Origin of the sequence: Cedecea neteri NBRC 105707 = ATCC 33855 (assembly GCF_001571265.1) — a bacterium.
Classification (GTDB): Bacteria; Pseudomonadota; Gammaproteobacteria; order Enterobacterales; family Enterobacteriaceae; genus Cedecea; species Cedecea neteri.
This window is the reverse complement of sequence record NZ_BCTL01000043.1, coordinates 1-56,927: the sequence shown is the minus strand read 5'-3', so window position 1 is coordinate 56,927 and position 56,927 is coordinate 1. Positions and strand designations below refer to the sequence as shown.

General features: G+C 50.0%; 55 protein-coding genes, 3 tRNA genes and 8 pseudogenes (1 of these 66 running past the window's edge). 35 read left to right on the top strand and 31 right to left on the bottom strand.

What is annotated here, in order from left to right:
- Positions 1-45 carry part of the coding region annotated (locus tag CNE01S_RS18230) for an RHS repeat domain-containing protein (RefSeq protein ID WP_061277662.1) on the bottom strand (this coding region is incomplete at its 3' end). Its footprint begins 4,146 nt before the window's first position, so 45 of the 4,191 annotated nt are shown.
- On the opposite strand from CNE01S_RS18230, the gene CNE01S_RS25505 reads away from it, so the two are divergent.
- The 3 genes and pseudogenes from CNE01S_RS25505 (at position 44) to CNE01S_RS18220 (ending at position 1,104) form a co-directional block, all read left to right on the top strand.
- Positions 44-304: a hypothetical protein gene (locus CNE01S_RS25505; protein ID WP_169799419.1), complete on the top strand. Its 261-nt coding sequence runs from the start codon at positions 44-46 to the stop codon at positions 302-304. The genes CNE01S_RS18230 and CNE01S_RS25505 overlap by 2 nt on opposite strands.
- Positions 253-489: pseudogene (locus tag CNE01S_RS18225) on the top strand (DDE-type integrase/transposase/recombinase); the annotation flags it as partial. The gene CNE01S_RS25505 and the pseudogene CNE01S_RS18225, both read left to right, overlap by 52 nt.
- A gap of 303 nt (positions 490-792) precedes the next feature.
- Positions 793-1,104 (top strand): hypothetical protein, encoded by a 312-nt coding sequence (locus tag CNE01S_RS18220; RefSeq protein WP_061277661.1) that lies wholly within the window; start codon positions 793-795, stop codon positions 1,102-1,104.
- Between the two features lie 276 nt (positions 1,105-1,380).
- Here the strand turns inward: CNE01S_RS18220 and CNE01S_RS25840 are convergent, their stop codons facing one another.
- The 4 genes and pseudogenes from CNE01S_RS25840 to CNE01S_RS18195 all read right to left on the bottom strand — a co-directional run bounded on the left by CNE01S_RS25840 (position 1,381) and on the right by CNE01S_RS18195 (position 7,038).
- Positions 1,381-1,923 (bottom strand): hypothetical protein, encoded by a 543-nt coding sequence (locus CNE01S_RS25840; RefSeq protein ID WP_061277660.1) that lies wholly within the window; start codon positions 1,921-1,923, stop codon positions 1,381-1,383.
- Positions 1,924-2,937: 1,014 nt separating this feature from the next.
- The gene (locus CNE01S_RS18205) at positions 2,938-4,785 is read right to left on the bottom strand and encodes an InlB B-repeat-containing protein (protein WP_138089320.1); all 1,848 of its coding nucleotides are present in this window, start codon (positions 4,783-4,785) and stop codon (positions 2,938-2,940) included.
- A 628-nt stretch (positions 4,786-5,413) separates the two neighbouring features.
- Positions 5,414-6,040, bottom strand: coding sequence for a DUF2913 family protein (locus CNE01S_RS18200; protein WP_072279178.1), 627 nt, complete (start codon positions 6,038-6,040; stop codon positions 5,414-5,416).
- A 19-nt stretch (positions 6,041-6,059) separates the two neighbouring features.
- Positions 6,060-7,038: pseudogene (locus CNE01S_RS18195) on the bottom strand (Rpn family recombination-promoting nuclease/putative transposase).
- Positions 7,039-7,319: 281 nt separating this feature from the next.
- Here CNE01S_RS18195 and CNE01S_RS18185 point away from each other — a divergent pair.
- Both CNE01S_RS18185 and yegR read left to right on the top strand, forming a co-directional pair.
- Positions 7,320-7,664: a hypothetical protein gene (locus CNE01S_RS18185; RefSeq protein WP_061277656.1), complete on the top strand. Its 345-nt coding sequence runs from the start codon at positions 7,320-7,322 to the stop codon at positions 7,662-7,664.
- Positions 7,665-7,772: 108 nt separating this feature from the next.
- Entirely contained in the window at positions 7,773-8,093 is a 321-nt protein-coding gene (gene yegR, locus CNE01S_RS18180; protein WP_061277655.1) for a lipoprotein YegR, read from the top strand.
- Positions 8,094-10,149: 2,056 nt separating this feature from the next.
- Here yegR and CNE01S_RS18170 read toward each other — a convergent pair.
- Together CNE01S_RS18170 and CNE01S_RS18165 are read right to left on the bottom strand one after the other, a co-directional pair.
- Positions 10,150-10,224, bottom strand: a tRNA-Ile gene (locus tag CNE01S_RS18170).
- A gap of 481 nt (positions 10,225-10,705) precedes the next feature.
- Positions 10,706-11,647 carry a VirK/YbjX family protein gene (locus tag CNE01S_RS18165; RefSeq protein WP_061277653.1) on the bottom strand — a complete coding sequence of 314 codons (942 nt, stop codon included), beginning with the start codon at positions 11,645-11,647 and terminating at the stop codon, positions 10,706-10,708.
- 733 nt (positions 11,648-12,380) lie between these two features.
- Here CNE01S_RS18165 and CNE01S_RS25830 point away from each other — a divergent pair.
- A pseudogene (locus CNE01S_RS25830) lies at positions 12,381-12,797 on the top strand (IS481 family transposase); the annotation flags it as partial.
- Between the two features lie 239 nt (positions 12,798-13,036).
- Here CNE01S_RS25830 and tnpC read toward each other — a convergent pair.
- Genes tnpC through tnpA form a run of 3 tightly spaced genes read right to left on the bottom strand, consistent with a single transcriptional unit; the run spans position 13,037 to position 15,353 of the window.
- The gene (gene tnpC / locus CNE01S_RS18155; RefSeq protein WP_061277666.1) at positions 13,037-14,611 is read right to left on the bottom strand and encodes an IS66 family transposase; all 1,575 of its coding nucleotides are present in this window, start codon (positions 14,609-14,611) and stop codon (positions 13,037-13,039) included.
- Between the two features lie 42 nt (positions 14,612-14,653).
- Positions 14,654-15,034 carry an IS66 family insertion sequence element accessory protein TnpB gene (gene tnpB, locus CNE01S_RS18150; RefSeq protein WP_061277651.1) on the bottom strand — a complete coding sequence of 127 codons (381 nt, stop codon included), beginning with the start codon at positions 15,032-15,034 and terminating at the stop codon, positions 14,654-14,656.
- A complete protein-coding gene (gene tnpA / locus CNE01S_RS24645; protein WP_072279177.1) occupies positions 15,021-15,353 on the bottom strand; it encodes an IS66 family insertion sequence element accessory protein TnpA in 333 nt (110 codons plus the stop codon). The genes tnpB and tnpA overlap by 14 nt, the downstream gene beginning before the upstream one ends.
- A gap of 74 nt (positions 15,354-15,427) precedes the next feature.
- On the opposite strand from tnpA, the gene CNE01S_RS18140 reads away from it, so the two are divergent.
- A complete protein-coding gene (locus CNE01S_RS18140) occupies positions 15,428-15,616 on the top strand; it encodes a DDE-type integrase/transposase/recombinase (protein ID WP_061277649.1) in 189 nt (62 codons plus the stop codon).
- 81 nt (positions 15,617-15,697) lie between these two features.
- Here CNE01S_RS18140 and CNE01S_RS25375 read toward each other — a convergent pair whose 3' ends face one another.
- Together CNE01S_RS25375 and CNE01S_RS25055 are read right to left on the bottom strand one after the other, a co-directional pair.
- On the bottom strand, positions 15,698-16,201 hold the full coding sequence (locus tag CNE01S_RS25375; protein WP_061277648.1) for a protein kinase domain-containing protein: 504 nt from the start codon (positions 16,199-16,201) through the stop codon (positions 15,698-15,700).
- Positions 16,202-16,213: 12 nt separating this feature from the next.
- A pseudogene (locus CNE01S_RS25055) lies at positions 16,214-16,372 on the bottom strand (IS6 family transposase); the annotation flags it as partial.
- Between the two features lie 230 nt (positions 16,373-16,602).
- On the opposite strand from CNE01S_RS25055, the gene CNE01S_RS18125 reads away from it, so the two are divergent.
- Positions 16,603-16,899, top strand: coding sequence for a hypothetical protein (locus CNE01S_RS18125; RefSeq protein WP_061277647.1), 297 nt, complete (start codon positions 16,603-16,605; stop codon positions 16,897-16,899).
- Between the two features lie 77 nt (positions 16,900-16,976).
- Positions 16,977-17,126, top strand: a pseudogene (locus CNE01S_RS25825) (IS5/IS1182 family transposase); the annotation flags it as partial.
- Between the two features lie 118 nt (positions 17,127-17,244).
- Here the strand turns inward: CNE01S_RS25825 and CNE01S_RS25370 are convergent.
- Together CNE01S_RS25370 and CNE01S_RS25500 are read right to left on the bottom strand one after the other, a co-directional pair.
- Positions 17,245-17,406, bottom strand: a complete 162-nt coding sequence (locus CNE01S_RS25370; protein ID WP_138089321.1) for a DUF2913 family protein — start codon at positions 17,404-17,406, stop codon at positions 17,245-17,247.
- A 3-nt stretch (positions 17,407-17,409) separates the two neighbouring features.
- Complete coding sequence (locus tag CNE01S_RS25500; protein ID WP_245874532.1) at positions 17,410-17,547, bottom strand: hypothetical protein; 138 nt, start codon at positions 17,545-17,547, stop codon at positions 17,410-17,412.
- Positions 17,548-18,055: 508 nt separating this feature from the next.
- Between CNE01S_RS25500 and CNE01S_RS18120 the strand changes: the two genes are divergently transcribed.
- Positions 18,056-18,132, top strand: a tRNA-Arg gene (locus CNE01S_RS18120).
- A 1,653-nt stretch (positions 18,133-19,785) separates the two neighbouring features.
- On the opposite strand, the gene CNE01S_RS18110 is transcribed toward CNE01S_RS18120, so the two are convergent.
- The 8 genes from CNE01S_RS18110 to CNE01S_RS18080 all read right to left on the bottom strand — a co-directional run bounded on the left by CNE01S_RS18110 (position 19,786) and on the right by CNE01S_RS18080 (position 24,712).
- The gene (locus CNE01S_RS18110) at positions 19,786-20,628 is read right to left on the bottom strand and encodes a DsbA family protein (protein WP_061277645.1); all 843 of its coding nucleotides are present in this window, start codon (positions 20,626-20,628) and stop codon (positions 19,786-19,788) included.
- Between the two features lie 69 nt (positions 20,629-20,697).
- Entirely contained in the window at positions 20,698-21,225 is a 528-nt protein-coding gene (locus CNE01S_RS18105) for a hypothetical protein (RefSeq protein WP_061277644.1), read from the bottom strand.
- Positions 21,215-22,066, bottom strand: coding sequence for a conjugative transfer relaxase/helicase TraI domain-containing protein (locus CNE01S_RS18100; RefSeq protein ID WP_369406092.1), 852 nt, complete (start codon positions 22,064-22,066; stop codon positions 21,215-21,217). The genes CNE01S_RS18105 and CNE01S_RS18100 overlap by 11 nt, the downstream gene beginning before the upstream one ends.
- 41 nt (positions 22,067-22,107) lie before the next feature.
- Positions 22,108-22,434, bottom strand: coding sequence for a type IV conjugative transfer system pilin TraA (locus tag CNE01S_RS18095; protein ID WP_169799421.1), 327 nt, complete (start codon positions 22,432-22,434; stop codon positions 22,108-22,110).
- 87 nt (positions 22,435-22,521) lie between these two features.
- Entirely contained in the window at positions 22,522-22,776 is a 255-nt protein-coding gene (locus CNE01S_RS18090) for a hypothetical protein (protein ID WP_255212429.1), read from the bottom strand.
- Between the two features lie 220 nt (positions 22,777-22,996).
- Positions 22,997-23,155 (bottom strand): hypothetical protein, encoded by a 159-nt coding sequence (locus tag CNE01S_RS25365; protein WP_156479838.1) that lies wholly within the window; start codon positions 23,153-23,155, stop codon positions 22,997-22,999.
- Between the two features lie 252 nt (positions 23,156-23,407).
- A complete protein-coding gene (locus tag CNE01S_RS18085; protein WP_061277640.1) occupies positions 23,408-24,148 on the bottom strand; it encodes a helix-turn-helix transcriptional regulator in 741 nt (246 codons plus the stop codon).
- A 258-nt stretch (positions 24,149-24,406) separates the two neighbouring features.
- The gene (locus tag CNE01S_RS18080; RefSeq protein WP_061277639.1) at positions 24,407-24,712 is read right to left on the bottom strand and encodes a hypothetical protein; all 306 of its coding nucleotides are present in this window, start codon (positions 24,710-24,712) and stop codon (positions 24,407-24,409) included.
- A 408-nt stretch (positions 24,713-25,120) separates the two neighbouring features.
- On the opposite strand from CNE01S_RS18080, the gene CNE01S_RS18075 reads away from it, so the two are divergent.
- The 3 genes from CNE01S_RS18075 to CNE01S_RS18065 all read left to right on the top strand — a co-directional run bounded on the left by CNE01S_RS18075 (position 25,121) and on the right by CNE01S_RS18065 (position 26,998).
- Positions 25,121-25,486, top strand: coding sequence for a helix-turn-helix domain-containing protein (locus CNE01S_RS18075; protein ID WP_169799420.1), 366 nt, complete (start codon positions 25,121-25,123; stop codon positions 25,484-25,486).
- A gap of 357 nt (positions 25,487-25,843) precedes the next feature.
- Positions 25,844-26,500 (top strand): helix-turn-helix domain-containing protein, encoded by a 657-nt coding sequence (locus tag CNE01S_RS18070; RefSeq protein WP_061277637.1) that lies wholly within the window; start codon positions 25,844-25,846, stop codon positions 26,498-26,500.
- Positions 26,501-26,998, top strand: a complete 498-nt coding sequence (locus CNE01S_RS18065) for a hypothetical protein (RefSeq protein WP_061277636.1) — start codon at positions 26,501-26,503, stop codon at positions 26,996-26,998.
- On the opposite strand, the gene CNE01S_RS18060 is transcribed toward CNE01S_RS18065, so the two are convergent.
- The 4 genes from CNE01S_RS18060 to CNE01S_RS18045 all read right to left on the bottom strand — a co-directional run bounded on the left by CNE01S_RS18060 (position 26,991) and on the right by CNE01S_RS18045 (position 30,908).
- Positions 26,991-27,728: a metallophosphoesterase gene (locus tag CNE01S_RS18060; RefSeq protein WP_061277635.1), complete on the bottom strand. Its 738-nt coding sequence runs from the start codon at positions 27,726-27,728 to the stop codon at positions 26,991-26,993. The two genes, CNE01S_RS18065 and CNE01S_RS18060, sit on opposite strands and share 8 nt — an antisense overlap.
- A gap of 1 nt (position 27,729) precedes the next feature.
- On the bottom strand, positions 27,730-28,323 hold the full coding sequence (locus CNE01S_RS18055) for a VUT family protein (protein WP_245874535.1): 594 nt from the start codon (positions 28,321-28,323) through the stop codon (positions 27,730-27,732).
- A gap of 369 nt (positions 28,324-28,692) precedes the next feature.
- Complete coding sequence (locus CNE01S_RS18050) at positions 28,693-29,094, bottom strand: relaxosome protein TraM (protein WP_061277633.1); 402 nt, start codon at positions 29,092-29,094, stop codon at positions 28,693-28,695.
- An 896-nt stretch (positions 29,095-29,990) separates the two neighbouring features.
- Positions 29,991-30,908, bottom strand: a complete 918-nt coding sequence (locus tag CNE01S_RS18045; protein WP_061277632.1) for a LysR family transcriptional regulator — start codon at positions 30,906-30,908, stop codon at positions 29,991-29,993.
- A gap of 1,349 nt (positions 30,909-32,257) precedes the next feature.
- On the opposite strand from CNE01S_RS18045, the gene CNE01S_RS18035 reads away from it, so the two are divergent.
- From CNE01S_RS18035 to CNE01S_RS18015, 4 genes and pseudogenes are all read left to right on the top strand, one after another.
- The gene (locus tag CNE01S_RS18035; protein ID WP_061277630.1) at positions 32,258-33,028 is read left to right on the top strand and encodes a winged helix-turn-helix domain-containing protein; all 771 of its coding nucleotides are present in this window, start codon (positions 32,258-32,260) and stop codon (positions 33,026-33,028) included.
- 688 nt (positions 33,029-33,716) lie between these two features.
- Positions 33,717-34,334: a helix-turn-helix transcriptional regulator gene (locus tag CNE01S_RS18025; protein WP_061277628.1), complete on the top strand. Its 618-nt coding sequence runs from the start codon at positions 33,717-33,719 to the stop codon at positions 34,332-34,334.
- 1,167 nt (positions 34,335-35,501) lie between these two features.
- Positions 35,502-35,618, top strand: a pseudogene (locus CNE01S_RS25360) (IS3 family transposase); the annotation flags it as partial.
- Positions 35,619-36,062: 444 nt separating this feature from the next.
- Positions 36,063-36,467: an H-NS family histone-like protein gene (locus CNE01S_RS18015; RefSeq protein ID WP_061277627.1), complete on the top strand. Its 405-nt coding sequence runs from the start codon at positions 36,063-36,065 to the stop codon at positions 36,465-36,467.
- A 325-nt stretch (positions 36,468-36,792) separates the two neighbouring features.
- On the opposite strand, the pseudogene CNE01S_RS25820 reads toward CNE01S_RS18015, so the two are convergent.
- From CNE01S_RS25820 to wzz(fepE), 5 genes and pseudogenes are all read right to left on the bottom strand, one after another.
- Positions 36,793-37,332, bottom strand: a pseudogene (locus CNE01S_RS25820) (transposase family protein); the annotation flags it as partial.
- 135 nt (positions 37,333-37,467) lie between these two features.
- Positions 37,468-37,543 (bottom strand) — tRNA-Ile (locus CNE01S_RS18010).
- 630 nt (positions 37,544-38,173) lie between these two features.
- Positions 38,174-39,169, bottom strand: coding sequence for an ArdC family protein (locus CNE01S_RS18005; RefSeq protein ID WP_061277626.1), 996 nt, complete (start codon positions 39,167-39,169; stop codon positions 38,174-38,176).
- 585 nt (positions 39,170-39,754) lie between these two features.
- Positions 39,755-39,967: pseudogene (locus CNE01S_RS25945) on the bottom strand (transposase); the annotation flags it as partial.
- Between the two features lie 161 nt (positions 39,968-40,128).
- On the bottom strand, positions 40,129-41,244 hold the full coding sequence (wzz(fepE), locus tag CNE01S_RS18000) for an LPS O-antigen length regulator Wzz(fepE) (RefSeq protein WP_061277625.1): 1,116 nt from the start codon (positions 41,242-41,244) through the stop codon (positions 40,129-40,131).
- Between the two features lie 703 nt (positions 41,245-41,947).
- Here wzz(fepE) and CNE01S_RS17995 point away from each other — a divergent pair.
- The 18 genes from CNE01S_RS17995 to acpT all read left to right on the top strand — a co-directional run bounded on the left by CNE01S_RS17995 (position 41,948) and on the right by acpT (position 56,769).
- Positions 41,948-42,340, top strand: coding sequence for a hypothetical protein (locus tag CNE01S_RS17995; RefSeq protein ID WP_061277664.1), 393 nt, complete (start codon positions 41,948-41,950; stop codon positions 42,338-42,340).
- 253 nt (positions 42,341-42,593) lie between these two features.
- Entirely contained in the window at positions 42,594-43,316 is a 723-nt protein-coding gene (locus CNE01S_RS17990; RefSeq protein WP_061277624.1) for a beta-ketoacyl synthase chain length factor, read from the top strand.
- Entirely contained in the window at positions 43,313-44,086 is a 774-nt protein-coding gene (locus CNE01S_RS17985) for a lysophospholipid acyltransferase family protein (RefSeq protein WP_061277623.1), read from the top strand. Before CNE01S_RS17990 ends, CNE01S_RS17985 begins: the two co-directional genes overlap by 4 nt.
- A 32-nt stretch (positions 44,087-44,118) precedes the next feature.
- The gene (locus tag CNE01S_RS17980; protein ID WP_061277663.1) at positions 44,119-44,376 is read left to right on the top strand and encodes a phosphopantetheine-binding protein; all 258 of its coding nucleotides are present in this window, start codon (positions 44,119-44,121) and stop codon (positions 44,374-44,376) included.
- A gap of 12 nt (positions 44,377-44,388) precedes the next feature.
- Positions 44,389-44,640, top strand: a complete 252-nt coding sequence (locus tag CNE01S_RS17975; RefSeq protein ID WP_061277622.1) for an acyl carrier protein — start codon at positions 44,389-44,391, stop codon at positions 44,638-44,640.
- 2 nt (positions 44,641-44,642) lie between these two features.
- Positions 44,643-45,224: a COG4648 family protein gene (locus CNE01S_RS17970; RefSeq protein WP_061277621.1), complete on the top strand. Its 582-nt coding sequence runs from the start codon at positions 44,643-44,645 to the stop codon at positions 45,222-45,224.
- Positions 45,221-46,564 (top strand): AMP-binding protein, encoded by a 1,344-nt coding sequence (locus tag CNE01S_RS17965; protein ID WP_061277620.1) that lies wholly within the window; start codon positions 45,221-45,223, stop codon positions 46,562-46,564. Before CNE01S_RS17970 ends, CNE01S_RS17965 begins: the two co-directional genes overlap by 4 nt.
- On the top strand, positions 46,561-46,914 hold the full coding sequence (locus CNE01S_RS17960) for an ApeI family dehydratase (protein ID WP_061277619.1): 354 nt from the start codon (positions 46,561-46,563) through the stop codon (positions 46,912-46,914). Before CNE01S_RS17965 ends, CNE01S_RS17960 begins: the two co-directional genes overlap by 4 nt.
- Complete coding sequence (locus CNE01S_RS17955) at positions 46,905-48,584, top strand: glycosyltransferase family 2 protein (RefSeq protein ID WP_061277618.1); 1,680 nt, start codon at positions 46,905-46,907, stop codon at positions 48,582-48,584. The genes CNE01S_RS17960 and CNE01S_RS17955 overlap by 10 nt, the downstream gene beginning before the upstream one ends.
- Before the next feature lie 3 nt (positions 48,585-48,587).
- The gene (locus CNE01S_RS17950; protein WP_061277617.1) at positions 48,588-49,010 is read left to right on the top strand and encodes an acyl-CoA thioesterase; all 423 of its coding nucleotides are present in this window, start codon (positions 48,588-48,590) and stop codon (positions 49,008-49,010) included.
- Positions 49,007-49,612, top strand: coding sequence for an outer membrane lipoprotein carrier protein LolA (locus tag CNE01S_RS17945; protein ID WP_061277616.1), 606 nt, complete (start codon positions 49,007-49,009; stop codon positions 49,610-49,612). Before CNE01S_RS17950 ends, CNE01S_RS17945 begins: the two co-directional genes overlap by 4 nt.
- Entirely contained in the window at positions 49,581-51,905 is a 2,325-nt protein-coding gene (locus CNE01S_RS17940) for an MMPL family transporter (protein ID WP_061277615.1), read from the top strand. Before CNE01S_RS17945 ends, CNE01S_RS17940 begins: the two co-directional genes overlap by 32 nt.
- 115 nt (positions 51,906-52,020) lie before the next feature.
- The gene (locus tag CNE01S_RS17935) at positions 52,021-52,593 is read left to right on the top strand and encodes a DUF3261 domain-containing protein (RefSeq protein WP_061277614.1); all 573 of its coding nucleotides are present in this window, start codon (positions 52,021-52,023) and stop codon (positions 52,591-52,593) included.
- A 1-nt stretch (position 52,594) separates the two neighbouring features.
- A complete protein-coding gene (locus tag CNE01S_RS17930; protein WP_061277613.1) occupies positions 52,595-53,761 on the top strand; it encodes a beta-ketoacyl-[acyl-carrier-protein] synthase family protein in 1,167 nt (388 codons plus the stop codon).
- Positions 53,758-54,234: a hotdog family protein gene (locus CNE01S_RS17925; protein WP_061277612.1), complete on the top strand. Its 477-nt coding sequence runs from the start codon at positions 53,758-53,760 to the stop codon at positions 54,232-54,234. The genes CNE01S_RS17930 and CNE01S_RS17925 overlap by 4 nt, the downstream gene beginning before the upstream one ends.
- On the top strand, positions 54,231-54,962 hold the full coding sequence (locus CNE01S_RS17920) for a 3-ketoacyl-ACP reductase FabG2 (protein ID WP_061277611.1): 732 nt from the start codon (positions 54,231-54,233) through the stop codon (positions 54,960-54,962). Before CNE01S_RS17925 ends, CNE01S_RS17920 begins: the two co-directional genes overlap by 4 nt.
- The gene (locus CNE01S_RS17915; RefSeq protein WP_061277610.1) at positions 54,959-56,188 is read left to right on the top strand and encodes a beta-ketoacyl-ACP synthase; all 1,230 of its coding nucleotides are present in this window, start codon (positions 54,959-54,961) and stop codon (positions 56,186-56,188) included. The genes CNE01S_RS17920 and CNE01S_RS17915 overlap by 4 nt, the downstream gene beginning before the upstream one ends.
- 2 nt (positions 56,189-56,190) lie before the next feature.
- Positions 56,191-56,769 (top strand): 4'-phosphopantetheinyl transferase AcpT, encoded by a 579-nt coding sequence (acpT, locus tag CNE01S_RS17910; protein ID WP_061277609.1) that lies wholly within the window; start codon positions 56,191-56,193, stop codon positions 56,767-56,769.
- The last annotated feature ends 158 nt before the right edge of the window (positions 56,770-56,927 follow it).

The following is a 56,927-nucleotide window of genomic DNA, read 5'->3' as shown; positions in this document are numbered from 1 at the left end:
GCTGATAAAGTTATGGGCCTGAGACTCGGGGACGGAGGTGGGCATGGGAGACACTCCTGAAAAGGGCAAGCAAAGGGAGGACGCAGCCAGAGAGCCTGGCGGGAGCCTGTCCGTTAAAAGCGACGAGACGGTGCCCCGTGACTGCCCTGTTCCCGGCGAATATTTCGGACAACGCTCGCACGGATTTTTTTCTGAAACAAAAGGAAAATATTCACAACAGTCGCTGATTTTTGAATGCCGCTTGCGGCATGGCGGGGCCCACCTGATGTTGAACACTGGCAGATTAAATATCGGAACAACGTGATTGAATGTGACCACGGTAAGCTGAAACGGATAACCAACGCGGCGCTGGGGTTTAAATCGATGAAAACTGTTTACGCCACGATAAAAGGGATCGAAATAATGCGTGCGCTACGCAAGGGCAAAGCCTCAGCATTCTGTTATGGAGCCCCCCAGGGCGGGATGCGGCTGGTCAGCGGAGTATTTGAATATAGGGCACTGCCACCAGACAGAAGGCGTATCGAGCCTCATCTTTGCAACAGTGCCCATCATTCAATTTTAACCGGGATTTAGTGATCAACAGTATGACTTTATTTTATTTTTCGACAGAACCCACTTCTCATTCTACTTTGTTTTTTTCAAAATTTAGTAAAAATCTTCCTATGATTAATTATTTATTTTTAATTATGATGTAAATCGATAAAGTATGCTAGTTGCTTTTACTTCATATGTCTGAACATTTATTTGTATATAAGGACATGTGACATTTAAAACTTAAAGGTGGAGAACATTATGGCTGATTCTATTTATTTCTCAGATGTTACAGTTTTAGGAGTTGGTTTTGAGGATGGTGATAGTACTGAAAGCGTAAATTGTGAAATCAGTATCTCAGGGAAAAATAACAGCACTGGGAAAATCGAGAACTATCGAGCTATAGCATTTGACTTTGCTTCAAATGAACGCCCTCAGATATTCGGTATTCTTTATTCTGCATACAAAGACAAGCAAATCATCAGCGGAATGACCTTTCAACCAGAAGGTTTTGGTCCTTCTTTTGCAAAACTGGAATCATTTCATTTTGGAGAGTTGAAAGGAGATAACTAATAAGTCGATAGGATATTGGACACCTGGCAGTACACTTTGATCACGGTATTGTGGTGGCGAAAATGGAATGGACGCCAATTCCCGGCGTTTTCTAACTACGAAGTTAGAGACTAAACCGTCGGGCGAGGGCCGCCCCGTCCAATCGAAGGTTGTCTGGCGTGGTTCCACGACACCTTTGCAAAATACCGCCAGCCCGAAAGGGCTGGCCTCTCCCGGAGAGAGTTGGGCACGGATGGCTAAGTAGTTATCATCAATGACTGCCCATTATTAAACATGTTAACGATGTCGCATATACACAGCACCAGAAAGCGTCATCACATTCCCAAAGCAAAATACGCCTTCACCCACGGACCTCAATATGAAGCTGGTCTTAAACAGCGCGGTAGCCTTACTCTCTTGATTACACCCGGGGCTATTGCACAATGGAAAGTCACCATCCGCGCCACGCCCTGTGACCACGCCATCCAGACCTGCCTGATGCTGCGCCCCCCTCCCGGCAGGCTGATGGCATCCGTTTTTAGGCTGATGAAGGGCTCTGTTTGGGAAACGGAACTTATTGTACGTTAAGGCTTTATTTTGACCGCTCATCTCTTGCGAGAAGGCATAGTGGAAGCAAAGCATGCAAAATGCGACATTGACTGGAAGTATAATAAAGATCTCAAGAAGATCTTTTTTGTTCGGTGCATATATCACCTGTTGCATTAAAAGCAACTTGTCATAATTCGGGGAAATATTCGGTATATCTTCACTACTGCCATCAGGATAAGTTGCTGTCAGATTCCCTGGATGATCAGGCGGATTCAATACTACGACTTTCATAAGATGAACAACAGGTTTAATAGCTATATATTGTGTATTACTGAGACAAACATCCCTGCGTCACCAGCCGGTTACAGTACCCCCCGAATAACTTCAGGCTAATCGTATTATCGATGTGATTAGCAACCATAGGCAAAAGTCTGTTTTCAGTTCCAATCGTTCCCCATCGAACACTCTGGCCCGACCGATCCCGTAGCCGTCGCTGAGTCGGTAGCCCCCGAAATTGAAAATATAACTGGTATCGATAACCTCTTTTCCCTTCACCAGAGGAATATCGTCCGCAATCCTGAAGCTCACCATCAGCGAGTCCAACTGCCACTGGAACGGGCCGCCGCCATATACAGCAGCCCGTAAACGCCGGATATTGTCGCCATCTGGCGCGCCAAATGGTCACTCAGCATCGTCATACCCTAGTATATCATGCGGTTTATTGCTTGAATTATATGCACTGCGCTGAACGGTACATCAGCGCGGCAGGCTGCAGTGAAGTTTGAGGGCTAATGGAACGAAAGCGAACGATCAAAAAATTATCTATCTGTTTTTATTTAATAAAATAAGGGTAGCGGTTTAGGCGAACCCCTGGAGCAGAAAAGGGAGTCATTATTGGTTACAGACCCGGACCGCCGTTCTGAATAACGAGCTGCGGGATAAATTCACCTCCTGGTTTCCGGGGTTTCAAAGCAACGGGAAAAATCAGCGACGGCAGCATAGCTCACTGCCCCAGGATTTTTCATGCTCTCCATTATGCGTTCAAAACGCTGGCGTATACGCTAATCAATCTGAGGCATTTCTGTTGACTGGCTGACTATCTGAAATCAGCTCTTAGCTGGAAGGGGCGCCAGCGTCAGATATTCCTCGTTTGTAAAGTAGCCGAAATTTGGTGTTTTATCAAAAAAACATCAAAAATCAGCCATCACGCAATGTTTTGATAGCCCGGCCAGAGCTTACCGATCTCGATTACCACCCTGACCCGAGGGAAAACCCGCTACCCGTTACTGACATATTTTAAGTAAATTACTTTTTATTAAATATTGCCTCTACAGTTATATCGTTATTCATAACGACTACCAGCCGATATGTTGCATTTTGAAAGTTTGGAACATTTGTTTCGAAGTTGTAACCTTGAATATAATGTGAGTTCCCATTTACACGCCATCCGGCAAAAAAGAATTTTTTTCTGTCTTCAAGAGGAATAATGCAATCAACCTGCACTTCTGTGCCAGGAATATAGTCAGGTCCTGATTGCTTGGGGTCTTTATTATCAAAATTTATAGTGTAGGTATTGAAGGTCGTTTTCAGCTCCCCATCAGTGATCGCGCTTGTTTTTAAACGAAAACTAGTAATCTCCCTGCGAAAATGCGCGATAATGTGATGGGAAGTATATACTGAAACGAGTAAACACGGGTTAGTCCCTGCAGACTGCCCATCCAGCTCCCAGTGATCAAACGCGTATCCTGGACGTGGTGTTGCCTGAATAACCTGTACAGAACCCGCAGGATAAGGCCCCCAACTCCCGGGCAACAATGTTCCCCCCAGAGAGGGATTGATATCAAGGGACATCGCATGAAAACTTTCGTGGGTATTTTCCTTATATCGGGAAATTGTTCTCGTGCTGCTGCGGAAAAATGCTGCCGCATCCGCGGCCCCTGGTTTTCCGGAAGGTATACCGGTAGCAACTCGTTTTCCGGTTTTCGGGTTTAGCCAAGTCTGCTCTGATGATGAATAGTACGGTATCCAGACTTCATTTTCCCTGGGATAACTCATGGTTGTGGTAAACGTCCGGTCTTCTGATTGATAGCCACAAACATAATCAAACATAGGGTGAACTATATCGTGGTGCCCACCTATCATATCTGTTTCTGGATCATGCATCCCCCCCAACAGGTGTCCCAGTTCATGGGAAAAAACATGCGCTATATCAAGAGAACCCACTTTTTTGGGACAGAAACACAGAGAACACTGCTCCAGCTCATCGGCCTTATCACTTCTCGGAGGTAGCGGAATGCTGCCTGCCTCACCGACTGTATTGTCAGACCAGTCCGCAGCCAGTAACAGCACGAGTGCTGACTGTGTTGCATTGCGCTGTTTATGGACTTCATCCCATAGCGTTCCAGGTTTACGGCTGTGTATTGAGCCCTCGCGTGCAACCGTCTCTCTGAGGAGCTCACTGACTTTATTCGTTTTGGGCTCAGGTATTTTTACCGGAGACCCCATTTGAATCCGGGCTGCAATTCCACTATTCTGCAAAACCAAGTTAGCGAAATTCTGCCAGTCACCGATTGAGGACATGAGTGTGGCCATATTATTACCCAGTGCTTTCAATGTACTCTCGGGATAAGCCGGCATAATATGAATAAGGACAGGTTCTGAATCAGTATCCATGGCCTGAGATTCGAAGACAATGTCTTCAGTTTGTACTATACATCTGGTACTGGCGAACACACTTGCTGGAGGGGGAGCCATCATTGAAATGTGAGCAATGCCATTATCACCCGGCTTAATCAGCAACCTGGTTCCATCAGCAAGGAAGAGACGCCCAGTGACCTGCCAGTTTTTATCCGAAATGCTGCTGCGGGCAACAGAAAGTTGAGCCTCCACTCCTATTTGTAATAATGACCGGCCTCGCCATAGCAGACAATGTTCACCATAACGCTCGTTTGATACCGTCATTAGTTCTATACGGTGTCCACCAGGTATATCAATAGCAATCGTGATTTCAGAAGAAGACAGAGATTGCTGAAACAACGCGTCAAGTGAATCTGGATTTAATATAGCCTCCCTGACTGGTAGGTGAGTATCAGATGAGTATTCAGTATCTGACTGAATAGAGGAAAAAAGTGAGTGGTATAGTGATGGATGCATAGAGCCGCCTAAAAAATAGAAAATAAACAGTTCAAAAGGATAAAATATAAATTGAATTTACGAGCTGAATACTATTCATAGTAATATGAACGTCTCTGTCGAAAAAAAGGCAAACAACTGATAGCGGATTTTCTAACTGGGTGGAATTTGTCTGCAACCCCTGTGCCAGCAGGGATTTGCGTTTGCTCTCCCGCCGCAAAGCGTACGTGGCGACGCTGCTCTCCAGAAGCCCCCGCTTTGGTATTGACGGGCAGTCTGTCGGGGTGGTTACGGAGAGCAAAGCCGGGTTCAGCCAGCTCCGTATGAGAAAAATGAATGTCTGGGCGCAGGGTTATGGTTATCTGTCACCAGTAGCTGTCGACAACGTGACTGTGTTTTTGACTGACTCATCCGTATATTAGTCAGCTGCCAGGATAAGAAATAAGCATTATTAGTATCATTTGATACCAATATAAATTAAACCGCCAATGGCAATACAATGAGTTACATCTTTTTTATCCGTTTTTGGTATCATATGATGCCCGTTGTATGGTGTGAACTTTCATGACGGGACGGTTTCTGCCCTTACCCTTTCAGATTTTCTGACCAATTTTTATTTTCGGCTGATTTCAAATGCAGGCCACTACAGCTATATGTCGCCGGTGCCCGGCTTCAGCTTGACGGTGTAATATTGTGGCGTGCTGTCGGCGATGCTGGCATGCAAGCCATAATTCGCCATCATGCGGATAAACGGTGCGATATCCCCGGTCACCCGAAAGGGAACCGGTGACAGCAGAGTACCGTCTCCGGTAAAGGCGGTATTCAGTGTCTCTTTTTCCACCCAGAACCCGTTCTTCTGTGCGAAGTCGGGTATCTCCCCGGCGAGCCATTCCTTCGTCCCCACCACCTTACTGCCCCAGACGCAGTCCTTCAGCACCTCAGTCGCATACGTCAGCCGGAACAAATCGGACTGGGCCGCGATATCACCGCTGCAGGAGCGCCACAGGTAATCAAATTTCTGACGCAGCCCGGCGGCCGGACCCTGGCTGCGGCCCCGCTCAAGTAAGAGGGCAATATCGGGAGCCACGCACCGGGGGAAACGCTTTTGTTTCTGCGCGGTGGCCAGCCAGCGGGTGAGGAACAGATTTTCAGCCCAGGGCGTACCGGCCGCGCCCTCCTGCCGGGCAAGCGCGAGGGCGACCAAGGCACAGAACGCCAGATGGGAGAGCGCCGCGACAGTGCTCTCCGGGGAGTCTGTTTCAGTGTGGCCTGACAAAGGTTGTCCTGGCGAAGGATTAATGGCGGATTTGGGCGAGCTCGTCAGCTGTCAGGCCGGTAGCTTCCAGCACTGATTCATGCGACATGCCCATTTTTAACAGGCTGCGGGCGACTTCGAGTTTGCCTTCATTACGGCCTTTTTCAATCCCGCGTTGTTCACCAAGCTGGATACCCTCAATGCGACCTTCCATGCGTCCCTTCTCAAGGCCCTTCTCAAGGCCCTTCTCTTCCAGTTTCTGTGCAATTGTCATAAAAATGTCCTCGTGTTGCGGTGACCGGCGGGCCAGCTCCTGCAGGAATACTTCAGGTCTGGCTGTATCCCCTGTCTGCAGCATCCAGTTCATCAGGGTGACCAGCTGTTCATCCGTAGTGTAACCCGCAATCAGCAGGGTGACCAGATGCTCTGTCAGCTCGGCCAGGTCACGGGTGCGGGCGTGCTTGAGCATCAGCTCGAGCAGGGCTATCCGCCGGTGTTTCATGATGTCATCGTCCTCAATGGCGCCGACATCGATAAGTGGGGAAATCACCGGTGTAGAGCCGTCGGGCGGCGTCCGGACTGGCGAACAGTTCCGTCCAGTTCATGGTATACGGCCAAGGGCTGCCGCGTCCGTGGGTGAACAACATCGGAATAACCAGCGGCAGCTGTTCATGACCGGCATCCAGGTGCTTTTGCATGGCAGCGATAGCGTACCTGGCCAGTCGGAAAGCCATGAATTTATCGGGGGACGACTGGTGTTCTATGAGCGTGTATATATACCCTTCTCCGTCAGTCGTCTTCAGGGAATAGAGCACGTCAGCAAAGTAGGTTCGCAGGTTTTCCTCTATAAAGGAGCCCGACTCCAGCTGCAGGGTATTCAGGTCGCACAGCTGCAGCAACTCAGTGGGCAGGTGCAGGGCCAGAAAATCCCGGGCGGTATCCGTATGGGTCAGGAAGGTTTTGAACAGTCCGTCGTGAGGGACTGGTGTGTTCCTGCCCTTTCCTTTTCTGCCTGACATGCCGCATCTCCGTTGTCTGACGATTATTCATCGGGTCTGGCGGTATTATACCGGAACTGAGGTCCGGGTACCTCAGTTTTACCCCCGCCTGTTTTCGGAGAGACTGGCCTCTTCCTTTGCCTGCAGCGCCTGGTTTTTGGCCTCATCCCGCAACCACATGATGGTCTGCCTGGCGGTGTTCAACTCCCGGGCCACGACACTGATGCTGGTGTAAGTACCCCGGTATAGCACAACGCTTCGAGTTGTGATTTCGTCATATCTTCCGGGAGGGTCCACGCCAGTTGGCTTCCCCTGAAACGGGTGATCACATCAGATACGGTACTGCACCCGATATTCAGGCGGGCCGAAATGCTCCTGTTGGGCAGGTGGCTGTCAAATTTAAGGCGAATCAGTTCGTTAATTTACTCATCCGCGTTCTCAATCTTGCCATGGCGACACGTCTCCGGAAGTTGGGTTATCAGGAGAAAATGTTGTCCATTGTTTTAAAAGTGAAAAGCGCGGGATTCCGACGACAGGATCATCGATTCCAACAGATGGTCAGATTTGGCCGGAACAAATCGGAATCAATGGTCGGTCTGGATCAGAATATGCAAATGTCCCGATTATTCGATCGCATCACCTATTAGCTAAGATAGATTCAGGAACAAAAATACCAACAGAATGTTCGTTTAATGTATGTTGATCCGCGACAAGTATACTTGCCTACCATTATTTAACCTGTGGAATGTTATCTGATGAAAACTATTGTCATATTATCCAGTATATTGATTTGTGCTTCTCTAAGCGGTTGCGCAGTACAGAATGATAAAACCCAGTTTAATGGCCTCGGCTTGACGTACCAGTCCGATGTTAAAAAACTGCAAAATGGTGATTATTATACTGAAGTGGAAGCCGCTCCTGCAGCAGGACGAATGTCAGGCGCCACCGGAGTCGTTAATACTAAAGCAACTGATTTTTGTAAGGCACAAAATAAGCTCATGAAAGAAGTTAAGCAAGAAACTGATTCTCATTTACTTATTAATGGGGTTGCCCGTCTGACATTTCGTTGCGAATAATGTCTGAAGCACTGTGGCTAACAGAGTCACAGTGCTGAGAGTCACCCACTGCGGGCACAACGGAACAGCAAACGCCGTCTAGGATAAATTTAAATAGTAAGTAATCAATACATTATACTTCATAATTGAAAGTTCTCAGCCCTCCCTTACTGACAGATTCTGGCACCGTAAAGGAATAATGCTCCTGCATATTCACTGTAATGGTGACAGCTTTTCAACGTCTTCATATTGAACCGGATGCGGTTGATTCTCATGGTTTCATTCCTTGCTGGAAATCGGAAACAAAAGCGTTTCCATATTTTCTTCGTGAACCAGGCCAGCGCGCTGCTGTCGAAGAAGACACCGTAGTAATTGGTGTGTCGCTCAACCACTCGCCTCAACCAGCAGCCTGTTTCGTCCGGTTCAGCGCCTGCGGCTGAAACGGCGATAAGTGAAGCGGGCACAATAAGCGGGACAACTGCCGTAGTTACGCTTTGTGGTATAGAGATCCACGATAGCTGTATGGGTCGAGTGCGAGCTGAGGCAGCAGAGCATATGACCCACTATCAGACCACAGAAAAAACCTCCGTTATTCACCACTACCGGGGCGGGATCCTGGAAGATGACAGGCTGTTGCGTCGGAGATTGCCCCTGATACTGGGGCTTAACCGCAGGCAACCGCATCGCGGCAGTTTGGGTACCATCGCCACACGCACGCAAAGTAGCAGGCAGGCAACAACCCCGCCCGCGATCGACAAGTATTTTTTGTTTATTGGGTTTACCGGCTTACAGAGACAGAAGAGGCCCACCAAAGTGAGCCTTTAGATTTTGACAAGTCAGGTTGTCGCAGTGCCGGGTGCCTCCCGGTGAGCCTTAGGCTGGTCAGGCCGAACTCGCGCAGCTTATGCTCTGGACATTATTCACTTCCAACCAATTACGCCCCGCCGCACAGGGGGATCCACTGCGACAAAACAACCCTACTATCGACAGTAAAATATCGGCAAGGCTTAAACAGAAAATTCGTGTTCACTGTCAAAAAAAGCCCTCAGAGATGAAACTGCGGGCACAAGTCGAAACATTGATACAGGAAAGCACGCCCCCGACACGCAACTGTACAGGGCACTTTTAATTATGGATGCGTACTGATAATTACCAGTGGCTATGTTAATTAATTGTTATTTGCACAACGCATTCGGCTGAGCACTAGCCCCCACGCTTAGAACTTGCCCGCACAAAGTGTTTTGGGGTAGTGCTCATGCGTATGCATTCTTTATTATTTAAGGTTTTTCATCCAGGGCAAGAAATGGCAGGTCTGCACGGAATTCAATCAATATACTATCGTACATCATCACCCCGGTCAGAAATGAAAGAATAAGTATCAAAGTAATCAACCATTTACGCAATTGATTTTCTCAATTATTTGCCTCATCGTAATAGTGTGTATCACGGAAAGCAATTACCTGTGAATAGAGGTAATAATATATTATGCAGCCACCAACAAAGCATCCGGCGATCACTGCAATCATCAGCATTTTTTTCAAAGACATCACAACGCTCGCATTTGTTCCATAAAGTAACAGCGTAGGCGATTCTATATAAACGTATTATCAATCTGAATTAGAGAATAACTGATAAGCATTCGGCTGAGCACTGCTACCTGGCGACAGGTCTGATACGGAGATACCAGTTAACCACTCAGTGCTCATGCGAATGCTTTAAAAAATGCCCGGCCATTTCAGGACCGGGTAGCAAAGGTGTTTTGTTTACTCGTGCTATTTTTATATGCCATTCGGTCACTTCACTGACCTGATAGCTGTTATCTGATGCCCAGGAAAGCTGCGGGTCTGATCCCCTGCCGTCAACGGTATCGCTTTTTAAAGTCCCGCTCGTCCGGACTATCGCACTGGTGGCTGCCCCTAATAATAACAGGTCTACACTCGCCTGCCGCACTGGGCTAGCGTTGAACCAGTTGCTTTACCTACTGAGCTAAGCCGGCTTTGTTTGGACCGCCACCGGGGCCTCGAACCTCGTACTACAACACCATGGTTGTCGCTCTTCCTGATGAGCTAGTGGCGGTTGGTGGTCCTTGTTGGATTTGAACCAACGACGAGCGATTATGAGTCGCGCGCTCCAACCGCTGAGCTAAAGGACCGAGTCACGAATCTTAGGGCAATTATTTACCCATGTAAACTATGCTGATATTTCCGAATATTACGAAGTAATTGAGAAGCAAACCACCACAAAAACGCCTCACTTCATGGTTAATGAATGCAGAGGTGCTCTGCACAGAGTGCACTACTACAGATTTTACAGATAATAAAAATCTCACCATTGATAGCAGAATTTCGATTTTTAAGTTATGTATTGTAGCAACCGCACTTAGCAGTGTTAAATTGGGTTTGGTAATTAACCCCCCCTTTCAGTTTAGGCGGAAGGATATATACTCATCAACATTCCCTGCCCGTTTTGATGTTGATATCAAAGCCTTGAATAAATCCCTCAGCGGCCAGGAGGCAAACAGAAACATGATTGTGTGATATGCCCACTTTCATTGCCATAGCGCGTAACGTCATATTTTCGATGTGGTGTCATTCCAGAAGCACACAGATATTCATCGTGCTTAATGAGAAAGATCATGATTCCAAAACAGTGCGAATCTGTTGAGAAAGCGTATCCAGCAGAGCAAATCGCCGGCGGTATTCCGCCCGCTTTTTACTGGAAATGGTGCTGATATCCTTACATGCAGGAATCTGTGGCAGAATATAATATCCTTCCTGACAACAGACAGCACCTATGCTTTTCCAGAAAGCATCATAATCGGCATGTACCATCGCTGACTGCTTTTTGTAACGAGCAAGGCTATAAACATGTGTATCACCTCCAACCGCCAGGATCTTTTCGATCTGCATACACTGTGCGAAATGACAAACAGCATCCAGTACCATGCGTTTGGGAAACACGCCAAAGCAGGCTTTGGTTGCATGCCGAATTACCTCATGCGGGGTAGTGCGGCAGCTTCCCTGCAAACCACCAATGAATAACGTCCTTTTCCCCTGATGTCGGCAAAGAGTGAAGGTAATTTTCGCCAGGATCCTGGCCTGATCGTCACGCATAACCATTGTACAATCCCCCTCTTTATCAAGATTCACCTCACTCTTCAGGCTGACAGAGAAACGAATATTATCTTTCCCCTCAAGCTCGGCCAGAGGTAAACCATCGTGGGACAACCAGCTTGATATCTGCCTGCGGGTAAGCTGGCTATACATGGTATTGTAGTGAAACTGCACGGCACGAAGTTTCTGCTTGCGCGTAAATTTGAGTGTCAGATAAGCGCGATTGAGGCGTACAGGCAAACGTGGCTGCATGGCCAGAAGTCTGTACATATAGGGACCATGTATGATTACATCCAGTAGTTGCCATGTGAACAACGGGGCCAGAATCCCTCGCCATAAGAACTTTAAACGATAATTACCCCGGTTCCACATTTCCCCAGGACGGTATTCACCCGTCACCAGACTTATAAAGAGATTCCAGACAGAAACAGGATATGCCCCACTCAACGCATGATCAGTCATGACTATCACCCACAGAAATAAGATATATGTTATTTGAACATATAAAGTATTAACACTTCTTAAATCAGATAAGAAAATTAAAAAAATGGGCGCTGACATCAATGCAAGATATAAAAATAAATATTAATCAAGGTTAAGACCAAAAAAATAAGATAATTCTTTAGGTCTTCTCAAAAAGATAACAACGATAAGGCTCTGTCGGAAATATCCCAGAAAATAGAAGTGTGCCTTATTATGGATACAATTAGGCTGTTAATGAATAAAGCTGCTTTCGGGCTGGGGTATCTCCTGCGTTTTCTATCAGTTTTTTAAGCATTCAGGACAACTCGATTCCCGAAAATGACGCTTTCGTATCTTCGAATGATTTAAACCCGAGCCCCGACTTCGTGATGAGTTTAATCTCCCGATCGTCTTGTTCTACGAGGTTATTCAGGTATTTTATCCGCCTCACCCCAATCAACAAAGGCTAGAGCCCACAGGCAGGCATCCGGTTAACTCATATTTTCTTAATTATTTCAGCAGGTAATATCAGAAACACCTTTACCTGACGAAGAGTGTTTAATAATGGAACAACGATAGTTCTTCAGCCAAAAAACAGCATGTCGCCAATTGGCAGGCCAGCGATCTTACCCGTCAGCAGGACTACAACTCAACGAGTTACATCAGGAACGTAAACATGCCATTGAGGGGATCTGCAACATGGTGGGATCTCCAAATCAACGTTATATAAAACTATCAGAAGTACCGCTATGTCTATAGTGAGGATACCGGGTCAGCTCTGCGCTTTCTCTATGCCGTAATGGCACCTAAACCTGATCCTGGGCACTCGCTACAGGGAAGATCTAAAATGCTTTCCCTCGACAACGGCCCGGCGGCCAAAAGCCAGGTTTTCCAGGACATCATGCTATCGCTGGGCGTGGACTGGTTGACTCATTTACCCGCAGGGAAAAATGGTGAACAGGTGACAGCTTGCCCGACAGGGAAGGTGGGGCATCCTTTTCGAATCGTCAAAGAAGCCCACGAAACGTTGTACCATTTCCACAAACAAGAAACCGAACAGTAGGTCAATGAGTGGCTGTTACGCTATCTGCTTCACTACAATGACCAGCCACACCGTTCACAGTCTCACCCACGTCTGGAAGACAGGCTGACCCGCTTCCCTCCGGGTAAGCATCCGGTGAACTCATATTGACAGATCCGATGGGAGCAGCCTCAGGTTTCCCCGGCAACCGTTCGTCAGGTGGTGAAGTACTGAGTGAGGTATTCCACGCGTGTGGCGCTGGAACTGAGTCAGGTAAACTATGGCGATGAAGCCTTGTGGGAAGCGGGCTTCCGCTATTTACGGACTCAGGCGCGCAAGTCCTTAGTGCGGATATCACAAGCTTTCTGTCAGACTCCTTCGCGCACGAAGACGAACCCCGGCAGCGGCAGCAACGCGTCCAGGTCCTCTTCCGGCCAGCCCGGTAACCGTTGCAGAACGTTCGTCAGCCAGGCATGTGGATCAAGACCGTTCATCTTCGCTGTTTCCAGTAGACTCATGATTTTCGCGGCACGCTCACCCGCTGCAACCGAACCGGCAAAGAGCCAGCTGGAGCGTCCCATCACCACAGATCTGATGGCCCTCTCACAGCGATTATTGTCCAGGGGTAACGCACCATCCTCCAGGAAGCGACTGAGGGTCACCCGGCGTTTTAGTGCATACGCGATCGCTTTACCCAGCGCGGAGCTATCCGGGCACGCATCTTTCTGCTGCTCCAGCCAGTGCCACAACTTGTCCAGCACGGGGCGGGCATAACGCTGTCGCCATTGACGGATCTTTTCCACCGGCCGGTGTCGGACCTTCTTTTCCAGCCGGTATAACCCGGCGATCTGTCTGACCGCCATCGCGGCGCGAGGATCCTTGCTCGCCTTATAAAGGTCGGCAAAGTTTCTACGGGCATGTGCCCGGCAACCTGTTAGCGCGATCCCTCTGTTTTGCCCGGCCAGGGTTTCATAGGCCGGATATCCGTCGACCACAAGATTTCCGGCCCAGTCCTTCAGGTATGCCGCCGGGTACACGCTACTCCTACCGGGCTGACTGTCGAAGCAGACGACAGCAGGGCCGCTTTTTTCACCGCTGACGTAAGCCCACAGGTAGCCGGCACGGGCTTTGCCGCCCTTTTTCGTATCCAGGATTTGCAGGGGCGTTTCATCGGCATGCAGCACATCGCATGTCAGCAGCATCCAATGCAGTGATTCCGCCAGTGGCCTCAGCGCCCCCCCCGCACGGCCGATCATATCGGCCATCGTGCTGACGGGCAGATGGATATCCGAGCGGGCCAGCACCGACTGCTGGCGGTACAGGGGCATATGGTCGCAGTGCTTGCTGATCACCACCTGGGCAATGAGTGACGCCTCTGCCACACCTTTCGGGATAATGTTTGCAGGCATATCACCGCTGACCACCCGCTGGCAGCAGATACAGCCATACTGCGGGCGAACGTACCGGTTAACCACGACGCGAGCCGGGATATATTCCAGTTTTTCGCTCACCTCATCGCGGATGTGACGCAGTTCGCCCTGGCAGTCAGGGCAGCTTTCGGTTGAGGCCGGTTCGATAGTTTTTGTGACACGCGGGAGATGAGCCGGGAGCGGTTTTCGTGCCGGACGTTCCGGGGCTGATTGTTCTTCGGCAGGGAGCAGCGTGTCCAGTTGCGCTTCAACTGCGGCGATATCCGCATCCATATCCTCTTCGAACAGGGAGCGTTGCATACCGGCCAGTGTTTCGCCCTTTTTACCGAACCGTTGCTGGCGGGCCAGTTTCAGTGCTTCTTCCAGGAGCTGTATACGTTGCAGGAGGCTGGCATTTTTCAGGCAAAGCTTTTCATTTTCTTCATTCTCAGCCATCACTTTTTGCACCATGGCAAGTGCCAGAGTGCGAAGTTCCTCGATGTCACTGGTGGTGGTGAGAACAGAGATATCCATGCGGGTAATTATACCGCACATGGTACGGATAATCATTATTGTTCATAAGGTTATGTTGGTTTTTGGTGCAGATTCAGCTGCGTCCCGGGAGATCCACGTTGTGAGGTCGTGGCCTTTTACCTGTTGCCAGTCAACGCCGCTGACAAGCCAGCTGAACTCATCAGGTGTGAGGGACCAGGCGGCCTCATTTGCCCGGGGCCAGCGGAAGTGACCCTTGTGCAGGCGGCGAACGCACAGCCAGACGCCGTGCTTATCCCAGCGCAGCACCTTGATGCGCGAACGGGCTTTATTGGTGAAGACGAAGGCAGCCCCTTCATGCCACGACGCATTGAGTTCATCCTGGACATACTGTGTCAGGGTGTCGATCCCCCGTCCCATATCAACGGGTTTTACAGCGAGAAAGACATTCTCAGGCGTCAGCATATTTGAGAGCCCTGAAGACATCGGTGAGTTGCGAAGGATGGCAGCACATGCGTATCCCGCCGGGGAGAAAGAGGGTTACAGGCTCATTTACTCCAGGTGAAAAAGGTTCTGCAGGCGGCGTAGCTTCAGTGATATGTACGGGCAGCACAGCGGGTTTGCTGGCGCGTCGTTCAGCCCTGGCGACATCCTGAGGCCATTCACGAAAGGATGTGAAGGGAATATCGTTGAGTTCACAATACTGATGACGGGTAAGACCGCTGGCCCGCCAGCTGGCGACATGTTGTTTTTTCTGCTCAATGAACCATCGTTGTTTCATCAGTAAACATCCTTCGTCAGTTAAAGATGCTGCTGATATTACCCGCTGAAATAATTAAGAAAATATGAGTTCACCGGATGCTTACGGTAGAGCAGGATCATCGGGGCATTAAGCGCATCACGAAATCCACGCTCGGATTTAAATCATTTGCATCTGCGGAAGCGACAATCGCGGGAGTTGAACTTCATCGGATGCTTAAAAAAGGACAGCTGGAAAACACAGGAGATACTCCAGCCTGGAAACAGTTCCTTTCGTTAGCAGCCTAATCATGTCCAGAATGAGGCACATTCCGATTTTTTAGAATATTTTCGACAAAGCCTGTTACCATCCTTTAATTTATAAAGCATTTACAACGTGGGGGGCCAATTGCCAATCATTACATGAAGCCTTTCCATTTCTTGAGCTAAAAGATAGTTTTCAGCAGGATGCCGGGATAATCCAAAATCAATTAAGTTAAATTGTCGGAGAGATTCATCAAAAAGAATGTTTGTTGATTTAAGATCGCCGTGATAAATATTCATATTGTGAATATTCTGAACCGTTGTAATTAACTGATTTCTGTCTTGTAAGGATAGCGTTGATTTATCATAAAATTGTAAACTCTCACCTGGAATTTTCCTCATCGTCATCGTCGTTCTGTTGATCATTTCAGCAGAGTCATTGCCATGCACCATTCTAAATATTCTAACTTCATCTTCCACACCAAACATAGCACCTATTCCCCGAAGCTCCTTACGAACATATCCATTTCCGATATCATAAACAATCCCGCCAGCCCCGACACCTAATACATTCTCGCCCACACTGCTATTACTGCTATTACGACGAAAAACCTTATTCAGCAGCACCATGCGGATGACTCACCAGCGCAGGGTGGCATGGTCAACGATGATGCCCCGGTCTGCCATTATCTCTTCCAGATTGCGCAGGCTCAGGGAATATGCCAGGTACCAGCGGACACACTGTGCGAGGATATCAATGGGATAATGCAGCCGTTTAAAGACTTTTCTGATGAGTGACACACAGAGCTCATTATGAATTTTCGCCATGATATTTTGGTCTGACTCCTTAATGCGACATAACCCCAGCGTCGTTCTGCTATGTTTGATTTTTTTCAATAAGCAATGAGTATTTTTACGAAAGATGAACGCTCGCTTTTGTTTGACATGTGATACGTTGAAATACTTGATGACGAGAAATATTCTTACGTCATTTAGGTATTATCTATAATGATTATTAATTGAGGTGACTTATGGAAAACTCCATTCAAATATTAGATGCTGCAATTTCAAAGCTCAGACTTATCCGAACCAGTGGTGAATGTTTTGACTGCGTGGTTAATATCTCAGGTAAAAATGAGAAAACAGAAAAAATAGAAAGTCATTTTGCTTCAGCATTTAGTATTTCTTCACAGGGACAATCTGAATTATTCAATCTTCTTTACACTGCATCTCAGGAGGGGAAAAAACTTGACTCTGTTTTACTCAGAGCAGAAGTGAGTTCTCCGGATGTCTGGGAGCTGGATGAGTTCGTTATTAAGGGGAAATAAGGGTCCTGTTGAGAGGGGGGTGCATGGATAGCCAAATCATTATCATCAAGGTCAGTCCATTCTGACATGCGTTAACAATGCCGCATAAACACAACGTCAGAAAGCGTCACCGCATTCCCAAAGCAAAACGCCCCTTCACCAACCGGCCTCAATATGAAGCCGGTCTTAAACAGCGCCATAGCCTTACTCTCTGGATTACACCCGGGACTATTGCACAATGGAAGGCGCTGTCCGCACCTTGCCATTCAGGGCTGCCTGATGCTGCGTACCACCTTCCGGATAACCAGGAGAGCGATAAATCTGCACTCTGGAAGTCTGCCATTCCTGGCTCTGGCTGCAGGCTGCTCAAATAAGAGAGCAATATCGGGGGAAACGTTTTTGCTTCTGCGCGATGGCCAGCCAGCGGGTGAAAAACAGATTTTCAGCCCAGGGCATGCCGGCCCCACCCTTCTGACGCGTCAGGTGAGAGAGCGCTGCGATGGCGCTCTCCGGTGACTCTGCGTCCATGCGTCACTTCTCAAGGCCCCTCTCTTCCAGTTTCTGTGCAATTGTCATAAAAATGTCCTCATGCTGCGGTGGCCGGCGGGTCAGCACCTGCAGGAATACTTCAGGTCTGGCTGTATCCCCTGTCTGCAGCATCCAGTTCATCAGGGCGACCAGATGCTCTGTCAGCCCGGTATGCGGATCAAAACCATTAATCTTCGCTGTGTTTCCAGCAGGCTTATGATTTTGGCTGCACGCTCACCCGCCACAATCCGACCTGCGAAGAGCCTGTTGGAGCGCCTGATAACCGCAGATCTGATGACCCTCTCGCAGAGATTATTGCCCAGCGCTGAGCTGTCCGGGCACCCGTTTTTCTGCAACTTCAGTCATTGCCACAGCCTGCCCGGCATAGGCCCCACATAACGCTGCCTTCACTGACGGATCTTTCCCACTGGCCAGTGTCAGATTTGAAAAAGCACAAAATTTTTAGATTTGCTTGTGGTCAGCTACAGGGCGATACTCATCCACGGGCAGCAGGTACCGGGCCGTTTTAGTTTACATGCGGTGGCTAAAGCGGCTTAAAAGCGGTCATTGAATCAATCTTCCCTGGACTCCAATCCGATTGAAAGTGAATGCTCGGTATCTGCTGACCTGCACAGCAAACTGCTTCTGTGCACTGTTAGCTCAGTTGGACAGAGCGTTGCCCTCCGGAGGCAAAGGTCGCTGGTTCAATTCCAGCACAGTGCACCAGGAGTGTGTAGACCTGTTTTTGTTGGGGACAGCTCTACCGGCTCGATAGTTCGGGTTCGAAAGACTAAAAAGATACGCAGATAGCGGGGAGCCAGACCCGGACCTTTACGGCCATTGTATAATGACTTTTACCTCAGCTTTCCACCACCAAGATTGAGCTGATGATACAGGTTAAATTCCTGCTGGATGATCCGGATAGCAGCTATGAGGTCTGCGATGAGACCGAATGACGTATAAAAATAGCATGAATAAGCAATTTCCTTTTGCGACCCGGCACAGAAACGGCCGGACCTTTTTAAGACATTCGCATGAGCACTGAGTGGTTAACTGATATCTCCGTATCAGACCTGTCGCCATGCAACAGTGCTCAGCCGAATGTCTACATGGCCGATTTTTATTCTCTGATGCAAATTGATGTGGCGTTTATGTAAAACCACCTACGCTTCATTTTCTAGAAAAATACGAGCGCGGTAATGATCTTGAAAAAATGCTGATAATTGCGATAAATTTCGGGGACTTTATTAGTAATTATATAATATAGCATTATTCACAGATGATTTTTCTTAGTGACTCGCATTTCTACGAAAAGGTGGCTGAGTAGGGTGAATAATTGCGCAAATGGTCGCTTATTCTGCTACTGATTCATAACCTGGCTGATGATGTACGAACGCATGTTGATGCAATTCTTCGCAGACCTGCCATTTTCCCGGGGGATAAGCCTTAAATGATTGAAAGCGTATTCATAATTTAAAACGTCCTGTACGGTCGTGTCAGTACTGCGCTTTCCAGTATTGATGCCTGCAGTCTTACATTTGAATTTTTTCGATAGCGAACACGAATTTATCCTCCCGGAATTGCTCTAATTCCGCATAAAGAATATGGTTATATTGTCGCAGTGAATCCCCCTGTGCGGCGGGGCAAAATGGTTAATAGCTCCATGTGAATTAGCAGTGCGAGTCCGGTCTGACCAGCCTAAGACTCACCGGGAGGCACCCGGCACTGTGGCTACCTTACTTAATGACTGGCTTGTCAAAATCTCAAGGCTCACTTAAGTGAGCCTTTTTTGTCTCTGTTGCCCCATTGGACAAAAAATACCTGTATGTAAGCATTTGGGAAGTCACTGAACGGTAAACGCCGTTAAGCAGTCAATTTAAATATTCATTAATTACACTTATTCATTGAACTCTCTCAGCCCTCTCACTGACGGATTCCGACACCGTAAAGGAAAAAATCCCTTGCATATTGAGGTACTACGCCAGAATCCCAGATTTTTCCGTCACTCCAGTTTCAGCCCCGTAACCAGCGCATCCAGGTCAATAATTTCATTGTTGATCTGGAAGGTGGAATGCCCGGTCAATACAATGTGCGGCCAGACCACCGGTGATATCTTGATCAACGCCTCAATTCCCTTTCATTACCTTCGGCTTCCAGTCGTTCCGGTATTCGCGGCAGGATCGCCGTGTTGTAATAAATGGGAGCATAAAAAAGCCAGGGCATCGATGTTTTACCATATGGCAGGTACCCCTGAAGCATCTGTCACCCGCAGGTCTGCGTGCGACTGCCCCAAGGATTTCTATGCTCTTTTACGTTTTTACCCGTTTCCGGGGCCGAATAACCGTGCCCCGCGCGTGCATCAGTGGGGGTCTGACCGGGCTACTTCTTAACAGGGTCGGTCAGACCAGCCGCTTTATTGATGACCATCTGCAGCACTGCCTGGTCAGTCATGCCTGGGATCACCGTGATCGTCTCTGCAGTAGCGCCGATGGCTGGCATCACCACCAGGCCCGGCGTACCGGTGAGCCCGATGTCCGTGGCCAGCTGCCCGGTGAGGGTCAGCTCAGCCTGCACGTCCCTGTCCTTCGCTATCGCCGACGGGGCGATCTTCATGGCCCCGGCCGCAGTGCGGATATCATTCTCCGTCAGCGCCCCCTCGTTATGCCCGGTGGCATACAGTTCATTATGGTACGCGAGGTACGCCTCTGATCCCTTCTGCTGCCAGATTTTCAGGCCTGTCTCTGCCGCCAGGCGGGAGGCAGGCCATCTGTCGCCGAAAATGGGCCACTCACGGAACACAAAGCGCACCTGCGGGTTGGCTTTCATCAGCTTCGTCAGATCCGGGGCCAGATGGCTGCAGTAAACACACTGGTAGTCGAAGAAGAGCGTCACCACCACCTTCGCATCCGCAGGACCGTAGGACGGCGCATGCGGGTCATGCAGCAGTTCAGACTGGTACGCCAGCGCCCCTTCCGTCATCGCCTTCACCGCCGCCGCTTCCTGACGGGCCTGCAAGGTCTCACTGACCTTTACCAACACCTCCGGGTGAGCAATCAGCCAGTCAGCCGCCACCGCTCCGATCCGGGCCTCTTGTTCCGGGCTGAACGGCGAGGCCGGTTTTGCCACCTCTGCGTGGGAAAAATGGCTGATTCCCTGGGCAACCACCCCACCCAGGACGCCGCTCAGCAGAATGGCTGCGGCAATGTTTGATTTTTTAAGCATGATGTTTCCTGTAAATAAATAATAATGTGATACCTCTGCCGGGAACCCCGGTGGCCCTGTGGGCCTTGATTATTCGCGGGGCAACAGGCGGGATGACACCGACTTGCACCACTGAAAATCCTTCGTCACCGCCTCAGGCTCGGCGATATCCTTTATTTTACGGGGACGCCCGCGCGGTACTTTTCTGTATTTCGCCTGTTTCACCGCCTGCGCATGATGCGCGGCGGCTTCCTCCGCCAACTGTCGTCTCCGGGCAGATGAGAGAACATGGCCCAGCGTTCTTTCCTCCTGCGTTATCAGCGCGTTCAGCAAAAAACTTTCGTACTCCGTCAGGCCTTCCGTCAGCTGGTGATACGTGTCTGTCATGACTTTCCCTCTCCCGTAATTTCCCGTGGCATGCTGCTGGCAGCGTGCCACTCTGGCTTCGGCGTACGCCCGCCCGCCTGCCCGCGGGGCCTGTTTCGCCACCCAGGACCAGACCCGGCGGCAGGCTTCTACCGTCCGGCCAGTTTTAGCCTCACCGCCACCAGGTCCCGCCCGCAGCGGCTGCTTATCTTCGCACCTACCGTCAAAAGAAAGTTCCGATTCAGTCTTCAAGTGATTTCTCCTTCACGATGTCCCGTTCAGCCTGGTTCATCCGGGCTGCGGACGGCGGGTCTGTCTCCGTCCCGCGCTCCTCCAGCTGCCGTTCAGCCTGTTTGTCCTGTGACAGGCGGGAGACCGAAGCTATATCCCGGTCCAGGCGCTGCTGCGCCGTCCTCTGCTCCCGTGAAAGGATGGCCGCCAGGGCTGCCACCTCGGTATCCTGGCCACCCATCTCATCCTTCAGCAGAGTAAACACCCTGTCCAACGTCGCCGGATCGGTCTTCTCCGTTTGCGGCATATTTTCTATCAGGAGGGCCGCCAGTTTCTCTGCCTCCCGCTTCGCCACCGCTTCCAGGTCCTGAAGCACCGGGATAACCGCCGTTTCGGGCGTGCTCGCCCTCACGGCCTGAGCTGACACTGCTGCCTCGTCGATAAGGTTATCCGCCCCGGTGAGCCGACTAAGGTTGTGCGGCAGGTCATCCCCTTCCAGACGCACAATCACCCCGCTGGCCGGATAGTCGCGGGCAAGTTCCAGCCCCGCAGGCAGGCTGTCGGCCACCCGCACCTCGCCGTTGCGGCTCTGCTGAATGCCGGCAAAGCGCGCATCCTCCCGACCGGTGACCCGGTGCGCCCCGGAGAACGCCTGTCCGCCGTGCTCATCCTGGGTGAGACTGAATATCACCATCCCCGCCCGGTTGCCGTTGGTGTCCCACAGCGCAAACCCCACGCCCGGCTCTGGCTGACGACGGGTGGCAGGGACAAACACGCCCTGCGATACCCCCTGCGCCAGCCCGTGGCTTTTCAGCAGGGCGCGCCCGGCCGCGACGCGGTCCAGCGGTTTTGCCCAGGACAGGATACCCTCCGCCGCCCGGGCGGCGTGGTCCTCGCTCTCCTTCAGGTAGTCATGCGCCGTCCCGTCGCCTTTGTGCTTCGCCAGTTCGGCCAGCCAGCCCTCCCGGTTGTCCGTCTATAGGTGGCGATGGCGACCACCACCTCCCCAATCAGCAGCCACTTCATCAGGGAGGAGTCCTGCCCGAAGGTGCCCTTCACCGCGTCATCCCCGACCTTGAGCAGGTCTTTGGTTGCCCCGGCAAACGCTGCATGCTGCAGCACCAGGAACAGCGCGCAGGCCAGCAGGGCCATCACCAGAACGTGCGCCACCTCCCGGCGGAACACCTTTTGTTTCACGGCGGAGAAAGCGCCGCGATGACTCAGTACCACTTCCATTATTGAATCCTTCTGAAACAGTGAGTTAAAACAACGTTGTTACAGCGGACCGGGTAACCTGCCCGCTGTAAAAATGGTGTCTCAGGGGCGCCGTAAACCGGCCTTACCCGACGGGCACCTCGCCCGATGCTGCTCTATCTGCACCAGGAGGTCCGCGATATCGCAACTGCGGGCGAGCGCATCCCGGCACAGACGCTGGTAGCGCAGCTTCAGCGCCGAGAGGGCAATCACCGGTTCACGCCAGTGTTTTATTTCCGGGGACATACGAACCTCCAGTGAAAATAAGCCGGGAGAGAAAGCCAAAATAAGAGAGAAGCCCCGCCGGGAAACAGGCATGCTACCGCCCCAGGGTGTCACACCTGTCGTGGGGCAGAGATGCCCCGACGGGGTTCGGGCAAAGGGAAGCCCGCCGCTTTTTCGGGAATAAAAAAGCGGGTAATGCAAAAACACGTTTTTGGGGACGGACTGCGACCGGCGTCAGCTTGTCGTGCCGACCGGGCTGAACACTACAGCGTCAGAATGTCTTGTGGATCACCAGTCAGCACAGGGATGGTCTTCAGGCTGTGGTAGAGTCGAAGTTGCGCCTCAGCAGTGCGGGTACGTCCGGCCTTCTTCGGGCCAGCGTCAGCAGATCGCTGGCGGGCCGCATCAGCAGAATGCGGGTACTCACCGGGTTATTGGCCGGGTGCTCTGGATCGTTGATGGGTGTGGTCATAAACATTTCTCCTGGTTAGGTGGAGAAATTCTTTCATAAAAAAACTCTTTTTTTACTTGGGCACCTGCCCAATGTGAATTTATACAGTGTTTTCTATCCCTTTAAATTAAAAGAAATTATGCCTTTTTCATAAATGAAGATATATTTTCTATTAATTATGTTTTTGATAAATATCAATTTCTAGATCGCGGCCATCACCATAAATATCTTGATTACTACAATATGGTGGGGAACATCCCCACCATATTGTTCCTATCCAAGAGGCAATAGTGTGGGCTCAGAAACAAACTGCTCAGGAATGATATTAAGCCAGCCATAGTGCCTGGAAAAGTGTAAGAGATCCTCTCTGTCAGAGAGATTAAGCTTCAGGTAGATACTACGAAGGCATTGCTCTATCGCCTGTTTGGATACTTTCATGTATTCAGCAATCCACCGGTTGGACCTGCCTGCGGCTGTTAGCCAGGCGACGACCCATTCCTTCCTTGTCAAAACAGACGCAGGTGACACCCCGGTGAATCTGCCGGAATCAATAATATTGAGGGGGGCCTTTTTTAGTTCCGGAATAACGACCGGCAACCAGTCAACAGATTGTTCGAGGGAGGAGAGCTCCGTAAGGAAAATCAGGGTACATTTATTCCCTTCAAGCAGAAGGGGAACCAGTCTGACGATGAATGACGTAACACCATTGATGTCATTGAAATATCCCCATGAGAAAAGAAGCGTCTCTTTCCCGGACGCCATCGTTCGTTTTTCAAATTCATGCATCAGACTGATGTTATGCGCTGGGGCAGCAAAAACTTCCAGATCGGTCATTCCGGCAACGGAAATCACTCGGGGTAAAAAACGGGCTGAAAACGCAAGACTGGTATCCATCAAATAATGATCTGCGGATTTTATGTACCATATCCCACTGAAATTTTTATAAAAATCATAAAAATCATGATGAAATCCTTGTGATCCGGCGGTGAGATCCATAGGATCGAGAGTAGCCATAACCATCCTCCTTAAACTGAGTGGTTTTTGGTTAGCTCGTATGATGGGGGTCCAGCCCATCATACGAGCGCAACATGATATTTTGAGGCAGCATTATTTCGTGCTGCCCGGTCACTTTATCACAGCGATAAGATACCGCCAGGGTTATTTCTGTCCGTTGAATACTCATGTATTCCCCCCAGAATCATGCAGGTGCAGCGTTTATTTACTGCAGGCCTTGAATCGTTTATAGGCGTTGAATAACCGTGCCCGGTAACCTTATTGAATAAGAGCCTGTACCAGGATCAGGTTATAAAAGCCTTTCCTGTAACAAACTGAAATAACTTCATTGTAATTTCGTACACCGAAAGCGATTATTAGTTCGCGCAGACAGCGATTGATCTCTCGGCCATGCAGGCCGGTCATTTCAGTCACACCGGAACGTGAAAATCCTTTCAGAAAGAAAAAGAGCACTCTCGCCTGCTCATCACTCAGGTGGTAGCCAGGATAATATGCCGTCGGCATCATCATTTTCTCTACCACCACGTCATCACGGATAAGCTCACACATTTCTTTGTAATTCATGTCCTGCTCTCTGCATTACTTCCCGTTCAGCCGGGAAAGGATTATTTAAAAAAAAGACATGCTACCGCCCCAGGGTGTCACACCTGTCGTGGTCCGCTGTGGGACCGACGTTTTTGGCAAAAGGAAACCCGCCGGATTTTTCGGTAAAGAAAAATTCAGGTAACACAAAATATATTTTCAGCACCAAATTCATCGTGATGATGAATATTTTTGCATCTCTTTGAAATTAAGACTTATCGCTATTTTTCTCTCCGCTCTCAAAAGAGGGCGAAATATACCCCTTAATTTCCCGTCAAGTAAATTGATCTACATCAATAAACTACACTGAGTGTACTGGACAACAATTTTTAAATGTGATTGGCGAAAAAAGTGTAGCCAGGTACACTTTTGGAAATGAGGTCGGACCAGATGAAAGAAAACACCCACCCTGCTATCGAAGCACTCAGGGAAGAAATCCATCATCAGGGACTGACATATGAAGACATTGCGCGACAAGCACCAATGTCCCTTAACCACCTTAAAAACCTGATGAGTGGCCGCACCCGACTGCGTGTTGAAGACAGGGATGCTATCTGCCGGGCGATGAACGTCGATCCACAGGATATCTTCCTGCAACGAAAGGACTATATAGAAAACCTCTACTTCATTGATATCCGACACCTTCCGCCAGATTTGCAGGATGCCATCAGGATGATCATCGGCGACCTCACGCTGCATGCCAGACTGCTGGAGATGCATACGAAAAGGCGAAAGCGGCGCGCTATAAAGAAGTAATTTCCGGATACAGATGAGGGAAGCATGCCAGTGGAGGTGACTTTCTGCACGCTGGCACGCTCTGCCATTCTGGCGGCGACCAGCCGCGGAGGTCAGTTTCTCCAGGTAAATGACCTGCTTTTTCGGTAAGAAACCAACGAAATCAGAGGACAGAGAAGAAGCCATTCATTTACCCGCCCATGACCGGGTCATTGCCCGATCCATAGCAAAACAGTAAAGTATACTACTCCATACCCTTATGACCTTTTAATGCTGATTAAAGGGCCATAAGACGCCTACATCCATCCCATTTAATCACGACAAATGAGCATTTAAATGCACCATTCTGTATATTATACTATATAGAGAAATACTATAATGCAAGAGAAGCACAATCTGATACCTCGCGATGAGGGTATGTCATTGAATAACATCGGTAAAAACCTTACCCACTTAATGCAACTGAAGGGGATCGACTCACAACAACTCAGTGACCGGATCGGGGTCGGCATCGCGACGATTAAAAATTTAAGAAGAGGCGTGGGCAACCCAACGATTTCAACCCTGCTGTCTATTGCAGATTTTTTCAATGTCAGCATCGGCGCACTAACCGATCAACTGCTGGATGGCGATAAAACCATCAGCGCTAACAACGCCCGGGTTCTGCCACTGATAAAGTTTAATGAAACAGAAGCGTTCCTGGAAAAGAAGGTACTGCACACTGACACTTACACAACCGAAGTAGATAATGAGGAGGATGATTCTCTCTTTGTCGTTGAAATAACCAGCAGGGTCCTCCAGCCAGAACTGGACAGAGGAACCCTCTGTGTTATATCCAGAACGGAAGAATATTATGACGGAGACATCGTTCTTCTGAAGATCAAGGACTATCCACTCTGTTTTCGCCGTATCTTCATCGGGAATGATGGATATCAATTTTGTAATATCTCCATGGGAACCGAAATGGATATGAAACAATATACTGATTTTAAGATAATCGGCGTGATGTTAAAAAAAATAAACAGGTTGAGATAAATGAAAATACTTTCAACCCTGAAGAGGTTGATTATTGATCTGTATACACCTGCATACAGCTATACTCTTGAAAGAAATAATCAGGGCGCAGAAAAGGATGTCTGGATTTTCAAAGAGTACGGGACACACTCTTTTGTAAAAAAGAGCTGGAAGCAACTCCAGGAAAGCAATTTTCTTCAGCAGGTCAATCCTAAAGACATTGCCTATATAGCAGAAGCCGAGGCAGAAAAAAAACTTGAAGAATCAAAGATGTATATAACTGAGGAGAAACGAAACAGAGTATGGGTGCTAAAAAGCTCCCAGGAAAAGCTGTCTGTCACGGGTGATGAATTTATCAATAATCCTGAACTCATTGATAAAACAGAGAGCGCTGATGCTACCCGGATAGCTTTTCATACCGGATTAAAAAAGGGGCTGCTCATTTCAGCGACTCTGCATACAGGTCAACCGGAAAAACCCCAAACAAAAGGAGGCGGAAGACTGACAATCGTTAAATGATAAAGGTTTTAATAACGGGCCTGTCGGCCAGTGATATGACAGAGAATCCGCTATTCTCAACAATTTTCACACTTGTTGCCCCGTTTTCCCACTGATGACAGACTGCAGGGGAAACCGATAATAAAATGTCTCCCGTTTTGCGTTGAAAAAGTGTATGCGCATGGCCGGAACCAATAAACCTGACGCCGTTTCTTCGACAAACGCTCAAAAGTTCGTGACCATTTAACAGCAAACACTCATCAACCAAAGGCGTACCAACGGGTAGCAGGTGATGATGCAAAAAAACAGCCGTCTTTCTGTCTGAATCACTCAGCTGACTTTCAAGTTGATTGAGTTCCTGAGGTGAAATAAGGCCATAGTCGTCCCCCTTCACTACGCTGTTAACGAACAAAATGCGCCATTGGCTGTCGGAAAGCTGGAAAGCATCAACATTATTGATGCCCCCGTGTTGTTGATGTGCCAGTAAGACATGTTCAGCACTATCATGGTTTCCCAAAAGATAAGCATAAGGAATATCGAGCAATTCCATTTTGCTAAAAAAATAGCGATACGACTCAACACTGCCATCATGGCTGATATCGCCGCTGACGACAATCCCGTCAACATTTAGCAGATCGCGATGCGATATGATGTATGAAACAACCGAGTCAAAAGACGCCCGGTTTTTAATCGCCGCAGCAGATGAGGTATCAGAAAAAAGATGAATATCTGTGAGCTGTAAAATACGCATATCAACCTTCCTTTGTTTTTCTCAGCCATAAAATGGGATTATACGATTCACCCCAGTCAAAATGATCTGTTTTTTCTATGCGTTTAACAAACGCAGCGAGTATGATAGCCAGCGGTAAAAGCACAATAGAAATGATAACCTTGTAACTCCATGTTGTAAGGATAATATTTATTAGCTCATAAAATTTATATTTACCTGATAAGCTTATCGGATACGCAGTCAGCAGCAACGCCCCTTGAGTAATAACAGCACCCAATGTGTATCTGATGAAAAACAGTTTCCCCGAAAACAGCATTTTCATTTTTGAGATAAAAATACCGTTAATAAAATATGATACTGGCACAGAGATCCAGGTACCGATCATCACACGCCAGAAATCATGATACATGAGATAATATCGCCGGGAAATTTCATTATAATCCATCTGAATAATTGATGACAGATTGAGAGCAACAACGTAAAACGTCTGACATATAACCATGATCCATATAGAACGCACTGATAATTTATAGCCATACACCTCGGTCAATATCGTAGATATTAAGAAGCATAACGAAAAAATGACACCACTTGCCGTGATCTTAAGGTCATACACAGAGTACACCTTATAAACAAGTGTGTCGCAGGTTATCATTATTGTAACAAGCAACCCGACAAAAAAACCATAGAGTTTAAAATCATTATTCATGTCAGCACCCAACCAATAAACGAACTCCAGAAATCTGGTACGTTGCTATGAGGTCATTCACTTCGCACCAACCAGAGCAGATACATCCTCCTTTTATGCAGGGGGTGCATGTTATGTCTGTGTGCTAAAGCGAAAGCGTATACCCTCAATAAAATGCAGGTCGGGAAAATTTATTGCAAGAATTAGGGTTATTAACGACTGTTATTTAAGAGAATTCTTCTGTGCAAACTTTAATTTCAAAGAATACACTTTAAAATCTTGTTGTTAAAAAAATCATCAGCCTTCAGCATCAAAAATCCGATCCAATTGCTCAGCTGAGTTTCGCCGTATTTCAGCCCTGATAGATTCAAACTGATATTCCCCACGGGATTTCACCTCATCAATTTCGCCAACCATACGGAGGAGCATCGTCGATGCATAGCTGGTTTTCAGCATATAATCCATCAGTATCCGGTTAAAATCAGCCTGCCCTGCGTCGTTATCGGTTCTGTTTTCTTCGCCCTCAGCTTCTCTTTTCTTTTGAGCCGAATAAACACGAAGGCCAAGATCAAGAAGCATCCCGCACACCGATGAAATATTTGCCTGGCTGACATCAGCTCCGTCATTTCTTTTTTCGTCCACTATCTGACGAACCCGCTCATAATTATTTTTATCAATGTAGACCTGTGCTCTTGGCATGCTCTCAGCTCTCTTATCTGCGCTATTTCAACGTCCGTTTACCGGTTAAAAAATGGTCTAACTCTGACACCAAAATCAGACTCTATGTCACAATTTAGCATAGAGTCTGATTTAGAGTCTAGTTACAAAACACACAATAAATTAGAGTCTAAATCAGACTATGCAATAGAGTCTGATTCAGACTCTAGTCATTATAATTATATGTTTTTATTGCGATAGTCTGATTAGAGTCGCCAGAAGACTCTAACCAGACTCTGTTGAGGACTCCAATTAGAGTCTGATTTATTGCAAAATGCGTTAAGTGAACACTAATGCTTCAATATAACTTATTGTTTTAAAAGCATCTTGCAGGATTTTCAAATCCTGCGTCAGGTGTGGTAATTATCAGATCAATGAGCTGGGTCTTAAAATACCATCGTCACCTGTCTCGTTTGTGCCAGAATAATGGCGGGAATATGCCCTATCTGTATGACTTTAGTCCCTAAAATTATTAATAAAGTTAGCTGCTCATTCGCAATTGCCATTCAGCATATAAACACTAAAGCTTATCTGAAGACCCACGAAATGATATCTCGAATAATCTGATATTTCTCATTCATGTTTATATCAATGCGTTGTTAGGGAATCATTCATCCCCCGTTGTGACAAGCGTATTATCTGCCAAACTAATAATGTCGATATGTGGCCATATTTTACAATGATGCAATAACCTGCATTTCCGCATGAAGCCGATCCCATCATAGAGGATACATAGAGATTGGAAGGTATTTTTGGGTGTTTTGGCTCAGTCCTGACAACGGTGACCCTGCGGATGACACCACGAAATTGATAACTTATGTGGAATCCAGACCGGGTCACAACAGCACATTTTTTGACCTACACAGACAGTTATATTTTCATTGTACCGCATCCTGTTCATCAAACTGAATGGCTATTTTCAGTTTATCCAGCTCTTCTATCCACCAGGATTTATAGCGAGACGGGTTACGATTTTCCCATCCAACCCAAACGGGTTCCCGCCCAAGTTCATATCCCAGATCAACAATACTGAGTGTTTGATTATCGAGTTGTTTCTTGACAGCAAGCATAGGCACAATACCGATTCCATATCCCTCCTCGAGCAGAGAAAACTGTGTAAAAAAATCATTAACGAGAATTTTATTTTTTATTTTAAGTTGTGTTATATCATATCTGACGTGTGAATCCAGACTGCTGTTTGTAATTATCGCTAACAACTCGCCCTCTTCATCTTTTTGACACCAAATTTTTTTATGATTTCTTTCAATATATTCTGGTGCCGCACAAAATATTAATTTATTCTCTCCAATAAATTTACTTTTCACATCCACCTGGGAAGGACATGATATGTTGGAAATGACAAAATCCAACTTTGAACTTTCCAAATCACCCCATTCTGAACCATCCTTCATTTTATTTATTTTTATCTTTATTTTTGGGTATTTAACTGAAAAGTCATGTAATGATCTTCCCAACAGGTTAATAGAGAATGATTCACTCACGCCCAAGTTAAACACCGGGTTCCTTGGGTTTTTTATCATTAACTTGCATTCAAGATTATCAATTGCCTTCAGGATCCATTCACCTTCAGTCGCAATATTCTCTCCTTCCTTTGTAAGAGAGATAAGCGGGCCATTGCGGTCGAACAATTTCACCCCTAAATTTCGCTCAAGACAAATCACCCGATATGATATCGCGGAAGGTGTTTTATTCATGAGCCTAGCGGTTGTCGAAAACGAACCTGTAAGCTTAATTAGGTTTATGATTTTCAGCGCGTCAAGTGATAGCTTGGCCATTATTCATGAGTTCCACAGATTTTTCAATGAGTAACAAGTATTCAATGTCCATGTGTTCTTCTCAACGGTATTGGCACAAAGTAATCGTTACTTATTCATCTCCGTCGATTACAACTCTTACCACACGAAGCTCATTTATTACCGTTCACCTTTTTAGTCCCCACAAGAAGTTACCGAGCAAACCAACGGAAGCAAGGTGGTAAACGGAAATAAACATCACCAGGGCAGAGGCGAATACTATGTCCACTCAGGCACCAGATCGCGCGCATCTTTTTGCCTTTAAGAGCCCACATCTATATTAATATACCCCTTTCCTTGATCAAATATGATGCAGGTCAGGCCATATCGGTGAAGCACGGCATCATTGTCGATAACGTCCGGTTCTACCTGAGAGATACTACAGCTGATGATCGATCATTCAGCATGAGTTTAACGACTGGTCTCTGTTTTCTATGAGGATGACTTTACTATTCCCCCACCGGTTCGCGTGGAAATAAACAGGGTTTGATAAGCTACAACCTCGTTTTCTGCCTGTCTGCACCTGCATCAACAGACAGACCAGTTCCCCTCCATGTAGAAATCATACAGACAAAAAACAACAACGTTATCAGACATATTTATCAATGTACGTACCCTTTTCCACGTTAATATAGGACCAAGAGGCATGCCAATACTATTGAGAGCGCCGGGAAAGAAGCCCGGAAAACTCTGAATTCAGCTTGCTGGCACACAGAAACATGCGTTCTGGACTGATACAATATGTCCGCCCGATGCTTTGATTTAGAAATTTTCAAGCTGAAAAAAATCAACGATCTTTCTGGTTCAACACCCCAATTTTTTTAATGTTGGTGATTATGTCTGCTAATCGTTGAGTTCCTGCAGGTTTTTGGACTCAGTAATCGTAAATATTTCTGAAGAGAGTCCGGCGACTTTCTCATTTAACAAAAAAAAGATCATCAGGTTAAGAATCAGCACTCCGGGAAAGGCAGGTAAAACATGGTATTCGGATCGCACGCAGGTGATCTTAAAGGGACGGTTTTTCTCAGTCTCGGGCAGCATATTCTGGCCACCCTGCTAATATTTTCAGTGTTCCGATTTGCCGGTTGCACAAGCGATACATATACACTGGGACCCTTGACCGACAACGTTGTCAACCACGGGAATCTGACAATGAATTACCTAATTATATCGTACCGATCTCAATACAAGTCAGGGGGTACGATGTCACACGAGGGTGACTTTAGACGATGCCCTCCAGACATCAATATGATGCAAAGTGACCGGATGCATGCAAATTCCCCAGGATGTCACCCACACGAAACGTACTTTTCTATTAAAAATGATTACTTATGCAATACTCTGTAGATAATAAAATTATAGTAACACAGTCCGGCATCACTACCCCAGACGATGAATCCACGCAATTTATCATTTCTGCCGTGCCACTGCGTTTACTGACCTACTTTGTTAAAAACAGCAACAGACTGATTACACGTGAAGAAATTTATTATCATGTGTGGGAAATGCACGACCTGACACCATCAGGAACAGCCCTGGCGACTCAAATGAGTTATCTCAGAAAAATCTTGTCTTCTTATGGCCTTGGTGATGATGTACTGATCACGAAGCCAAAACTTGGTTTTATTTTTAACGCAACGATTACACAAACAACCGGGATATCAGAAACCATTCACAATGAAATTGAAGAAGAAAATGAAGAAATAAAAGAGAAAAAAAATTATAATAACACCATTTGTTACATTGTAATTTTCTGCGCTGTACTTACAACCATTGCATATTTATTGTTTTTTAAGACGGAGAAAGAAAGTGACATTAACTGGCATACACTGAACACAATTAAAGGTTGCCACGTTTACATAATGAATCCTGACATATCACAGACTGTTTCAATGTACTATCAAAAAAAGGCTTATGAATTTATCACTAAAAATGGTCTACGTTGTGATGCCGACGACATGGTGCTTATAAATATTCAACACCCTGACACCAACGGTCACGATAATGTCTATGAGACCAAGCAATTTTATTCATATTGTAAAAAAATGAAGGAAAATTACATATGCGACAACACTTATTTTTCTGCAGGAAAAATAGACTAACACTTTCTTTAACCGCATTATTTATCGTCGTCATTATGGCTTTCTATTTTATAAAAAACACACATAAAATTCTAATTCATTGTAGCAGTCAAATAAATTCTATTTTTGGTGACAATGAAACCTACCCCACGTTTAGTGGCATTTATACATTCATGCTTGACGATGGACAGGGTTATATCTCAGTCAACGGTATTTTCCATACACAAAGTAATACCTATACAGTCCAGAAAATAATTAAAATCTCACTTCACACGGTGTCCTATGATCAGGTCTTCTATGATATTAAGCAAGCCTCAGTACAGAGCCTTACCGGCGATAACCTGCCTGATACCCTGTATGTACGATACATATTAAGCCCCTTCACTGTTATTGCCCTTGACAAAACACTCCACAATTCCTACCTCATTCGCAACCTATACTCTCCTGTTCTGATATGCAATCCCATGAATTAATAAAGCAAAAACATAATAATCCAGCCACAAAAAGAATAAAAAGTTAAAAAACAAAATAAAATAGGAATTAAAAACTAATTAAAGACATCAAATCAGTTTAACATTTCATAAAAGATTTCTTTTTGAGAGCATTAATGCGTCCAAGAGAGGTGCCTATTACGTCAGTTCCTGTACTGCGAACGGACGCTAGCACACCTCATTAACGCATAGCAGTACGCATGACATGAGTGAATGAAATGGCATATCAAAAATTCCCTGACATAACCGAGTACCGGTATGGCAACAACAGTCGTGTACTTATACGGACTAATGTGCCATTTCTTGAAGTGACACTTAAATTCTGCACAGAGCGTTTTTTTTCAACCGACATGGGCGTTCTGTATATCATTGATGCAATACTTTTCAGTAGTTTCTCTGATCTGTTGAATCATCTAAGAAGGGTAAATGCCGTTAAACCTGATATGCATATCATAATTATTGATGATAATAAGCCAACTCAACAATCTGAAGGAGAGTTCTGCCCATGGATCCTATCAACTAAAGACTCTATTGAATCACTTATTTCATGTCTGAAGGCATTGAACTCCGCGGTCGATAATTTTAATGATATAGTCACGTACTATGAAAACAGGCGTAAGATGGGCTATCTGGATCCGAGACAGGCACAAATGCTGGAATGGGTTTGTAAGGGAGAGTCTATCGATTGTATTGCCTCCAGAATGAATCTTTCACCTAAAACCGTTTACTACAACCTGAGAAAAGTCTCAGCTTATCTCGGCATGAAAAATCTGTCTCAGCTCATCGTGTTCATGCTCCGCGAACATTATGTCCCATTTTGTTTGAATGCACGCTGATCTTTTTTACGCACAAAAGAAACAGACTGCAGAGGCACTATTGTACGTTGCTCAAGACCTGCCACAGTCTGTGGCCGGGTAATTTTTTCGGTCATTGCAATGATATTCATCACATGCTGTTTTGCAAAAAATGCACGACATCTGTTGCCATTTCAACTGGTGGCTGTTGTGACTCCTGTAAGCCGGGGAAGATAATACACCACCTGCAAAAATTGCCATTCTCGCCCTGCAGCCCTCAACACTGAGTTCCGTAATACTGGTATTGCGGCACAGGGTAAAATCAGGGTTGACAAGCTGGGCGCACTGAAACAGACAGAAATCACAGCGCTGCTGAAAGAGGGAGGAATTTTCGACGGGAGCAAAAATGCCTTCGTTCGGGGCTCCGACTGGCAAATCTGCGTGGCGCCCGAAAGGCGGATGTCGTTGCTTTACTCGCCCCCACCGTAGGGGATGATATGTCTTACGGGCCCGCCAGCGGTATTTCGCAGCCGGCAAATGCCAGCCACTCTGAACTTGATTATGCCACGGTGAGTGTGTGCAAAACAGGGAAGCGCCGATATGGTTTTGCACGCGGGTATATATCAAAAGATGACTCGCGGGGAACCCTGATGGTAAATGGAGAAACAGACGCAACAATACCCGCCTGGTCTGCAGCAGGCCGAAAGTGGAAAGGAGATATTACGCGTGTTCCTGCGGGGCAGCCCGATGCGACCGACTATGCCAGCCAGTTCCGCCTCAGCGCCCATCAGGTGCACTGTGGCACGTTTCTCGTCCTGAAACCGGTAAGGTATCATCCCGGCCTCTTGCAACACCCGCAGCACGTTCCCGGTACCCCGTTGGGTCTGCGTGTCCATCAGGAGGATCTGAACATTATCCCGGACGGCCCGACGAGCAGGACTTCCGCTTCTTGCAGGGCCGGCTTCTCACCTGGTCCACAATCAGGGCACTCAGATCCGATGCAGAAAGCTTATCCCTGCCAATTGACTGAGGCCAACAATCGGGTTGCGGCTGTACAACAATCTGAATCGCCGAGGATTTAACAAACACCTCAGAGTCATTTAAGATGGCTTAAAGAGAGGTGCCCATAAGCAGTAAGCGTTATCCTGAAGAGTTTAAAATTGAAGCACTCAAACAGGTTATTGATCGTGGCCATTCTGTTTCCAGTGACTGAAACGTGAACGGATAAAGAAAATGATCTACGGAACGCGAGAAGAAGCCTGCAGTGATATTTTTGATTACATCGAAATGTTTTATAGCGGCAAGCATCAGCATGGTTCGGGCGATCAGATGCCACACGAGAGTACCGCTATTTGTCCTCCCTTTTTTCTCATGAATATAGCCGCAAAACGTGGGAGTGGACGCCAGCTCCAGATTCACCTTCCCTGCTTCACCCTGAGTCCATCACGTATGACTTTCATTGCCGTTCTTCAACGCTGATATACCATTCATACTGTTGTCTGAAAAATATGCCCGTTCCCGGATATAATCAGGCGTTCTAAGTCGTTTTTAATGATCGAAACACACGCATGAGATCGAAATATCCGGATCGGATCCTTCATGTTTCTTTCTGCTGTTTCCTCGTGATTGTAATAATATTCTTTATGCATTAAAAATATCGTTAAAAGTAAGATACAAAAATATAAAACGTGATGTTTACATATTGCATTTATGAAAAAAATAATTAAAAATCGACTTGCATCAATTTAATTTTAAACCAAGGAACTCAGAATGTCAGAAGCATTGAAAATTCTTAACAACATTCGTACGCTGCGCGCTCAGGCGCGTGAACTTCCTCTTGAAGCGCTGGAAGAAATGCTGGAGAAGCTCACCATCGTGGTCAGTGAGCGCCAGGAAGAAGAGGCATCCCAGCGTAAAGAACTCGAAGATAAACAGGCGAAGATTGACGCTTTTCGAGCCAAATTACTGGAAGAGGGAATTGATCCAAGCGAGTTGCTCTCCTCTCTGAAGGTCGTCTCAACAAAAACCAAGGCACCCCGTGAACCCCGCCCGGCAAAGTATAAGTATATCGATGAGAATGGGAGCGAAAAAACCTGGACCGGTCAGGGCCGTACACCAAAAGCGATTGCCAGCGAGCTTGAAAAAGGTAAAACGCTCGACGATTTCGCCCTGTGATCGTAAGGTTGGGTTAACAATTTACCCCGGAGCTCACCCCTCACGCAGGCAACAGATCAGCGGGCTGAGTCGTTTATTGCGCGTACCTCTGCAGCATACAGGTGAGCCTGGTGGCTGAGAGGTATTGCTCTCTCGCATTTTCATGGCAATGCCCACGTGCCGATGAAGGATTTTTTGAGTGCATCGCCAGGCATCTCCTGTACAGGCCACCTGAGTCCTTATTCACGGTAACAGTCAACTAAAACTGGTCACCGCTTTAAAGTTTCTCCAGTATCTATTCTCCGACTTGTAGGGTGATAACCCGTCGTCAAACTCGCGTGGCCTGAGTGCGCAGCTGGCAGCTCACCAGCCCCAGTTCTTTCATAATTTGCAAGCGCAGGCCATCGCCCCGTCAGGAAGCCCCTTAGTGTTGACATGGTCCCGATACTTCTTGCGCCAGCAGAACCATGGCAGATGTTGTGCCGCTCCAGAACCTGGCATCGTAATATAGTCCAACTGTCGTCTGGCTTTTCAAGACTGTTTTTCCGGTATTTGTCGCTACTGCGATGAACCCTAACACCCGGCAGAATGTGGCGACAGAATAATGTGCTCTGAGTTTCCCTATTATCGGGAACTGTTGAAGGTGTCTGGCATCAAGAGTGTGGTAGATTTCTCCTGAGCTCACATATTTTAATTCGCTCCAGAGTGATAGGGGATACTTTTAGTGTCATTGCCCACTGCGCATCACGCAACTGCTTCACCCATCGCGCCATCGTGGAAAGGCAACATTCACAGCGTTGGCTGCATCCGCAACCGTGTAATTCTGGCCAGGAACCCGTTGAGCGGATTCGCGTTTAAACCCCAGGCTGAAATGTCTTCTTTTCATTAGTGCACCTGTAATGTTCTGAGATGAGCACATCACCTCTGTGATGGTAGCAAAATTCTGCAAACCACTTCAGACCCAAATTGCATTCAAACAAAAAGGAGTCAGACGATTTCTCATCTGACTCCTTGTTTAATTTGGTGGCCCCTGCTGGGTTTGAACCAGCGACCAAGCGATTATGAGTCGCTCGCTCTAACCACTGAGCTAAAGGGCCAGTCCGCGCATCTTACATGGTTGGCTTTCACTGCGTAAACGCTGCCCAGAAGAATAATTTTCACACTAAGACCAAATCCTTCCCGCAGTGATTTTGTGTCTTCCAGTCAATCCAGGCCCTACTATGCCTGTGTTTTCATACTCCAGGTGAGGGGCGGCGAGAGAGTATTCCCGGCAGTGAAGCGGCCCATCGCGTTTCGCCATTTTCTGCCCATTGGAGACACGCTCTTTAAATATCACTGCCGGGGCGGGGTGGAAAACTGAGCCCCCGTTGCTGCCACTGGACCTGCAGGCTTGCTGACATTTTGGGAGGGCATAATGAAGGGCACCGGGCCGCCTGTGAAGATGACATCAATGTGATGACCTTAATCACGCACAATACCTGTTTACTGGGAGGTATCTTTCAGTCGTGTCAGCGCCCTGTCCCGCTTTTCTTTGCTCTCAAACCACCAGACAAATTGCTTATTTTTAAGGAAAGAATCATTTTTAAGCCCATTGGTTGCCCTGAAACCCCGGAAATACATGCTCATTGGTCGTCACTACGGGACGCTGGCCAACCACAGCTGGCGCCCGAGTGGCATGATAAAAAATACCACCTTATTTTCATAAGGTGATATTTTGACATCCTTCTTCAGTCATTTTGAAGCCCTGATATGCAGGCCTTTGTCTCTCCATACGCCATCAGGAAACAATGTGCCTTCGAGGCGGCACTGGCCGCTTTGAAAATGTAGCGCTTATCCCCGCGTAGGGCTTTCAACCAGGAAGCAATATAGCTTCCGTGTTGTACCTCTCCCCTGACGCCCAAATCGGCCATCAAAAAGGCGCTCCCCAGCTCAGCGATCAGTTCCTCAAACGCGTACCCTTCTGATCCAAATCTTCCCTCTTTCTCCCGATTTAAGCGGCTTCTGGCCCCGCTCCAGTGAACCAGCTCATGCAATCCCGTCGCGTAAAAATTTGCGGCATCATCGAATAAATGACGCTCCGGTAGCCAGATTTCATCTGTAATCGGTCGATAACATGCCTGCTGACCACGCTCGGTAATGTCCGCTCCGGTGCGCTGAAAAAGCGTTTCAACATACGGCAGAGGATCGAATGCCTCTCCGGCCTGCGGCACAGCGCCTTCCCCCAGACTCAGCCCGTCGATTTGCTCCACGTTAAACACGGTGAAAGATTTCACCATCGGGATCCTTTCGATCTGGCCGTCGTCGATTTCTTTTTCCAGCATCTTGTAAAAAATGCCGGTGGTGCCGATTTCACCCTTGCGAACATGAGCGCCCTGCTCCTGGGCTTGCTTGTAGGTCAGCCAGCGGGAATCGTTAAAGCCCGGCTTTGCAGCACTGCACCAAAACAGCATGATGTTTATTCCGCTGTACGCCGTACCGGTGCTGAGATTTGACGGGATACCCGACACCATGCCGTTACGTTTCCACGGACACATCCACGGCTTAACCCCCATTTCCAGCGCTTCAATAATGCTGTCGGTGACAGTCTGATAAACATCTTTTTTTTGTTTGGTTTTGCCCTTAGAAAATTTCGTTTTTGGGGAGCCTGACTGCTCCAGCGGGGATACGCTGGTCGCCTGTGCGGGATTAGGGTTGCTTGTCTGGGTATGCAGGTTCATCGTCATGGTTGTTTCTCCGTCAGTGTAAATTTCGTCTTCGTATCGCCTGACGGTTCGGCCTCCCGGCATCGTTCTGGCCAGCAAGGGCGCGTAGCGGCTTTGCATTACCTTGCGGGCCAGGTTGTGTTGGGGGACGATGACCGGAAGCTGATACGAAGAGGAAAGGCAACACAGGAGAAAATGACGATGTGCATAGCCGGACTTAGCGCCCTTTATGCTGCAAAAGTGAAATCGTATTTGCCGTGGCAGAAGATGGAATAACCCCCCTTTAGGGGCCGGCTAATAGGCGGGCATATTTAATCAAGCCCGGCGCAAGATGTAGCGGTGTGCTTTCATACCTCAGACACTGGCGAGTAGCCAGAAACATAGAACGGGCGTAGCTCGAGTTAACACCAGTGAAACCGCCAGCGTAATGTGGCTTGACGACCACCCGAAACGGATGGAAGACAAAGGAGTCAAGCGCATTTTAACCCAGCCCTGTCTTGGTATGTCTTTGTCACTGACTTTACTGTGTTACATGGGTCTTCCCCGTCCATGGTGGGAGACTCAGATTTCCATGTTTAACCTGCCATAATGGAACACCACTGCGATTTAGAAGCGTTCTTTGTTCCGGTATTCTCTGGACTTGATCCCTGCAGCCACATTTTAGTGTTTAGTGATTCTGCGTTGCTGTTTGAGATCTGATGTTTCATGGCATTCATAACCATAAAGCCTTTTAGGTTACGTTCTGTCTGCACTGCTCAGCAGTGTAATTCCCACGTTTTTTGCCATGCTCATCCATTCCTGACACAACCGCCTACTGTGTTACGTGAATGCCAGGCGGCATTTTTCGGCAGCATAATGGCGTGGTCACACTTATGATTAATTCACTGTTAAACCAGATACGCCGGTTGATAGTTCACTGGCTGGCCAGCGGCGTGGCTACCGCCGATACAGGTAGTAGCCAAGGCCTGGCATTTACTTCGTCAGGAAGATCTTTTTTTCACGGCGATGGCATGACAAAGAAGTACGCTGGCGCACCCAGCGATTCCCCCTATCAGCGCACTCAATATTAAAAAAACCACTATACCGGGGCCATCTTTCTTAATGGGGTACGTAGGTGACTGCTGAAAGTTAATCACTGGAATGTTGGTATTTTTAATACTAACCTCTTCAAGCCGGGCTAGCCGATATTCTCGATTTTTAATATCCGGATTAAGTTCAGTAAAATCGCTGATTGTTTTCTCTATTTCAAGTTTACTCGAGATACCTTTGGTCCCGAGGGTTACAGAGAAATCAGGGTCGTCGCTGACTATCTGACCCTTGCCATAGACAGGCTCTGTTATGTTAGCTGCCTGTGCTATTTTTCGTGCATAACCCAGCCTCAGGATGCTGGAATTGTGGCTATTTTGTAGTTGAACACGATCCAACGTCAATTTTTCCCTCTCAGTATTAAGTTTCAATGCCAGGGCATTACGAATACCACGCACTATTTGACTGGCTGTTTTATCCGAGATAAAAGCAATATAGCCACTAAGCACATCTTGTGCATCACTGGCATGGGCTCCGGTAAAACTTAATGTCCAGGAACGGAAAGGCTGATCAGACTCATTTTTTCCCGTATAATTATTCGATGCTTTCATCTGTTCAGCAATCTCGCTGATAGTATGACGAAAAGCGTCCGCATTTTTTCCCGCCGCCACAAGCTTCCCGACCAAAGCAGGTGCTGACCTAATATATTCATTCACCAATCGCTGTGACTCAAACTTTTTAATAAATAAATTAAACATATCATCCCGATCGACAGAATAATCAACACCAAGGATCTGTATATCTGCCAGGGTTTCTTGTAATTCATCCAGTTGTGTCGACTCTACAGGCGTAATTATGGCTTTACTGGTCCAGGCTTGGGGTTGAAATAAATACACCATACATCCCGTCAGCATGCAAACAAAGATAATGATAATAACTCTTTTCTTTGCAAGCCAAAGTGAAGTAAGTAAATCTATAAGATCAATTTCGTTGATGTCGTGTAATGGTGATTTAACATGTTCAAGAAACGCCACATGATCTACCGACGGAATATCTTTATAAGGGGACATGATTAAACATCTCGCACGTTACGCAATTCTTTTAAGAATCTCAATGACTGAAAACCAGGAAATAAATAGCCATTCAGGATAACGCAGACGATCGCTGGATCGCATGACTATTCGGGTACAATTCGGATTTTTCAGTGAAGGGCCTGACTCAGTCAGGATCGAAGCGCGTGGTCCCGTGCAAAAAATTGAGCAGCAACTCAAACACAATCAGGCACAGTTAGATCGTGGGCTTCACCCGTAGAACTGGCAAGATATCGCGCCCAAATTGCATCCTGGGTCTGAATCAGTATGGCGAAAAAGTCTGGTATCTATCCCATAAACGGTAATCCAGCAGGCCTTCCTGGGGTGCCACGGCACATCGGATACGGCTGATTTATTCACCGGAAAAACGCGTATTAATGGGGATGGGTCACACCAGTACACGACAGGAAGCTAATCCATGAATAAAATGACCTGGAAAGTGAAATTATTTCTCTTCGCATAAAAACCATTATCTGACTAACTAAAGCCGACTGTGAATAATTATCTAATTCTCTCCATGACCGCCTAACTGCCTGCAACAATTAATTAATAAAAATGGCTAAATTTAACCTTACGATAACTCTTCATGGATTATGTTCTTTATTTCTTCAGGCGTTGATAATTGGTTTGGATTTCACTTGTTCTAATAATCCATTAATTAAAACAGGAGATGACGTTTTTGATGAAACAGATAATGAAATGGTTTTCCTCCGCGATTGTCGTCGGCTTACTGGCAGGCTGCGTCTCACGCACCGCGCCAATTGAAACCGTACAAAACAATGTCAGCACCGGGCATACCGAAACGCAGGTTCGCGCCGCTATTCTGAAGGCGGGTCTGAATCGCCAGTGGATCATGAACGATGCTGGTCCTGGCGTGATTAACGGTCGCCAACAGGCACGCGACCATCGTGCCAATATTATTGTGCAGTATTCTGCCAACAGCTACATCATTAAATATGACAGCAGCGTCAATCTGATGGCTGCCGAAGGAAAAATTCATAAGAATTACAACCGCTGGGTGCATAACCTCGATAAAGATATTCAGATGAATCTTTCCACCGGGGCACAACTGTAATCCACCGTCGCACGCACGGGTCACCAGACACCGTGCGTAATAGCCTGCGAGAAAAGACCGAATTTCTATCGATTTCGCCCCGCAACAGTTCCCCCTGGGGCCTTCAACATTGCATGATGTGATGCACCAGGCCGCACTTTGCAGGTGACACCGGCTGGATAAACCGTGACAACGAAATACTGCCACATGAATAACACAAAAATAACTGGCTTAACATTACTGCTCTGAGTAGGGAAAGACCTGGCTTACACCAATGAACTTTGCATTAAACCTAACCGACTGGCAGGCCCGGGCGCCTGGATTAAGCGATAACGCCGAGTGGCTCGACTGGGCCCAAAGCGCGAACACTATCGACCCGGACGCCCCGCAAGCTAAGCTGACGACACTTCCGATGATGACCGCACGCCGCCTGAGTTCAGGTAGCAAGCTGGCGGTGGAATGCGGTCTGTCGATGCTGCGCAAGCATGCTGTAGATGCGGTGCTCTATACCAGCCGCCACGGCGAACTGGAGCGAAACTACCGCATTCTGGAGGCGCTTGCTACGCGTCAGCCTGTGTCGCCGACTGATTTCGCACTCTCCGTACACAACTCGGCGGTGGGAAATCTGACTGTTGTGGCCGAACATCCCGTCGTCTCGTCGTCGCTCTCGGCAGGGAAAGACACTTTCCTGCAGGGGCTGTGCGAAGTCATCAGCCTGTTGCAGGCAGGTTACCAGTGCGTGCTGATGGTCGATTTTGACGGTAATGTGCCGGCGTTTTATCACCCGGACCTGCCCCCCGACATGCCTGACTGGGCCTACGCGGTAGCGCTGGTGTTTGAGGCCGACAATAGCCTGAAATGTACCACGGCACCGGGCGGCAACGCAGGGGAAAGCGGCTTACCGCAAAGCCTGACATTTCTGCGCCACCATTTGCGCGACGACCGGGAATTCACCATCGAAGGTGAGGTCTCCCGTTGGAACTGGTCCCGCGTATGAAATTGCTCAACCGCCTGTGGCGTATTTTCGCCACCGGATTTTGCTTCTCGCTGTTTGGGCTTGGCGGCCTGCTGCTGTCGCTTATCGGATTCAACATACTGTCAGGTGTGGTACGTGATGCCGCGAAACGGCGTCGCATCGCCCGTCGCAGCATTTCGCTGAGCTTCCGATTTTTTCTGTGGGTCACTAAAGCGATGGGCGTGCTGGATTACCGCTTTCACGGCAGAGCCATTTTGCAGCAGGAACAAGGCTGTCTGATTGTCGCCAATCATCCGTCGCTGCTGGACTACGTGCTCCTGGCCTCGATGATGCCGGAAACTGACTGCCTGGTGAAAAGCGGGCTGCTGAAAAACCCGTTTGTCAGCGGCGTGATCCACAGTGCCGACTACCTGATCAACAGTCAGGCCACCAGTCTGCTGCCCGAGAGTCAGCGGCGGCTGGCGCAGGGCGACACCATTGTGATATTCCCGGAAGGCACTCGAACCCGCTACGGTGAACCGATGACCCTGCAGCGCGGTGCGGCGAATATTGCGGTGCGGTGCGCAAGCGATGTCCGCCTGGTAACCATTCATTGCAGTGAACGGATGCTCGATAAACAGAGTCGGTGGTACGACGTACCACCGGTAAAACCGGTCTTTGAAGTGAAGGTTGGCGATCGCATCGCCATGACCGATTTTTATGATGCAAACACACAGGAACCCGCCATGGCAGCCCGCCAGCTCAACCGGTTGTTTCTGTCTGAATTACAAAACACAAACCCGGAAAGATGACCGGGAACGCCCTTTTATGGCAGGAATTAATGATGCAAACGCTTTATTTTGAACTCAAAAATCTCATCATTCAGACCCTGAATTTTGAGGAGTTATCCGCGAATGAAATTGACACCCATGCCCCTCTCTTTGGCGACGGTTTAGGCCTGGATTCCATTGATGCGCTGGAGCTGGGGCTGGCGGTGAAAGATCGGTATGGCGTGGTGCTTTCCGCGGAAAGCGAAGAGATGCGTCAGCATTTCTATTCCGTTGCCACACTGGCGTCCTTTATCAGCACGCAGCGTGCCTGAGGACGAATTCGTATGACCACACAAGAAACCCTTTATGAGGAAGTGACCGAACTTCTGCACAAGCTGTTTGAAATCGATCCTCTGAATGTCAAACCTGAATCCCGCCTGTACGAAGACCTGGAGCTGGACAGCATCGACGCCGTCGATATGGTCGTTCACCTGCAGAAAAAAACCGGCAAAAAAATTAAGCCAGACGAATTCAGGTCAGTCCGCACCGTTCAGGATGTGGTTAATACGGTAAATCGTCTGCTGCACGGCGAGTGACCGTGCACAGTTCACGCTCGCTGCAGTGGATACGGCAGGTGGCGGGGGCGGCGGTACTCGCCTGGCCGCTACTGTTTGGGTTTGATCTGGCCTACAAAGGTCTGCACTGGTTGCTTCCCGTCATGGCTTTGCTGCTACTGGCACGTTTGTGCCTGATGCGTCACCAGCCAGGACCGCTGCAGGGTGTGTTGCAGACGGTGACGCTGGCAGGCCTCGCGCTTTGCGTCACCAGTAGCTTACTGAAAACACACCAGTTGCTGCTGTTCTATCCGGTGGTGGTCAATCTGGTGATGCTTGCCGTGTTTGGCAGTTCACTGTGGAGCGCCATGCCACTGGTCGAGCGTATCGCCCGCCTGCGTGAGGCCGAACTGCCCCCGGCAGGCGTGCGTTATACCCGGCAGGTCACCCGTGTCTGGTGCCTGTTTTTTATCGTGAACGGAGCAATTGCCCTCTTCACTGCCGTTTGCGGCGATATGAAGCTGTGGACCGCGTGGAACGGCGTCATAGCCTATCTGCTGATGGGTACACTGATGGCCGCAGAATGGCGGGTTCGCAGACATTTGATGAAAAGAGAACAACCATGACACACCCCCTGCCGCTGGCTCAGTGGCTGAGCCTGTCGCGGCCTGACGACACCTGCATTGCCTGGCTTGGCGAACGCCAGTGGTCACTTGGCGAACTGCGCCACGACGTCGCGGCCCATGTAAAGGCTTTACAGGCACAGCCCGGTCAACGCTGGGCGATCTGTTTCGAGGACAGCTATCTGTTTATTGTCGCACTGCTCGCCGCCTTGCACGCAGGAAAAGTGCCGGTGATCCCCGGGCATTGCCGCGCCTCCGTGCTGAACGAACAACGGGAAATATTCGATGGCGTCCTGAGCGACACGGAGCTTAAGTACAACGGGTTACAAATCGTGGTTCGCACGGGTGCTCATCAGGGCGAGGTCGCGCTACCACCTGTCGCTGAAGACTGCTACGTCGAAGTGTTAACCTCGGGCTCAACGGGCCGACCGAAGCAAATTATCAAACCCGTGGCTCTGCTTGATAAAGAAGCCAGCATGCTGCACACCCACTTCAGCCCGCGTTTTGACGGTTGCCGGGTGGTGGCCTCCGTCATACCGCTGCACCTTTATGGCCTGACGTTCCGCATCTTTTTGCCAATGGCCTGCGGCATGCCGCTGCACGCGGCGATGACCAGTTACATCGAACAGCTCTGTGCGCTGGACAACCGGCACCGCTACGTATTTATCAGTAGCCCGGCGTTCCTGAAGCGGCTTGACCAGAACCTGACGCCGCCGCCGGTGGGCATGATCCTCTCTGCAGGCGATACGCTACCGTGGAAAAGCGTGCAGGACACTCAGCGATGGTTCAACGTCTGGCCGGATGAAATCTACGGCAGTACAGAAACCGGGATTATGGCCTGGCAACATCGTATGAATAACGAGACCTCATGGCGGCTTTTTCCGGGCGTGACCCTGCATGCCGAAGGCGAAGAATGGCGTTTGCGGTCACCGCTGCTGGCGCAAGCCAAAGGGCTGCTACTTGACGATGACATAGAGCAGATGAATGACAGTTTTCGCCTTACGGGCCGTCGGGGCCGCATTGTCAAAATGGAAGAAAAACGCATTTCGCTGAGCGAAGTGGAACACCGCCTGATGGCGTTGCCGGGCGTGAGGGATGCCGTCGCAGTGCCCGTTTTACGCGGGGGTCGTCAGCGCCTTGGCGTGGTACTGGTGCTGAGCGAGAACGCACGCCAGCAGTGGCTGCAAACCGATGGAAAAGCGCAGGAGCAAGCGTGGTATCAGGCGTTGTTGCCGCTGCTGGATCCGATCGCCGTGCCCCGTTACTGGCGGGTGGTTGATGAAATACCTGTTAACAGCATGAATAAACGCGTGTGCGCGCAATTGCAGGAGTTATTTGCATGAAACCGCGTGAAATTGAACGCCATCTGATCGGGCCAGGGACGTTATCCATTGTGCTGTATCTGGATCCGGACCTGTTTTGGTTCCAGGGTCACTTTGACGTCCAGTCCCTGCTGCCGGGCGTGGCACAACTCGACTGGGTCATGCACTATGCCCTCCCCCTGCTGGCCCCTGGCTACCATTTTCACCGTATCCAGAACCTCAAGTTTCAGGCGCCTCTGCTGCCAGACACCATCGTCACGCTGACGCTTAACTGGCAGGCGGAAAAACAGCTACTGACCTTTAGCTATCTGCGCCATGACGGCGACATCCGCCTCACCGCCAGCAGCGGAAAAATTTGCTTATGTCAGTAATGTTTTCACCCTGCATTCTGATCCCCTGCTACAACCACGGTGCGATGATGGCGAGCGTGCTGGCGCGTCTTTCTGCATTCGCTCTACCGTGCATTATCGTTGACGATGGCAGCGAGGAAGTCACACGGGTAGCGCTGGAAAAACTTGCCGCCAAACACGATAACGTCACGCTTGTCCGTCTGCCGGAGAATACTGGCAAAGGCGCGGCAGTGATCCGCGGTATTGAGGAAGCGCAGCGCGGAGGTTTCAGTCATGCAGTCCAGGTGGATGCCGACGGACAGCATGCGATTGAGGATGTTCCTCGCCTGCTGGCTGTGGCGCAGAAACATCCGGACGCGCTGATCTCCGGCAAACCCGTCTACGACGACTCCGTGCCGCGCTCGCGTCTCTATGGACGTTACGTTACCCACGTCTGGGTGTGGATTGAAACACTCTCTTTACAACTTCAGGACAGCATGTGCGGCTTTCGCGTTTACCCCGTGGCTCCCACACTGAAGCTGACAGCGCGTGTGACGCCTGGCAAACGGATGGATTTCGATACCGACGTGATGGTGCGCCTCTACTGGCAGGGCAACACCAGCTATTTCGTGCCCACGCAAGTGACCTACCCGCCAGACGGCCTGTCACACTTCGACGCCCTGGGGGACAACGTGCGAATAGCGTGGATGCATACCCGCCTGTTCTTTGGCATGCTGCCGCGCATCCCCTCACTGTTGAGGCGTAAACGCACGCAGCACTGGGCATGTCAGCCAGAGGCCAAAGGCTTATGGGGCATGCGCCTTATGATTTGGATATGGAAGACCTTTGGTCGGGGCACGTTTTCGCTGCTGTTATGGCCGGTGACAGCCGTGTTCTGGCTTACCGCCAGCGCACCGCGCCGCGCGTCGCAACAGTGGATTGCGGCAACCAGGAAAGTACTCGAAGCCCGCAATATGCCCCAGCCTGCGCGCCTTACCAGTTTTTATCATTTCATGCGCTTCGGACACGCCATTCTCGATAAAATCGCCAGCTGGGGCGGAGCCCTGCAACCCGGGCGCGATATCGCGTTTGCACCTGGTGCGGAGGAAACGCTGGATATGTCTGCCCCAAGAGGCAAGCTGCTGCTGGCATCACATCTTGGCGATGTGGAAGCCTGCCGGGCACTGTCGACCCGCACCATTAACGCCCTGGTGTTTAACGATAACGCCCGGCGGTTTAAGCAGGTAATGGCAGAGAACGCCCCGCAGTCAGGCCTCCATCTGATCCCGGTGACGAACATTGGTCCGGATACCGCGATGCTGCTGAAAGAGAAACTCGATCAGGGCGAATGGGTGGCAATTGTCGGTGACCGGATTGCGGTCAATCCGCCGCGCGGCGGCGGCTGGCGTGTTATCTGGAGCGAGTTTATGGGCAAACCTGCACCATTCCCGCAGGGGCCGTTTATTCTGGCCTCGGTGCTTAAATGTCCGGTGCTGATAATTTTCGCCCTCAAAAAGCAGGGCAAACTGCACATCCACTGCGAACCCTTCGCTGACCCGCTGCTGCTACCGCGCAGTGAGCGTCAGCAGGCCTTACAGGCCGCCGTCGACCACTACGCACAACGCCTTGAACACTACGCCCTGCAGTCGCCTCTCGACTGGTTTAATTTTTTGGACTTCTGGCAGTTGCCGGACGCAACGGATAAGGAGTAAGGGGTGCTGAATGATCCCCGCTTTACCACTGAAGTTGAAATCACCGTGCCGTTCCACGACGTCGATATGATGGGGGTGGTGTGGCACGGCAACTATTTTCGCTACTTCGAAATGGCACGTGAGGCGCTGCTCAACCAGTTCGACTACGGCTACCGGCAGATGAAAAAATCCGGCTACGTCTGGCCAGTGGTGGACACACGTGTGAAATACCGGGATGTGGTGACCTTCGAGCAGGTCATCCGCGTGCGGGCCACGCTCGAAGAGTATGAAAACCGGTTGCGCATCGGCTACGAAATTTTCGACGCCACCACCGGGAAGCGAACCACTACCGGCTACACCATTCAGGTGGCGGTGGACGAACAAACCAAAGCGCTGTGTTTTGTCAGCCCGGCGATTTTATTTGCACTCATGGGAGTGACACCATGAAATTCTGGCCGCTCATTGCCCTGCTGCTGGCCCCGCTGGCGCACGCCGTGACTCTGGACGGACTCCAGCAGCGTTTTGCTGAACAACCGGTTATCCGTGCACATTTCGAACAAATCCGCACCGTCAAGGCCATGCCACAGCCGCTTCGCTCGCAGGGTGAAATGCTGATCGCTCGTGGCACCGGGCTATTGTGGGATCAGACCGCACCGTTCCCGATGAGGTTAATGCTCAATGATTCACGGATGGTTCAAAGCATTAACAACCAGCCGCCGCAGATCATTACCGCGGATAACAATCCGCAGATATTTCAGTTCAACCATCTGCTGCGCGCGTTGTTCCAGGCGGATCGTAAGATGCTGGAGCAGAATTTCCGCCTCGACTTTAAAGACCTGGGCAACGACCGCTGGACGTTGAAGCTGACGCCAGTCACCACCCCTCTGGACAAGATTTTCACCTCTATCGATTTAGGGGGTAAAACCTGTCTCGAGACCATCCAGCTTAATGATAAACAGGGTGATCGCACTGACATCACCCTGTCAAAACATCACCTGACCCCGGCTACTCTGACCGATGACGAACATCAGCGCTTTGTCGCCCACTAACGCCCGGTACCTGGCCTTTGGTTGGCTGGCGTTGTGCGTGACGCTGCTCATGGTGCTCATACTGTTTCTGCCGCGTGCACGTCTCAACAGCAGCGTTCTGGCGATGTTACCGGCACAAACGCTGGGAGCGATTCCGCCTGCTCTGAACGACGGTTTTATTCAGCGCCTCGACAACCAGCTGGTGTGGATGGTCAGTCCCGGTAAGAGACCCGATACGGCCGTGGCACAACGCTGGCAAACGCTGCTTACACAGTCCGGCGTGCTGCATAAGGTGAAAGGTGCGATGGATACCCGCAGCCAGCAGCGCTGGGGTGAGTTTTTCTTTATGCACCGTAACGGACTTGTCGACCCGGACACTCGCGCCCGGCTGCAACAGGGCGGCGAGGCTCAGGCGCAGTGGATTTTATCGCAGCTGTATTCGGCGTTTTCCGGCGTCAGTGGCAACGAACTGAAAAACGATCCACTGATGCTGGTGCGCGGTTCGCAGCTGGCGCTGGCGCAAAACGGACAGACGTTGCAGTTGATGGACGGCTGGCTGGTGGCACGGGACGGGGCCGGAAACTACTGGTATTTGCTGCACGGCGAGCTGAACGGTTCATCGTTCGACATGCAGCAAACGCATGCGCGGGTCACCCAGTTGAACGCTCTGGAAGCTGAGCTGAAAGCGCAGTATCCGCAGGCGCAGCTGCTGTCGCGCGGAACCATGTTCTACAGTGACTTCGCCAGCCAGCAGGCGAAGCATGACGTTTCTACCCTCGGCCTGGCGACAGTGTTGGGCGTGATCCTGCTGATTGTGCTGGTGTTCCGCTCACTACGTCCGCTTATGCTGAGCCTGATTTCTCTCAGCATCGGTGCACTGGCTGGCACGGTGGTCACCCTGCTGCTGTTCGGCGAACTGCATCTGATGACGCTGGTAATGAGCATGAGTATCATCGGCATTTCTGCCGACTACACGCTCTACTACCTGACCGAACGCATGATTCACGGTGCAACCTCAACGCCGTGGCAAAGCCTGGCCAAAGTACGTCACGCGCTGCTGCTGGCGTTGCTGACGACTGTGGCAGCATATCTGATCATGATGCTCGCGCCATTCCCGGGCATTCGTCAGATGGCCGTGTTTGCCGCCGTGGGTTTAAGCGCCTCCTGTCTGACCGTGGTGTTCTGGCATCCGTGGTTGTGTCGTGGCCTGCCGGTTCGCCCGGTGCCGATGATGCACCTGATGCTGCGCTGGCTGGCGGCCTGGCGTCACGATAAAAAGTTGTCAGTTGGTTTACCGGTGACGCTGGCGCTTTTCTCGCTGGCCGGGTTGGTGACGCTGCATGTAGATGACGATATTTCTCAGCTACAGGCACTCCCGCAGCATCTACTGGCACAGGAAAAGCACATCACCGCGCTCACCGGGCAGAGCGTCGATCAGAAATGGTTTGTGGTATACGGTGCCGACGCACAGCAAACGCTGGAGCGGCTGGAAGCCTTTACGCCGGCGCTGGATAAGGCTCGCGCACAAGGCATCTTCAGCAGCTATCACACGCTGCCGCTAAATTCGCTGAAACGCCAGCAGCAGGATTTACAGCTGCTGAAACAGGCCACACCTGCAATTACGAAAGCATTCGCTGGTGCCGGATTATCAGCGATTTCACCTGATGTTAACCCAATGCCCGTGACCGTCGACGCCTGGCTGCAAAGCCCGGCAAGCGAAGGCTGGCGTCTGCTGTGGCTGACGTTATCTGACGGCAAAAGCGGCGTACTGATCCCTGTCGACGGTGTGAAAAACAGTGCCATGTTGAAAACTCTCGCTGAACGGGTCAAAGGGGTGGCATGGTTCGATCGCAAAGCGTCGTTTGATGCATTGTTCTCGCTGTATCGCATCATTCTGACCACCCTGCTCGTCATGGCGCTGGGCGTTATCGCTGCGAGCGCAATGGTGCGCCTGGGTTGGCGCAAAGGACTCATTAGCCTGGTACCGTCAACCTTGTCGCTCGGCTGCAGTCTGGCCGTACTGGCATTCAGCGGACATACGGTAAACCTGTTTTCCCTGCTGGCACTGGTCATGGTGTTAGGCATTGGCATCAACTACACCCTGTTTTTCAGCAACCCTCGCGGTACGCCGATGACCTCGCTGCTGGCGATTGGGCTGGCGATGATAACCACGTTGCTGACCCTGGGGATGCTGGTCTTCAGCACCACCCCGGCGATAAGCAGTTTTGGCATCGTGCTGGTCAGCGGGATTTTCACCGCCTTCTTGCTGTCCCCGCTGGCAATGCCGGCCAAACAAGAGCAAAGCAAACAATGATAGTACTTGCCGATACCGCATGCCCGGCGGCGCATCGCCTGTGCGGGTCTGCTAACCATGATGGTTTGCGCAGGCCGGATAAGCGCCGTTTCACCCAGCAGATATTGAGGTTTTAATGATAAAACGCCTGTTCTGGCTCACCACCGCGCTGCTTCTGGCGGGCTGCAGCCACTCCACGGGGCGTGACAACACCCGTCCACAGGCCTGGCTGCAACCAGGCACTCAGGTGACACTGCCTCCGCCGGGTATTACCCCTGAGATCAGTGCGCAGCAGTTACTGACCGGCAGCGTGAACGGTAAAACTCAGTCTCTGCTGATGATGCTCAACGCCGACAATAAAGCGCTGACTCTCGCGGGGCTCTCCTCCGTAGGCATTCGTCTCTTCCTTGTCACCTACGATGAAAAAGGCATGCATACTGAGCAATCCATCGTGATGCCGCAACTGCCCCCCGCAAACCAGGTCCTGGCAGACGTGATGCTGAGTCACTGGCCAGTCAGCGCCTGGCTACCGTATCTGCCAAAAGGCTGGACGCTCACCGACACTGGCGATAAACGCGAACTACGCAATGCCAGCAGCAAGCTGGTAGAGGAGATAACCTACCTGCAACGCAAAGGCAAACGCGTGCCCATCAGCATTGAGCAGCACGTGTTTAACTACCGCATCGCTATTCAATCGCTGGGTGACTGAGATGATTTATATTGCCGCCGCCGGAATGGTTAACGCACTGGGCAGCACACTGGACGAGATTGCCGACAACCTGAGCACTGGCGTAGCGCCAGGCATGCGCCCACGTGAGGGTTGGTTACAGGGGGAAGTCGCGGTGCTTGGCGGCGTGGAAGGTAAACTACCGTTCATTCCTGACGAATTTGTCAATCACCGTTCCCGCAATAACCAGCTGCTGCTGGCGGCCCTGGACCAGATCCAACCGCAGGTCACGGAGGCTATCGCACGCTTTGGTCGTGGTCGTGTGGCGGTCATTATGGGCACCAGTACCTCCGGACTTGACGAAGGCGACATTCACGTCAGTCGCAGGCTGCGCGGCGAAGCCAGCCATCACTGGCGTTACACGCAGCAGGAACTGGGCGATCCGTCGCGCTTTCTGCGTAACTGGCTGAAGCTCGACGGCCCGGCCTATACGCTTTCTACCGCCTGCTCTTCCAGTGCACGTGCAATGATCAGCGGCCGCCGTCTGATTGAGGCAGATCTGGTCGACGTGGCGATTGTCGGCGGGGCCGATACATTGAGCCGGATGCCTGTCAACGGTTTCAACAGCTTAGAGTCACTGTCCACCACGCGTTGCCAGCCATTTGGCCGTGACCGCTGCGGCATTACTGTCGGTGAAGGCGCAGCACTGATGTTGCTGACCCGCGAACCGCAGTCGATAGCGCTGCTGGGCGTGGGTGAATCCAGCGACGCGCATCATATTTCTGCCCCACACCCTGAAGGCGAAGGGGCTGTTCGCGCCATTCGACAGGCGCTTGCCGATGCCGGGCTTCATCCCCACGAAATTGGCTATATCAATCTGCATGGCACCGCCACATCGCTGAATGATCGGGTAGAAGCAAGAGTGATTCACGACCTGTTCGGCAGCAGCGTACCGTGCAGCTCCACCAAGCACCTGACGGGCCACACACTGGGCGCGGCGGGGATCACTGAAGCGGCCATCAGCATGCTGATCCTTGAGAGGAGACTGCCGCTACCCGTACAGGACTTCAGCCAGTCACCGTTTGATCCGGCACTGCCGGAGAACGGTATTGTGCGTCAGTCGCAGCCGCTCGCACGTCCAACGATTTTATCCAACTCCTTCGCCTTTGGCGGGAATAACGTCAGCATTCTGCTGGGGAGAATGGCATGAGCCACTATTTAACACCAGACGCATATCTGCCTCACCACGCCCCAATGCTGCTCCTGGAAACGACAGAAAACGTGACAAACGAACAGGCCGTTTGCCGGGTGACCGTCAATCGCAACGGCGTACTGGCCCCGTTCATTGATGCCAACGGCTGTCTTCCGGGTTGGTACGCGCTGGAGTTGATGGCGCAGACCGTCGGTGTATGGTCCGGCTGGAATCGCCATCAGCGCGGTGAAGCGCCGATATCACTTGGCATGGTACTCGGCGCGCGCGAGCTGAAATGTGCTGCGGGAGAATTTCAGGCCGACAGTACGCTTGAGATAACCGTTTCGCTGCTGATGCAGGATGAGCGTTTTGGCAGCTTTGAGTGCGAAATTACCCACAAGGGTGAAACACTCGCGAGCGGACGGGTCAGTACCTTCCAGCCCGGACCACAGGAACTCACTACGCTTTTTCAACAGGGATCGCCATCATGAGTCGTTCAGTACTGGTCACAGGTGCCAGCAAAGGTATCGGGCGCGCCATTGCGCTTAAACTGGCCGCAGACGGATTCAGCATCGGCGTACACTTTCACAGCGACGAGCGGGGCGCGGGCGATACGCTTTCGGCCATTGAACGCGCAGGCGGCACGGGGCGTCTGTTGCAATTTGATGTCGGCCATCGCGAGCAGTGCCGCGAGGTGCTGGAGGCCGATATTGAACGGCACGGCGCGTGGTACGGTGTGGTCAGCAACGCAGGCATTACGTGCGATGGTGCATTTCCCACACTCAGTGAAGACAACTGGGACAGTGTTATCCGCACCAATCTCGACAGCTTTTACAACGTCATTCATCCCAGCGTAATGCCGATGATCTCAACCCGCAAAGGCGGCCGTATCATCACGCTGTCCTCGGTCTCCGGACTGATGGGCAATCGCGGGCAGGTCAACTACAGCGCAGCAAAGGCGGGGATTATCGGCGCGACAAAAGCGCTGGCGATTGAACTGGCAAAACGCAAAATCACCGTCAACTGCATCGCGCCGGGACTTATCGATACCGGGATGATCGCTATGGAAGAAAGGGCGCTGAAAGAAGCAATGAGCGTTATTCCAATGAAACGTATGGGTCATGTCGAAGAAGTGGCCGGGCTCGCCAGCTACCTGATGTCAGATATTGCAGGCTATGTCACCCGGCAAGTGATTTCTGTTAATGGAGGCATGTTGTGATCCGTCGCGTTGTGATCACCGGCATGGGCGGTGTGACCGCCTTTGGCGAAAACTGGGCAGCGGTATCTGAAGGCCTGCGAGGCTATCAGAATGCGGTGCGAAAAATGCCGGAGTGGCAAATCTATGAGGGTCTACACACACTACTTGGTGCCCCGATTGATGGTTTCACCCTGCCCGCACATTACACACGCAAACGCACGCGTGCGATGGGCCGCGTGTCACTGATGTCCACCCGCGCCAGCGAACTGGCGCTCGAGCAGGCCGGGCTGATTGATAACCCGGTTCTGACCAACGGCGCAACCGGAATTGCCTACGGCTCTTCGACCGGAAGCACCGGGCCGGTGAGCGAATTTGCCACCATGCTGACCGAAAAGCACACCAGCAACATCACCGGTACCACTTATGTGCAGATGATGCCGCACACCACGGCGGTGAACACCGGGCTGTTCTTCGGCCTGCGCGGGCGCGTTATTCCGACATCCAGCGCCTGCACCTCCGGCAGTCAGGCGATTGGCTATGCGTATGAGGCCATTCGCAACGGTTATCAGACCGTGATGGTGGCAGGCGGCGCGGAAGAACTGTGTCCTTCCGAAGCGGCGGTGTTTGACACACTGTTTGCCACCAGTCAGCGAAACGACGAGCCTGCCACCACGCCATCCCCGTTCGATGCCAGCCGTGACGGGCTGGTGATCGGAGAAGGCGCAGGCACGCTGGTGCTGGAAGAACTGACGCACGCTCAGGCGCGCGGGGCGAAAATCTACGGTGAGATTGTTGGCTTTGCCACTAATTGCGATGCCGCCCACATCACACAGCCACAGCGTGAAACCATGCAGGTTTGCATGGAGCAGTCGTTGCGTCAGGCGGGGCTGGCACCGTCCGATATTGGTTATATTTCCGCACACGGCACGGCCACCGACCGGGGTGATATTGCCGAAAGTCAGGCGAGTGCCGTGGTGTTTGGCAACCGGACGCCGGTTTCCTCACTGAAGAGTTATTTCGGGCATACTCTTGGTGCCTGTGGCGCGCTGGAAGCCTGGATGAGTCTGCAAATGATGCGCGAGGGCTGGTTTGCACCAACCTTAAACTTGCGACACCCTGATGAACGGTGTGGCGACCTCGACTACATTATGGGAGCATCCCGGGCCATCGACTGTGAGTTTTTGCAGAGCAACAACTTTGCCTTCGGCGGGATCAACACCTCGCTGGTCATTAAACGCTGGGCGTAGCGATGTACAGACTGTTCCTCGGGAAGATTTCCACGCTTTGTCAGAAGAGCCTGCCGCCCGTTCTGGCGGACCAGGCACCAGGCGGCAAGTGTCGCAACGCCTGGCTTGCCGGACGGGCTCTGCTGTGTCACGCCATTTCTCCGCTGCCGGAGATCGGCTACGGCGAGCAGGGCAAACCCGGGTTCGACGACAGCCATGCGCTGTGGTTCAACTTAAGCCATAGCGGTGACGACATTGCCTTACTGATTAGCGACGAAGGTCCGGTGGGCTGTGATATCGAAGCCATTCGCCCGCGCCCGCTGTGGCGACAGATTGCCAGGGCAACCTTCACCCTCAGTGAGCACACGGTGATTGCGCTGGAGCCCGAGGCGCATCGTCTGGAAACGTTCTGGCGGATCTGGACGCGCAAGGAGGCAATGGTTAAGCAACGCGGCGGCAGTGCGTGGCAGATAATCCGCTTCGACAGTACGTCGCCGCGGCATCTGTACCTGAGTGATTTCCTGCATGAAGGGTTAAGTCTGGCGGTGTGTACACCGACAGCGTTTCAGGTCAGTCCGCAGGATGTTGAAAGGGTAAGCTGAAACGCGGCCTTTTGGCCTTTCTTCTTTCCCCCGACGTCCCCTCAACTCTCTCCCTCCGGCCTGGGCGTTCCCCGGCAATATGAAAAGCGCGATGACGTGTGATCTACAGGCTACGGAGAACTCACATAGCAGCGTGCTTCCGGTAAGCTCGTATGTTC

Excerpts from the sequence above, each read along its gene's own strand:
- CNE01S_RS25505 (WP_169799419.1), top strand. The coding sequence starts at position 44 with ATGGGAGACACTCCTGAAAAGGGCAAGCAAAGGGAGGACGCAGCCAGA.
- CNE01S_RS18220 (WP_061277661.1), top strand. The coding sequence starts at position 793 with ATGGCTGATTCTATTTATTTCTCAGATGTTACAGTTTTAGGAGTTGGT.
- CNE01S_RS25840 (WP_061277660.1), bottom strand. The coding sequence starts at position 1,923 with ATGAAAGTCGTAGTATTGAATCCGCCTGATCATCCAGGGAATCTGACA.
- CNE01S_RS18205 (WP_138089320.1), bottom strand. The coding sequence starts at position 4,785 with ATGCATCCATCACTATACCACTCACTTTTTTCCTCTATTCAGTCAGAT.
- yegR (WP_061277655.1), top strand. The coding sequence starts at position 7,773 with ATGAAAACTATTGTCATATTATCCAGTATATTGATTTGTGCTTCTCTA.
- CNE01S_RS18165 (WP_061277653.1), bottom strand. The coding sequence starts at position 11,647 with ATGACTGATCATGCGTTGAGTGGGGCATATCCTGTTTCTGTCTGGAAT.
- tnpC (WP_061277666.1), bottom strand. The coding sequence starts at position 14,611 with ATGGATATCTCTGTTCTCACCACCACCAGTGACATCGAGGAACTTCGC.
- tnpB (WP_061277651.1), bottom strand. The coding sequence starts at position 15,034 with ATGCTGACGCCTGAGAATGTCTTTCTCGCTGTAAAACCCGTTGATATG.
- CNE01S_RS18140 (WP_061277649.1), top strand. The coding sequence starts at position 15,428 with ATGCTTACGGTAGAGCAGGATCATCGGGGCATTAAGCGCATCACGAAA.
- CNE01S_RS25375 (WP_061277648.1), bottom strand. The coding sequence starts at position 16,201 with ATGGTGCTGCTGAATAAGGTTTTTCGTCGTAATAGCAGTAATAGCAGT.
- CNE01S_RS18125 (WP_061277647.1), top strand. The coding sequence starts at position 16,603 with ATGGAAAACTCCATTCAAATATTAGATGCTGCAATTTCAAAGCTCAGA.
- CNE01S_RS25370 (WP_138089321.1), bottom strand. The coding sequence starts at position 17,406 with ATGGACGCAGAGTCACCGGAGAGCGCCATCGCAGCGCTCTCTCACCTG.
- CNE01S_RS25500 (WP_245874532.1), bottom strand. The coding sequence starts at position 17,547 with ATGAACTGGATGCTGCAGACAGGGGATACAGCCAGACCTGAAGTATTC.
- CNE01S_RS18110 (WP_061277645.1), bottom strand. The coding sequence starts at position 20,628 with ATGCTTAAAAAATCAAACATTGCCGCAGCCATTCTGCTGAGCGGCGTC.
- CNE01S_RS18090 (WP_255212429.1), bottom strand. The coding sequence starts at position 22,776 with ATGCCTGTTTCCCGGCGGGGCTTCTCTCTTATTTTGGCTTTCTCTCCC.
- CNE01S_RS25365 (WP_156479838.1), bottom strand. The coding sequence starts at position 23,155 with ATGACCACACCCATCAACGATCCAGAGCACCCGGCCAATAACCCGGTG.
- CNE01S_RS18085 (WP_061277640.1), bottom strand. The coding sequence starts at position 24,148 with ATGGCTACTCTCGATCCTATGGATCTCACCGCCGGATCACAAGGATTT.
- CNE01S_RS18080 (WP_061277639.1), bottom strand. The coding sequence starts at position 24,712 with ATGAATTACAAAGAAATGTGTGAGCTTATCCGTGATGACGTGGTGGTA.
- CNE01S_RS18075 (WP_169799420.1), top strand. The coding sequence starts at position 25,121 with ATGAAAGAAAACACCCACCCTGCTATCGAAGCACTCAGGGAAGAAATC.
- CNE01S_RS18070 (WP_061277637.1), top strand. The coding sequence starts at position 25,844 with ATGCAAGAGAAGCACAATCTGATACCTCGCGATGAGGGTATGTCATTG.
- CNE01S_RS18065 (WP_061277636.1), top strand. The coding sequence starts at position 26,501 with ATGAAAATACTTTCAACCCTGAAGAGGTTGATTATTGATCTGTATACA.
- CNE01S_RS18060 (WP_061277635.1), bottom strand. The coding sequence starts at position 27,728 with ATGCGTATTTTACAGCTCACAGATATTCATCTTTTTTCTGATACCTCA.
- CNE01S_RS18050 (WP_061277633.1), bottom strand. The coding sequence starts at position 29,094 with ATGCCAAGAGCACAGGTCTACATTGATAAAAATAATTATGAGCGGGTT.
- CNE01S_RS18045 (WP_061277632.1), bottom strand. The coding sequence starts at position 30,908 with ATGGCCAAGCTATCACTTGACGCGCTGAAAATCATAAACCTAATTAAG.
- CNE01S_RS18035 (WP_061277630.1), top strand. The coding sequence starts at position 32,258 with ATGCAATACTCTGTAGATAATAAAATTATAGTAACACAGTCCGGCATC.
- CNE01S_RS18025 (WP_061277628.1), top strand. The coding sequence starts at position 33,717 with ATGGCATATCAAAAATTCCCTGACATAACCGAGTACCGGTATGGCAAC.
- CNE01S_RS18015 (WP_061277627.1), top strand. The coding sequence starts at position 36,063 with ATGTCAGAAGCATTGAAAATTCTTAACAACATTCGTACGCTGCGCGCT.
- CNE01S_RS18005 (WP_061277626.1), bottom strand. The coding sequence starts at position 39,169 with ATGACGATGAACCTGCATACCCAGACAAGCAACCCTAATCCCGCACAG.
- CNE01S_RS17995 (WP_061277664.1), top strand. The coding sequence starts at position 41,948 with ATGAAACAGATAATGAAATGGTTTTCCTCCGCGATTGTCGTCGGCTTA.
- CNE01S_RS17990 (WP_061277624.1), top strand. The coding sequence starts at position 42,594 with ATGAACTTTGCATTAAACCTAACCGACTGGCAGGCCCGGGCGCCTGGA.
- CNE01S_RS17985 (WP_061277623.1), top strand. The coding sequence starts at position 43,313 with ATGAAATTGCTCAACCGCCTGTGGCGTATTTTCGCCACCGGATTTTGC.
- CNE01S_RS17980 (WP_061277663.1), top strand. The coding sequence starts at position 44,119 with ATGCAAACGCTTTATTTTGAACTCAAAAATCTCATCATTCAGACCCTG.
- CNE01S_RS17975 (WP_061277622.1), top strand. The coding sequence starts at position 44,389 with ATGACCACACAAGAAACCCTTTATGAGGAAGTGACCGAACTTCTGCAC.
- CNE01S_RS17965 (WP_061277620.1), top strand. The coding sequence starts at position 45,221 with ATGACACACCCCCTGCCGCTGGCTCAGTGGCTGAGCCTGTCGCGGCCT.
- CNE01S_RS17960 (WP_061277619.1), top strand. The coding sequence starts at position 46,561 with ATGAAACCGCGTGAAATTGAACGCCATCTGATCGGGCCAGGGACGTTA.
- CNE01S_RS17955 (WP_061277618.1), top strand. The coding sequence starts at position 46,905 with ATGTCAGTAATGTTTTCACCCTGCATTCTGATCCCCTGCTACAACCAC.
- CNE01S_RS17945 (WP_061277616.1), top strand. The coding sequence starts at position 49,007 with ATGAAATTCTGGCCGCTCATTGCCCTGCTGCTGGCCCCGCTGGCGCAC.
- CNE01S_RS17940 (WP_061277615.1), top strand. The coding sequence starts at position 49,581 with ATGACGAACATCAGCGCTTTGTCGCCCACTAACGCCCGGTACCTGGCC.
- CNE01S_RS17935 (WP_061277614.1), top strand. The coding sequence starts at position 52,021 with ATGATAAAACGCCTGTTCTGGCTCACCACCGCGCTGCTTCTGGCGGGC.
- CNE01S_RS17930 (WP_061277613.1), top strand. The coding sequence starts at position 52,595 with ATGATTTATATTGCCGCCGCCGGAATGGTTAACGCACTGGGCAGCACA.
- CNE01S_RS17925 (WP_061277612.1), top strand. The coding sequence starts at position 53,758 with ATGAGCCACTATTTAACACCAGACGCATATCTGCCTCACCACGCCCCA.
- CNE01S_RS17920 (WP_061277611.1), top strand. The coding sequence starts at position 54,231 with ATGAGTCGTTCAGTACTGGTCACAGGTGCCAGCAAAGGTATCGGGCGC.
- acpT (WP_061277609.1), top strand. The coding sequence starts at position 56,191 with ATGTACAGACTGTTCCTCGGGAAGATTTCCACGCTTTGTCAGAAGAGC.